Source organism: Bradyrhizobium sp. Cp5.3, assembly GCF_000426265.1.
GTDB lineage: Bacteria > Pseudomonadota > Alphaproteobacteria > Rhizobiales > Xanthobacteraceae > Bradyrhizobium > Bradyrhizobium neotropicale.
In genome coordinates this window covers 1-50,000 of the sequence record NZ_AUFA01000043.1, presented here as the reverse complement: position 1 = coordinate 50,000, position 50,000 = coordinate 1, and the positions used below count along the sequence as shown (strand labels likewise).

General features: G+C 64.4%; 38 protein-coding genes, 1 tRNA gene and 1 pseudogene. 19 read left to right on the top strand and 21 right to left on the bottom strand.

Annotated features, from left to right (window positions below):
* Positions 1 to 105: 105 nt before the first annotated feature.
* From K289_RS0134440 to K289_RS0134415, 6 genes and pseudogenes are all read right to left on the bottom strand, one after another.
* Positions 106 to 1,194 (bottom strand): TRAP transporter substrate-binding protein, encoded by a 1,089-nt coding sequence (locus tag K289_RS0134440; protein ID WP_027555617.1) that lies wholly within the window; start codon positions 1,192 to 1,194, stop codon positions 106 to 108.
* A gap of 183 nt (positions 1,195 to 1,377) precedes the next feature.
* Positions 1,378 to 2,691 (bottom strand): NAD(P)H-dependent oxidoreductase, encoded by a 1,314-nt coding sequence (locus K289_RS0134435; protein WP_027555616.1) that lies wholly within the window; start codon positions 2,689 to 2,691, stop codon positions 1,378 to 1,380.
* A 109-nt stretch (positions 2,692 to 2,800) separates the two neighbouring features.
* On the bottom strand, positions 2,801 to 3,601 hold the full coding sequence (locus K289_RS0134430; protein WP_027555615.1) for a phytanoyl-CoA dioxygenase family protein: 801 nt from the start codon (positions 3,599 to 3,601) through the stop codon (positions 2,801 to 2,803).
* 127 nt (positions 3,602 to 3,728) lie between these two features.
* Positions 3,729 to 4,406, bottom strand: coding sequence for a GntR family transcriptional regulator (locus K289_RS0134425; protein ID WP_027555614.1), 678 nt, complete (start codon positions 4,404 to 4,406; stop codon positions 3,729 to 3,731).
* A gap of 357 nt (positions 4,407 to 4,763) precedes the next feature.
* Positions 4,764 to 4,907: pseudogene (locus tag K289_RS52910) on the bottom strand (peptidase M20); the annotation flags it as partial.
* Between the two features lie 38 nt (positions 4,908 to 4,945).
* Positions 4,946 to 5,803, bottom strand: coding sequence for a sigma-70 family RNA polymerase sigma factor (locus tag K289_RS0134415; protein ID WP_027555613.1), 858 nt, complete (start codon positions 5,801 to 5,803; stop codon positions 4,946 to 4,948).
* A gap of 97 nt (positions 5,804 to 5,900) precedes the next feature.
* Between K289_RS0134415 and K289_RS0134410 the strand changes: the two genes are divergently transcribed.
* Positions 5,901 to 6,362, top strand: coding sequence for a carboxymuconolactone decarboxylase family protein (locus K289_RS0134410; RefSeq protein WP_027555612.1), 462 nt, complete (start codon positions 5,901 to 5,903; stop codon positions 6,360 to 6,362).
* Positions 6,363 to 6,436: 74 nt separating this feature from the next.
* On the opposite strand, the gene K289_RS0134405 is transcribed toward K289_RS0134410, so the two are convergent.
* Both K289_RS0134405 and K289_RS0134400 read right to left on the bottom strand, forming a co-directional pair.
* Positions 6,437 to 7,249 (bottom strand): alpha/beta fold hydrolase, encoded by an 813-nt coding sequence (locus K289_RS0134405; protein WP_027555611.1) that lies wholly within the window; start codon positions 7,247 to 7,249, stop codon positions 6,437 to 6,439.
* 2 nt (positions 7,250 to 7,251) lie between these two features.
* Complete coding sequence (locus tag K289_RS0134400; RefSeq protein ID WP_027555610.1) at positions 7,252 to 8,070, bottom strand: alpha/beta fold hydrolase; 819 nt, start codon at positions 8,068 to 8,070, stop codon at positions 7,252 to 7,254.
* Between the two features lie 137 nt (positions 8,071 to 8,207).
* On the opposite strand from K289_RS0134400, the gene K289_RS0134395 reads away from it, so the two are divergent.
* Complete coding sequence (locus tag K289_RS0134395) at positions 8,208 to 8,750, top strand: methylated-DNA--[protein]-cysteine S-methyltransferase (RefSeq protein WP_027555609.1); 543 nt, start codon at positions 8,208 to 8,210, stop codon at positions 8,748 to 8,750.
* A gap of 171 nt (positions 8,751 to 8,921) precedes the next feature.
* On the opposite strand, the gene K289_RS0134390 is transcribed toward K289_RS0134395, so the two are convergent.
* The 4 genes from K289_RS0134390 to K289_RS0134375 form a co-directional block, all read right to left on the bottom strand.
* Positions 8,922 to 9,791, bottom strand: a complete 870-nt coding sequence (locus tag K289_RS0134390) for an MBL fold metallo-hydrolase (protein ID WP_027555608.1) — start codon at positions 9,789 to 9,791, stop codon at positions 8,922 to 8,924.
* A gap of 15 nt (positions 9,792 to 9,806) precedes the next feature.
* Positions 9,807 to 10,418 carry a glutathione S-transferase family protein gene (locus tag K289_RS0134385; RefSeq protein WP_027555607.1) on the bottom strand — a complete coding sequence of 204 codons (612 nt, stop codon included), beginning with the start codon at positions 10,416 to 10,418 and terminating at the stop codon, positions 9,807 to 9,809.
* A gap of 185 nt (positions 10,419 to 10,603) precedes the next feature.
* A complete protein-coding gene (locus K289_RS0134380) occupies positions 10,604 to 11,446 on the bottom strand; it encodes a fumarylacetoacetate hydrolase family protein (protein WP_027555606.1) in 843 nt (280 codons plus the stop codon).
* Positions 11,447 to 11,691: 245 nt separating this feature from the next.
* Positions 11,692 to 12,543 (bottom strand): MBL fold metallo-hydrolase, encoded by an 852-nt coding sequence (locus K289_RS0134375; RefSeq protein WP_027555605.1) that lies wholly within the window; start codon positions 12,541 to 12,543, stop codon positions 11,692 to 11,694.
* Positions 12,544 to 12,675: 132 nt separating this feature from the next.
* Here K289_RS0134375 and K289_RS0134370 point away from each other — a divergent pair, with 132 nt between their 5' ends.
* Positions 12,676 to 13,152 carry a DUF3775 domain-containing protein gene (locus K289_RS0134370; RefSeq protein ID WP_027555604.1) on the top strand — a complete coding sequence of 159 codons (477 nt, stop codon included), beginning with the start codon at positions 12,676 to 12,678 and terminating at the stop codon, positions 13,150 to 13,152.
* A 189-nt stretch (positions 13,153 to 13,341) separates the two neighbouring features.
* Here the strand turns inward: K289_RS0134370 and K289_RS0134365 are convergent, their stop codons facing one another.
* Both K289_RS0134365 and K289_RS0134360 read right to left on the bottom strand, forming a co-directional pair.
* On the bottom strand, positions 13,342 to 14,124 hold the full coding sequence (locus K289_RS0134365) for an SDR family oxidoreductase (RefSeq protein ID WP_027555603.1): 783 nt from the start codon (positions 14,122 to 14,124) through the stop codon (positions 13,342 to 13,344).
* Between the two features lie 127 nt (positions 14,125 to 14,251).
* On the bottom strand, positions 14,252 to 14,764 hold the full coding sequence (locus K289_RS0134360) for a CvpA family protein (RefSeq protein WP_027555602.1): 513 nt from the start codon (positions 14,762 to 14,764) through the stop codon (positions 14,252 to 14,254).
* A gap of 130 nt (positions 14,765 to 14,894) precedes the next feature.
* On the opposite strand from K289_RS0134360, the gene K289_RS0134355 reads away from it, so the two are divergent.
* Positions 14,895 to 15,656 (top strand): SDR family NAD(P)-dependent oxidoreductase, encoded by a 762-nt coding sequence (locus tag K289_RS0134355; RefSeq protein ID WP_027555601.1) that lies wholly within the window; start codon positions 14,895 to 14,897, stop codon positions 15,654 to 15,656.
* 171 nt (positions 15,657 to 15,827) lie between these two features.
* On the opposite strand, the gene K289_RS0134350 is transcribed toward K289_RS0134355, so the two are convergent.
* Both K289_RS0134350 and K289_RS0134345 read right to left on the bottom strand, forming a co-directional pair.
* Positions 15,828 to 17,426 (bottom strand): GMC family oxidoreductase, encoded by a 1,599-nt coding sequence (locus K289_RS0134350; RefSeq protein ID WP_027555600.1) that lies wholly within the window; start codon positions 17,424 to 17,426, stop codon positions 15,828 to 15,830.
* Between the two features lie 144 nt (positions 17,427 to 17,570).
* Positions 17,571 to 19,004: a coniferyl aldehyde dehydrogenase gene (locus K289_RS0134345; RefSeq protein ID WP_027555599.1), complete on the bottom strand. Its 1,434-nt coding sequence runs from the start codon at positions 19,002 to 19,004 to the stop codon at positions 17,571 to 17,573.
* Between the two features lie 311 nt (positions 19,005 to 19,315).
* On the opposite strand from K289_RS0134345, the gene K289_RS0134340 reads away from it, so the two are divergent.
* The 4 genes from K289_RS0134340 (at position 19,316) to K289_RS0134325 (ending at position 28,174) form a co-directional block, all read left to right on the top strand.
* Positions 19,316 to 19,392: transfer RNA gene (locus tag K289_RS0134340), tRNA-Met, on the top strand.
* A 394-nt stretch (positions 19,393 to 19,786) separates the two neighbouring features.
* Entirely contained in the window at positions 19,787 to 21,379 is a 1,593-nt protein-coding gene (locus tag K289_RS47990; RefSeq protein WP_027555598.1) for a helix-turn-helix domain-containing protein, read from the top strand.
* A 191-nt stretch (positions 21,380 to 21,570) separates the two neighbouring features.
* Positions 21,571 to 24,159 (top strand): autotransporter outer membrane beta-barrel domain-containing protein, encoded by a 2,589-nt coding sequence (locus K289_RS0134330; protein WP_245284078.1) that lies wholly within the window; start codon positions 21,571 to 21,573, stop codon positions 24,157 to 24,159.
* Between the two features lie 781 nt (positions 24,160 to 24,940).
* The gene (locus K289_RS0134325) at positions 24,941 to 28,174 is read left to right on the top strand and encodes an autotransporter domain-containing protein (RefSeq protein ID WP_051311099.1); all 3,234 of its coding nucleotides are present in this window, start codon (positions 24,941 to 24,943) and stop codon (positions 28,172 to 28,174) included.
* Positions 28,175 to 28,592: 418 nt separating this feature from the next.
* Here the strand turns inward: K289_RS0134325 and K289_RS0134320 are convergent, their stop codons facing one another.
* A complete protein-coding gene (locus tag K289_RS0134320; protein WP_027555595.1) occupies positions 28,593 to 29,630 on the bottom strand; it encodes a thermonuclease family protein in 1,038 nt (345 codons plus the stop codon).
* 309 nt (positions 29,631 to 29,939) lie between these two features.
* Positions 29,940 to 30,434 carry a hypothetical protein gene (locus K289_RS0134315; RefSeq protein WP_027555594.1) on the bottom strand — a complete coding sequence of 165 codons (495 nt, stop codon included), beginning with the start codon at positions 30,432 to 30,434 and terminating at the stop codon, positions 29,940 to 29,942.
* A 290-nt stretch (positions 30,435 to 30,724) separates the two neighbouring features.
* On the opposite strand from K289_RS0134315, the gene K289_RS0134310 reads away from it, so the two are divergent.
* The 3 genes from K289_RS0134310 (at position 30,725) to K289_RS0134300 (ending at position 35,836) form a co-directional block, all read left to right on the top strand.
* Complete coding sequence (locus K289_RS0134310) at positions 30,725 to 33,778, top strand: AAA family ATPase (RefSeq protein WP_027555593.1); 3,054 nt, start codon at positions 30,725 to 30,727, stop codon at positions 33,776 to 33,778.
* Positions 33,779 to 34,089: 311 nt separating this feature from the next.
* A complete protein-coding gene (locus K289_RS0134305; RefSeq protein ID WP_027555592.1) occupies positions 34,090 to 35,307 on the top strand; it encodes an OpgC domain-containing protein in 1,218 nt (405 codons plus the stop codon).
* A 40-nt stretch (positions 35,308 to 35,347) separates the two neighbouring features.
* On the top strand, positions 35,348 to 35,836 hold the full coding sequence (locus K289_RS0134300; protein WP_027555591.1) for a DUF2059 domain-containing protein: 489 nt from the start codon (positions 35,348 to 35,350) through the stop codon (positions 35,834 to 35,836).
* Positions 35,837 to 35,875: 39 nt separating this feature from the next.
* On the opposite strand, the gene K289_RS0134295 is transcribed toward K289_RS0134300, so the two are convergent.
* Positions 35,876 to 37,081: an ABC transporter substrate-binding protein gene (locus tag K289_RS0134295; RefSeq protein ID WP_027555590.1), complete on the bottom strand. Its 1,206-nt coding sequence runs from the start codon at positions 37,079 to 37,081 to the stop codon at positions 35,876 to 35,878.
* 167 nt (positions 37,082 to 37,248) lie between these two features.
* On the opposite strand from K289_RS0134295, the gene K289_RS0134290 reads away from it, so the two are divergent.
* Together K289_RS0134290 and K289_RS0134285 are read left to right on the top strand one after the other, a co-directional pair.
* Positions 37,249 to 38,016, top strand: coding sequence for a FadR/GntR family transcriptional regulator (locus K289_RS0134290; RefSeq protein WP_027555589.1), 768 nt, complete (start codon positions 37,249 to 37,251; stop codon positions 38,014 to 38,016).
* A gap of 113 nt (positions 38,017 to 38,129) precedes the next feature.
* Entirely contained in the window at positions 38,130 to 39,743 is a 1,614-nt protein-coding gene (locus K289_RS0134285; RefSeq protein ID WP_027555588.1) for an acyl-CoA synthetase, read from the top strand.
* A 261-nt stretch (positions 39,744 to 40,004) separates the two neighbouring features.
* Here K289_RS0134285 and K289_RS0134280 read toward each other — a convergent pair whose 3' ends face one another.
* Entirely contained in the window at positions 40,005 to 41,207 is a 1,203-nt protein-coding gene (locus tag K289_RS0134280) for an MFS transporter (RefSeq protein ID WP_027555587.1), read from the bottom strand.
* Positions 41,208 to 41,392: 185 nt separating this feature from the next.
* Here K289_RS0134280 and K289_RS0134275 point away from each other — a divergent pair, with 185 nt between their 5' ends.
* Positions 41,393 to 42,196, top strand: a complete 804-nt coding sequence (locus tag K289_RS0134275) for an MBL fold metallo-hydrolase (protein ID WP_027555586.1) — start codon at positions 41,393 to 41,395, stop codon at positions 42,194 to 42,196.
* A 52-nt stretch (positions 42,197 to 42,248) separates the two neighbouring features.
* Here the strand turns inward: K289_RS0134275 and K289_RS0134270 are convergent, their stop codons facing one another.
* Positions 42,249 to 43,391, bottom strand: coding sequence for an OpgC domain-containing protein (locus K289_RS0134270; RefSeq protein WP_027555585.1), 1,143 nt, complete (start codon positions 43,389 to 43,391; stop codon positions 42,249 to 42,251).
* Between the two features lie 183 nt (positions 43,392 to 43,574).
* Here K289_RS0134270 and K289_RS0134265 point away from each other — a divergent pair, with 183 nt between their 5' ends.
* The 5 genes from K289_RS0134265 to htpG form a co-directional block, all read left to right on the top strand.
* Positions 43,575 to 44,774: an MFS transporter gene (locus K289_RS0134265; protein ID WP_027555584.1), complete on the top strand. Its 1,200-nt coding sequence runs from the start codon at positions 43,575 to 43,577 to the stop codon at positions 44,772 to 44,774.
* A 337-nt stretch (positions 44,775 to 45,111) separates the two neighbouring features.
* Positions 45,112 to 47,304, top strand: a complete 2,193-nt coding sequence (locus K289_RS0134260; RefSeq protein ID WP_245284079.1) for a TonB-dependent siderophore receptor — start codon at positions 45,112 to 45,114, stop codon at positions 47,302 to 47,304.
* A gap of 9 nt (positions 47,305 to 47,313) precedes the next feature.
* Entirely contained in the window at positions 47,314 to 48,528 is a 1,215-nt protein-coding gene (locus K289_RS0134255; protein ID WP_027555582.1) for a PepSY domain-containing protein, read from the top strand.
* Complete coding sequence (locus tag K289_RS0134250) at positions 48,525 to 48,707, top strand: hypothetical protein (RefSeq protein ID WP_027555581.1); 183 nt, start codon at positions 48,525 to 48,527, stop codon at positions 48,705 to 48,707. Before K289_RS0134255 ends, K289_RS0134250 begins: the two co-directional genes overlap by 4 nt.
* 83 nt (positions 48,708 to 48,790) lie before the next feature.
* A partial coding sequence (htpG, locus tag K289_RS0134245; protein WP_027555580.1) for a molecular chaperone HtpG occupies positions 48,791 to 50,000 on the top strand: 1,210 nt, incomplete at its 3' end.

Genomic DNA, 50,000 nt, shown 5'->3' with positions numbered 1-50,000 from the left:
GTTGTTGTCGAGACGACTCTGGTCACTGCGCTCACCACCAAAACAAAAGCCCCGGAGAAGCCTCCGGGGCCTTCTTCGTTTTTGAGCTTTGCGAACCTTCGCGCGTTACGTCCGCGTCCGCATCCGCATCATGAAGCTGTCGTAGCTGAGCTCTGCGACCTGCATCCAGGCGAGCGATTCGTTCCTGAATGCCGACAGGCTCGCGTACATCTTGTTGAAGTGCGGGTTGGTCTTGCTGAGATCCGCGTAGATCTCGTTCGCAGCGCCGTAGCAGGCCTCCAGCACCTCCTGCGGGAACGGCTTGAGGATCGCGCCGGCAACCAGCAGGCGCTTCAGTGCCGGTGGATTGACGTAGTCGTATTTGCCGGTGACCCAGGTGAAGGTATCGCGCGAGGCGGTCTCGATCGCAGCCTGGTAATGCTTCGGCAGCGCGTTCCACTTCTCGAGATTGATGACGTTGTGGCCCTGGCCGGTGCCCTCCCACCAGCCGGGATAGTAGTAATACTTCGCCACCTTCACGAAGCCGAGCTTCTCGTCGTCATAGGGACCGACCCATTCCGCGGCATCGATGGTGCCCTTCTCGAGCGCCGGATAGATGTCGCCGCCCGCGATCTGCTGCGGCACGCCGCCGACCTTGGCGATGATCGTGCCGGCAAAGCCGCCGACGCGGAATTTGAGCCCCTTGAAGTCATCCATCGACTTGATCTCCTTCCGGAACCAGCCGCCCATTTGGGCGCCGGTCGAGCCGGTTGGAATGCCGATCGCGTTGTATTCCTTCAGGAGGTCGTTGAGCAGCTCGGTGCCGCCGCCGAACAGCAGCCATGAAATATGCGCCCGCGTGTTGAGCCCGAACGGCAGCGAGGTGCCGAAGGTGAATGCGGGATTCTTGCCCCAGTAGTAATAGAGTGCGGTGTTGCCGATTTCGACGGTGCCGTTCGAGACGGCATCGAGCACCTGCAGGCCCGGGACGATCTCGCCGGCGGCGAACGACTGGATCTGGAAGCGGTTGTCGGTGACCTCGGCGACGCGCTTGCAGAAATATTCGCAGCCGCCATAGAGCGTATCGAGTGCCTTCGGCCAGCTCGCGGCGAGCCGCCATCTCACCTCCGGCATCGATTGCGCGACAGCCGGCGCAGCAACCGCACTCGCGGCAAGGCCTAGTCCGCCCGCCGTCAGGAATTTACGACGTTCCATGCGTCTCCCCTCTCTGTGATGTCGAGTCCTCGACGAGGGATCGCGATCTTGGCGCCGCTTTGAACTTCGCCGGTGGCCGACGTTTCTTTTTGTCCGAAATTCAGTATTTCCGGATCGCAGTCAGGATGGCGAAACGGAATTGGCAAATCAAGCGCACTTTGGTTGCGCTACCGCCGTCGCGGCTCAATGCTGCGCTGCGAACGCGGCTTCCATGGCCTTGCGCACCTTTACCGTCTCGTTGTTGGCGTCGAATTCGACATCGCTCCAGCGCACCGCTTCGCCGTGCGCGACGTCATGTCTCAGCTTGACCCGGTGCGCGAGACCGATCGGCAGTGCTCCGGCCTTGAGGCTTGCGGACGCCGGCAGCAGCTTGCCCCATACCGTGTAGCCGCCTTCGCCGTCCAGCATCTCGCCGGCGCGCAAGTTGCGCTTGGCGACCGCGGCGACATCGCCGCGGAAGCCGTAGGCCTGCCCGGTCGGCTCGCCACGTAATGCCGCCGAGAGGACCGAGATGCCCAGCTCGAGTCCGATCAGATGATAGGGCTTGTACATCGCCGCATAGCGCCCGCTCGCATCGGTCTTCAGCCCATATTGCCTGATGCAGTCGGCGGCGTAGTCGTTCGGCGCCTCCAGCACCACATACACGCCCCAGCGTAGGTCGCGAAACACGGGCCGGCCGTCGCGCTCGAGCGATGAGACGACCTCCACCACGCCCGACCGCTCCAGCACGCCGCCTCGTTCGCGCGGCCGCATCACATGCGGCAGATCGTCGACGCCGCAGGGCGGAAACAACAGCCCGCTCGTCGGCACGTCGAGCCCGCAGGCATTGGCGATCGCCGCCATCTCGATCGCCGACTTGGTGCCGTCGAGGAAGGAGTTGAACATCTGCGGATTCATGCCGGCCGACTGTGCTTCGCCTGCGGTCAATCCATAGTGTTGCCAGACATTGTCCGGCGTCACGTCGTGATAGGCCGGCAGATATTTCGTGCCCTTGCCGGCGGCAACGACGCGAAAGCCGGTGGCGCGCGCCCAGTCGACCATCTCCGCCGTCAGCGCCGGCTGGTCGCCATAGGCGAGCGAATAGACGACGCCCGCCTTGCGCGCCTCCTCCGCGAGCAGCGGGCCGGCCAGCACGTCGGCCTCGACGTTGACCATCACGATGTGCTTGCCGGCCGCGATCGCGGCGCGCGCATGTTTGATGCCGACGGCCGGATTGCCGGTCGCCTCCACCACCACATCCAGCGCGCCGCCGGCAATGGCGCGCGCGCCGTCGTCGGTAAAGGTGGTCGCGGCGATGCGTGCTGCGTCCCAGCCCACGGTGCGGCAGGCCTCGCGCGCACGGTCGCGGTCGATGTCGACGATGATGGGTACCTCAAGCCCCGGTACGTGCGGCACTTGCGCCAGAAACATCGAGCCGAACTTGCCGGCACCAATCAGCGCCACGCGTACGGGCTTGCCGGCGGATGCACGGGCTTGGAGGAGGCGGAAGAGGTTCATGGGGAATGTCCCTGGGCGCAACAATCAAGGTTCGTCATTCCGGGCTCGACGCTTCCGAGCCGCGCTTCGCGCAGTCCCGAACGCGTCGCCCCGGAATGACGGCGTCAATCTACTCCGCCGCTTGCCGCGGCGCACGGGCAAGGCGCAGCAGCGCGTCGTCGTCCACCGTCTTGATCGGCGTGAAATCGCGGTGGGCGATGTATTCCGGCCGCGTCGGCGTGCGGATGTAGTTCGAGACCGCGTTGAGCGTCAGGTACACGATCTTGCGCGGGTAGGGCGTGATGTTGCCGCTTGAGCCGTGCACGAGATTTCCGTGGAACATCAGCATGCCGCCGGGCTGGCCGGTCGGCGCCACGATGCCGCCTTGCTTGACCAGCCGCGTGACGGTGTCCTCGTCCAGCGTCCACAGCGGATAGGACGTGGTGGCGAGATCGTGTGAGGCCTGGAGATCGCCGGCGTTCTGGCTGCGTGGCACCAGCATCAGCGGACCGTTGATCGGCATCACCTCGTCGAGGAAGATCGCGATGTTCATCGCGCGCGGCTCCGGCATGCCGTCGTCGCGCTTCCAGGTGCCGTAATCCTGGTGCCACTGCCAGACATCGCCGGTGAAAGCCGATTTCGCATTGATCTTGAACTGGTGCATGTAGACCGGCTCGCCAAAAACCTGCTCGACCGGCTCGATCATGCGCGGATGCGCGCCGAGGACACGGAACGCCTCGTTGTAGAGATGCGCGGCGAAGGCCGTGCGCGGCGCGCCGCTCTTCTCGCGCCAGACCTCGGGGCGGTCAGCGTCGTAGATGCCGACCGCCTCGCGCGCGAGGAAGCCGACTTCCTCCTGGCTGAACAACTCGGGCAAAAACAGCCAGCCTTCGCGGTGGAAGAACTCCAATTGCTCCGGGGTCAGTTTCATGGGGCGTCCTCCTGTTTATTGTTGTCATTCCGGGGCGGTCCGCAGGACCGAACCCGGAATCCATTTATCAGCAGTCTCTGTGGCCCGATGGATTCCGGGGTCGCGCCGGAATGACAGCGTGTGTTTGCTACGCCGCCGCCTCGTTCGTCGCCATCAATCTCTCCTCGGTCATCCGTCCCGCCGTCTGCGCATGCGCGAGCGCGGCGCGCTCGGCCTCCTTCGCTTTGCCTGAGAGAATGTGCCCGGTGATCGTCGCATGCTCGGCCCAGGCGCTGTCGCGATAATCGAGCTCGGAGAGCACGGTTGCCATCGAGCGGCGCATATGCGGCCATTGCGGCGCGATCGTCTCCTCGATCACGGGATTGCCGGCGAGATGATAGATTGCACGATGAAAATCGACGTCGAGCGCGATCAGCTCGGACAGCGATGTCTTGCGATTGATGCGGCGCCCCGCAGTCAGCGCCGTTGCGAGCCGCTCGCGCCCCGCGGCATCGCTCGCCGCGCGCTCGGCGGCGAGCCGGGCCGCAAGCGCATCGATCGCGCCGCGCACCTCGTAGAGCTGGCGAATGCGTGCAGGATCGAGCTGGGTCACTTCAAAGCCGCGCTTGCCGCTCTCGGCGACCAAGCCTTGCCGATGCAACAGGTGCAGCGCATGCGATACCGGCTGGCGCGATACGCCGAGCCTGTCGGCGAGCTCGTTCTGACGGATGCGCTGACCGGGCTGCAAGGTGCGGTCGGTGATCGCCTCCAGGATCCGCGCATAGACCTGGTCGATCAGATTGGGGAGCGGGTCGAGAGGGATCACGCCGGCGGCTCCTAGGGAATACGGAATTCCGTATGCGAAGCTACAGCGGGGGACAGGGGAGCGTCAAGCGGGCGACGCGCCCTCGCGTCGCATTAGGTCAAGTTATTGAAAGTATGTGATTTTTGTCTCTTGGTAAGCAGTAGGGGAGGGAGTTTGGCAGGCAGGCTCCTTGCGGCCCATCCTTCGAGACGCCCGCTGTAGGCGGGCTCCTCAGGATGAGGTCTCATTTCGCGGCGAAATCCTAGACCCTCATGGTGAGGAGCGCCGCCTTACGGCGCGTCTCGAACCAAAGGCCCGAGCGCGTTCGCGCCACAAGGGCATATGCGATTGCCCAGCCCCAAGCTGGGAGGTGAAGCCCTACTTCTTCTTGCCCTGCTCGATCAGCAGGCGCGTCATCAGGTAAAGCCGCGGCACGATCGAGTTGGTGTCGATGAACTCGTCGCGCGCGTGATAGCCGAAACCGGCGAGGCCAAAGCTCTCGACCACGACCGCCTTGCCACTAGCACCGCCGCAAGACCGGCACCAAGATGCGCTCCGCCTTACGGCTCCAACACCTCCACGTCCAGCGCAGCGAGCTGCTCCGCATCGGCCACCGCTTCGATCGCCGCGATCCTGTCATCCTTGAAGCTGACGCGCAGCGCGATGCGCAGATGGCCGCTGAGGATGACGGCGACGCCCATCGCGCCATCGACCAGCGCCGGCCGAGCCGCCTGGGCGCGTCCCTTGAAGGTCGCGGCGACGGCATCGGCGCCGCGGATTTCGGGCAGCGAGCCCAGCCGCACCGCAGCCTGATCGGCGCGCACGATGACCTCGGGATCGAGCACGGCGAGCAGGCCCTCGAAATTGCCTTCGCGCGAGGCGGCGAGAAATGCCTCGACGATCCTGCGTTGGTGAGAAAGATCCGTCTCGGGCACCGGGGCGCCCTGCACGCGGCGCCGCGCGCGGCTCGCAAGCTGCCGCGAGGCGTCGACCGAGCGGCCGACGATCGGCGCGATTTCCTCGAAGGGCACGGCGAACATGTCGTGCAGCACGAAGGCGAGCCGCTCCGCAGGCTGTAGCGTCTCCAGTACGATCAAGAGCGCCGCGCCGACGGAATCGGCCATCTCCGCCTCGCGCTCGCGCGTGTCGTCGACCGGCTCAGGTACGTCCGGGCCCATCGGATCCTCGCGGCGCGATTTCCGGGCCCGCAGCATGTCGAGGCAAATGCGTGCCACAACCGTGGTCAGCCACCCCCGCAAATTCGCGACATCCGACGTGTCGCTGCGGCTCAGCCGCAGCCAGGTCTCCTGCACGGCGTCATCGACCTCGCCGCGCGATCCCAGCATCCGGAAGGCGACGGCGCGCAAATGCTTCCGATTGGCCTCGAACTGCCGGCTGAGAAAATTTTCTTCCGTCATCGGTCACATTCCCTGGTCGTGGCCCGTCATGCCCATGACGACGCAAATCCGGCCGATGTGACCGGATCCGTCGAAATTGCTCGAACGGAGACGCAAAATGACGCACGCACGCATGAATCACCCGGTCATGGTCCTGCCTGAAGCCATGAATGTCCTGCAATCCCTAGGCGCCCTGACCAAGCAGGGCCTGCCGGAGAAGCTCCTGGAACTGGTGCACCTGCGCGCCAGCCAGATCAATGGTTGCAGCGTCTGTGTCGATATGCATCCCAAAGTCGCCCGCAAGGCCGGCGAGACAGACGAGCGGCTGTTCGCGGTCTCGGCTTGGCGCGATACGCCCTATTTCAGCGAAGCCGAGCGCGCCGCGCTGGCGCTGACCGAGGCGGTTACGCGCCTTGCGGATCGCGAAGATCCCGTGCCGGATGCGATCTGGAACGAGGCCGCCAAGCATTTCGACGAGCGCGAGCTCGCAACCCTGATCCTCTCGATCGCGACGATCAATGTCTGGAACCGGCTGAACGCGACAATCAAGATGCCGGTCGGCGTGTGGAAGGTGGCGTGAGGTTGTTCCCTCGCCTCTCCCCGCGTGCGGGGCGAGGGAGCTCGCCGGCGCTGCCCGCCTCACAAGCAGCACGCCTACTCCTTCAGAAACACGTTCACTGCCTCGCCATATTCCAGCGGCGCCTGTTCGAACATCCAGTGGCCGGCATTCGCGATCACCGCCGTCTTGGCCCCGGCGATGTGCTCGGCCAGCACGCGCCAGATCACCGCAAGGCTGCCCGTTGTCGCGCCGCCGCCGATCAGAAGCGTCGGCGTTTTGATCGCCTGCGCGTCCGCGAGCGTGTACGGCCTGCGCTGCTCGTTGATCTGGCCGAGCAAGGTGATGGCGTTGTCGCGCAGTTGCTGCTTCGCCGCCGCCGGCACGCGCCGCCACGAGCCGTCGCCTTCGATGCCATCGTAGAAATTCTGCAGAGCGCCCTCGATGTCGCCGGCGCGGATCATCTCGACCGAGCGCACCGTGCGCGCGGCCAGCGGTGGATGCGCGGGCGTTCCTGCCGGGACCGGCAGGCTCGCGTCGAGATCGCCGCCGGGCTCGGCGAGTACCAGCTTGCGCGACAGATCAGGCCGCGCCTGCGCCACGCGAAACGCGATGTGCCCGCCGCGCGAGTGGCCCATCAAGTCGACCGGTGCCGGCCTGACCTGTTCGATGAAGCCGATCACATCAGCGACGTGCTGGGCCATCTTGTAGTCGTCACCGGCACCATTCCAGTGCTCGGGAAAGAAATGCCGCAGGCTTACCGAGATCACGCGATGGTTCTTCGATAGCGGGCCGAGCACCGAATACCAGGTGCGGAAGTCGCCGAGCGTGCCGTGCACGCAGACCAGCGGCGGGCCCTCTCCGATTTCGAGATAGGCCATGTCGTAACCGTTGACGCGAAATGTCTGCATGATCAGCCCGCCAGAAAGTCCAGCACCACTTCGGAATATTTTTGCGGCGCCTGCTCGAACATCGGATGCGTCGCGTTCGGGATGATCGCCGTCTTCGAATAGGGCACATGCGCGGCGAGCGCATGCAGCACCTTCGGCAACAGGCCTTTCGTCCGCGCGCCGAGGATGAACAGCGTCGGCATTCTGATCGACTCCGCGTCCGCCTTGGAGAAGGGCGGGCGATTGTCGCGAACCTGGCCGATCAGCGTGAACGCGTTGTCGCGCAAATTCTGCTTCACCATCGCCGGCAGTCGCGGCCAGGTGCCGGCGCCCTCCAGCGTGTCGACGAACACGGCAAGACCGCCATCCATGTCGCCGGCCGCGATCTTCTCCGCAGACGCCGTGAAGCGGGCCAGCAACGGCGAGGGGCCGCCCGCATAGTCGGGATCGAGGCTCGCATCGAGCTCGCCGCCGGGCTCGGCCAGGATCAGCCGCCGCAACAGATCGGGCCGGCGCTGCGCCACGCGGAAGCAGATGTGTCCGCCGCGGGAATGGCCCATCAGATCGACCGGGCCGAGGTCGAGCTTCTCGATGAAGGCGATGACGTCGTCGACATGCTGCGCGATCGAATAGGTGTCGCCAACGCCATCCCATCGCGCCGGGAAGAAGTGCCGCAAGCTGACGCAGATCAGCCGGTGCCGCCGCGTCAGCGGCCCGAGCACGCAGCCCCAGATGCGGAAGTCGTTCAGCGATCCGTGCACGCAGACCAGCGGCGGCCCCGCTTTGTCTTCGCCCACGTCGAGATAGGGCATGTCATATCCGTTGACGTGGAGGCTTTGCATTCTGGGCTCGTGAAAGGGTGGAACACCTGTGCAAGATTCCCGGAAACCGGGTGGATCGCAACTATTTCCAAGCTTAGATTTCAAGGGAAGATCACAAGCGGGGGCCTGCGACGAGGAAGCAAGCCAGGAACCGAGCCATGACCAACCAGCATTTTGCCCTGTTCGAGACCAGGATCGGCCTGTGCGCCATCGCCTGGGGTCCGCGCGGCATCAATGGCACGCAACTGCCGATGGGCGGCGAGGACAAGATCCGTACCCGCATTCACCAACGCCACGCTGATGCCAGCGAGGCCGAGCCGACGGCCGAGGTGCAGCAGGCGATCGACCGCATCGTAAAATTGCTGGCGGGCGAGCCGGACGACCTCACCGACATTCCGCTCGATCTCGACGACGTTCCCGACTTCAACCGCGGCGTCTACGAGATCGCCCGCACCATCCCGCCGGGCAAGACCATGACTTATGGGGACATCGCCAAACGGCTTGGCGGCGTCGAGCTGTCACGCGACGTCGGCCAGGCGCTCGGCCGCAACCCGTGCCCGATCGTGGTGCCCTGTCACCGCGTGCTCGCGGCCGGCAACAAGCCCGGCGGTTTCTCCGCCAATGGTGGCGTAGTCACCAAGCTGAAGATGCTCGAGATCGAAGGCGCGCTCGTCAACCACACGCCGAGTCTGTTTGATTGAGGCGCTCTCTCTTCTCCCTCTCCCCGTTCTTACGAGGAGAGGGTTGGGGTGAAGGGCCGTTTCCGCATAGAGGGTGCCAGATGAGCTCGCGGAGGCTCCCCCTCACCCGGAATTCAAGCTGCGCTTGAATTCCGGCCTCTCCCCGCAAGCGGGGAGAGGCGAAGCAAGCACTCACACCGTCGCACAGACGAACCCATTGCCCTTCCGCTTGATCTTCCCGACCGACGGCGAGGGGAAATGCGCGGTGCAGCACAGCGTGTCGGTGTCGCAATAGCGCTCCAGGAAGCTGCGGCGCGTCTTTGCGGCTTGTGCCTGATCGACGTCGAACTTGGGCGACAGCTCCGGATAAAGCGTCTGCAGCGGCGAGTGGATGAGGTCGCCCGAGAACACGGCATCGTCCTTGCCGCGGCCCATCGCGAAGGCGACATGGCCCGGCGTGTGGCCCGGCGTCGGCAGGATGCGGACGTGATCACCGATCTGATGGTCGTTGCCGACGAGCTCGTGGCGCTTGGCCTCGACCACCGGCAGCACGCTGTCCGCGAAGGGCGGCACCTCCGCCTTCGCATTCTGCTCGGTCCAGTAGTCGAACTCCCGCTTGGCGAACAAATAGCGCGCCTTGGGAAAGGTCGGCACCCAGCGGCCGTTCTCAAGTCGGGTGTTCCAGCCGACGTGATCGACATGCAGATGCGTGCACATCACGAAGTCGATGTCCTCGACCGACACGCCGGCGGCATCGAGCGCGCGCTGGTAGGTGTCGTCGGTCTTCATGTTCCATTTCGGCCGCTGCGGCCGGGGCTTGTCGTTGCCGATGCAGCTGTCGACCAGGATGGTGTGGTGCGGCGTCTTCACCACATAGGACTGGAAGCACAGGATCAACACGTCCTGGTCATCCAGGGCCTTGGCCTCGCGCAGCCACGCCCGGTTCTCGGCCAGCACCTCGGCCGTTAGTCCGGGTAGCATTTCCAGCGCCGGGAAGAAGGGGACTTCCTGCTCGATGATGCGATGGATGGTGAGATCGCCGACCGAAAATTTGAGACTCATGAGGACTCCCGCGGGTTACGCCGGCGGCGGCACCGAGATCTTGACCGAGGGCCGCTCCAGCATCTTCTGATGGAAGGCGTCGAGTTTCGGATAGGCCTTGCGCCAGCCGCAATCGGCGAAGCGGAAGTCGGCGTAGCCGAGCACGCAAACGAGACCGATCTGCGAGATGTCGAACGGGCCGTTGAGGACGTCCGGCATGTTCTCGAAGCGCGCCATGCCGGTCCAGGCCCGGTTCCAGTGGTCGTCCGACCACGCCTGCCATTGCAGGCCCTGAGGTCGCACCATCTTCTCGTAGCGGCACAACAGCATGGAATCGAGCATGCCGTTGATCAGGGAGTGGTTGGTCTTCGCCTTCCAGCGCCGCGGGCCATAGTCGGGGATCAGGCTGCCGCCTGCCATCTCGTTGAGATATTCGACGATGACGTAGGAATCCAGGATGACGTCGCCGTCATTGGTAATCAGCACCGGCAGCTTCTTCAGCGGCGTGATGCGCGAATAGTCTTCGTTGGCCTGGCCCGGCGCGACGGTTGCGGGCGTGAACTCGATCTTGTCGATCAGTCCGAGCTCGATCGCGGCAATGCGGACCTTGCGGGCGAAAGGCGAGGCGGCGGAGAAGGAGAGTTTCATGCGGAATGACCTCTGTCCGAACATACAGCCCTCATCCTGAGGAGCGCGCCTCTCGGCGCGCGTCTCGAAGGATGGGCAACGAGCGAGCTATCTTGTCACCCGGCGCAAACGTCGGGTGACTGTGTTCCTGGCTCATCCTTCGAGACGCGCGCTTTGCGCGCTCCTCAGGATGAGGACCGAGGGGCTTACGCCGCGACGATCTCCTGACGCTGCTCACCGAGGCCCTCGATGCCGAGCGAGACGACGTCGCCGACATTGAGGAAGGTCGGCGGCTTCATGCCCATGCCGACGCCGGGCGGCGTGCCGGTGGTGACGACGTCGCCGGGCTGCAGCGTCATGAACTGCGACACATAGGAGATGCACTTGGCCATGGTGAAGATCATGGTCGCGGTCGAGCCGGTCTGGCGGCGCTGGCCGTTGACGTCGAGCCACATCGACAGGTTCTGCACGTCCTTGATCTCGTCCTTGGTGGCGAGCCACGGGCCGAGCGGGCCGAACGTGTCGTGTGACTTGCCCTTGGTCCACTGACCCAGGCGCTCGATCTGGAAGTTGCGCTCGGAGACGTCGTTGCAGACGCAGTAGCCGGCGACGTAATTCAGCGCCTCGGCTTCCGAGACATACTTGGCGCGGGTGCCGATGATCGCGGCGATCTCGACTTCCCAGTCGAGCTTGGTCGAGCCGCGGGGCTTTTCGACCGCATCGTTCGGGCCGGAGAGTGCAGTGTTCGCCTTGAGGAAGAAGATCGGCTCGGCCGGAATCGGGTTGCCGGTCTCCTTGGCATGATCGCTGTAGTTGAGGCCGATCGCCACGAACTTAGAGATGCCGGTGACGGGAGCACCGAACCGCGGCTTGCCGGAGACGGCGGGCAGCGAGGCGGGGTCGAGAGCGGCCAGCTTCTTGAGGGATTCCGGCGAATAGGCCTCGCCGGTCAGGTCCTTCAGATGGGCCGACAGGTCGCGCAACTGGCCGGATTTGTCGATCAGGCCGGGCTTTTCCGCACCCTTTTCGCCATAACGAACAAGTTTCATTCTCGTTTTCTCCCTGAGATGGACCGATCGGTTAAATAGCTTCATGGAACACGGCGGCGGGAAATTCAACCGCTCAAAGCGGGGCGCATTGCAGCCCTCTCAATTCGGTAGGCGATCGGAGAAGGGCTTGTAGATCGTAGGGTGGGTTAGCGAAGCGTAACCCACCTCTTTCGCTTCCGCGGAGGCAGACAGTGGTGGGTTACGCCAGCGGACTGCGCTTCGCGCAGCCGCAGGGCTAACCCACCCTACGATTGTAGCGCCTCGAACCTGAACGCGTCTCCCTCGCGCCTGATATGTCCGGCTGAAAAGTGCCCCCCGATCACCAGCGTCGGCGTGTTGGCAAACCGCTTGAACAATTCACGCCGCGTCGCGGCCGACTGCTTCTGGTTTGAATCCGCGGTCGAGGACCAGTCGAGATGCGCCATCTGGCAGGGATGATGGGCGACGTCGCCGGTGAGCAGGCCCTGTTCGCCTTCGGACCGGATCAGAATGCTCATATGGCCGGGGCTGTGACCGGGGGTCGGGATCATGCTGATCTCCTCGCAGAGCCGGTGGTCGCTCGCGATCAGCTCGGCGCGACCGGCATCGACGATCGGCTTCACGGAATCCTCGAACACCGCCTGCTTGTCCGGCTCGGTCGAGTGGTTGCGCCAGTGCTCATATTCGGTCCTGCCGAACAAATAACGTGCTTTCGGAAATGTCGGCACCCATTTGCCGCCAGCGAGCTTCGTATTCCAGCCGACATGATCGACATGAAGATGCGTGCACAGCACGATGTCGATGCTTTCAGGCGCAAATCCCGCCGCCGTCATCGTCTGAAGGAACGGGCTCGTGCGATTGTTCCAGGTCGGCACGTTGCGGCCCTGCTTGTCGTTGCCGAGGCCGGTGTCGACGACGATCCGCTGAGAAGGCGTCTCCACCACCAGCGAATGGATGGACATTTTCAGCCGGCCTTCGTCGGTGGCGAAATGCGGGATCAGCCAGGGGAGCTTGCGGATTTCGTCGTTGCTCGCCAGCGGCAGGATGAAGCGGGTCGAGCCGACCGTCTCCAATTCCACGACCTTGGTGATTTTGACCCTGCCGACCTTCCACTGCATCTGGCGTATCCCCATGTTCGTGCACGCGCCCGTTCCAGGGCGCTTTGCGGCGAGATTGCGGGTTTCAGCCGTCGGGCGCAATGGATCATCCGATGCGATGCGGCGTTATCGCGGGAACCTGAGGAGGGAGCGATGCCAGAGCTTGCAATTTCCGCCGAAAAAGTCGCCTTCATCATCGAGAAGGCGCGCGAATTCGATGTCAAGGAATTGGACTCCGATCCGGATTCCGGCTCGAACCCCACCGATGACGATGCGGTCGATGTGCTGGAAGATGACGGCTCCGATCCCGTCGGCGCCGAGCTCGGCAGCTTCATCGCCGCGTTGAACGAGGACGAGCAGGTCGACCTCGTTGCGCTGACCTGGCTCGGGCGTGGCGACGGCGGGATCGAGGACTGGGACGATCTGCGGACGCGCGCCGTGGAGGCGCGCGGTGAGTATCGCAAGCCGCGGCACGAGACGGTGCAATATCTGCTCGGCGAGCCGATGCTGGGTGACTTGTTGGCGGACGGGCTCGACGCGTTCGGCATCGACTGGACCGACGAGCGCCTCACCGCCGACTCCTCCGACCCCAGCGAGCGGGACGAAGACGAGCCGACGAAGCAGCGGTGAGTTGCGTGTTCGTTGCGCGCCGCTTCCCGCGAGCGGCGATCGGATGACGAGTTTGCAAAAGGCCGCCATGCCCGGGCTTGTCCCGGGCATCCACGTTCTTCGTACTGTGCGGCAAGGCGTGGATGGCCGGGACAAGCCCGGCCATGACGATGTGGCTGTAGCCCTACCCCAAGTGGGAGTGGCCGGCGTCTACAGCGTGCCCGGGAAGGCGCCGCCATCGAGCAGGATGTTCTGGCCGGTGATGAAGCCGGCCTTGTCGCCGCAGAGAAAGGCACAGGCATAGCCGAACTCGTCGGGATGGCCGAAGCGGCCGGCGGGGTTGAGCTTGGCGCGCTCGGCCAGCAACTGGTCCGGCGTGATGCCGCGCTTGTCGGCCTCGGCCTTGGCAGTGCCGCGCAGGCGGTCGGTCTCGAACGGGCCCGGCAAGAGGCCGTTGATGGTGACATTGTTGATCACGGTCTTGCGCGACAGGCCGGCGATGAAGCCGGTGAGGCCGGCGCGCGCGCCGTTGGAGAGGCCGAGGATGTCGATCGGCGCCTTCACGGCGGCCGAAGTGATGTTGACGATGCGGCCGAACTTGCGCGCCATCATGCCGTCGACGGTGGCCTTGATCAGCTCGATCGGGGTCAGCATGTTGGCGTCGATCGCCTTGATCCAGTCGTCGCGTGTCCAGTTGCGGAAATCGCCGGGCGGCGGGCCGCCGGCATTGTTGATCAGGATGTCCGGATCGGGGCAGGCCTTCAGCACGGCCTCGCGCCCCGCGGGGGTCGTGATGTCGCCGACGATCTCGGTGACCGTCACGCCCGGATGGGCCGCTCGGATTTCGTCGGCCGTCTTCTTCAAGGCTTCGGCGCCGCGCGCAGTCAGCGTGACGTGCACGCCGGCGTCGGCAAGCGCGATGGCGCAGGCACGTCCCAGGCCCTTGCTGGATGCGCAGACGATGGCGCGGCGACCTTTGATCCCAAGATCCACTGTTTCACTCCCGTAATGTCAGGCAGGTTTTGGATGAGGCACATTAGCCAACCTCGGCGCCGCTGATAAGGGACGGGCTCGCATCAAAACGCATGGCGCGGCCGCACGGCGATGCAAATGCGCCTGATCAGATCCGCCGTTCCTGCTTGAGGCGGTCGATCGCGGCCGCGGCCTCCGGCGGCAGCGACTTGAAGCCCATCTGTCCGACCACCGACAGAAGCGGCCGCAGTCGCGAGCCGGCGAGGAACGGCGGCTGGCGGTTTGTCGGCACGACCTGATCGAAGACCAGCACCAGCGTGGTGGCGACGAGGCCGACCCTGATGGCACCGAGTGCGGCGCCGCCGAGGCGATCACCGATGCCGGCTTCACCGATCGTGTCGTTGAGTGCGACGCGGCCGATATGTCCGAACAGCATGCCGACGATCAGGAAGATGCCGAAGAACCAGATCCAGTTCTGCAGCAGTGGCGCATTCGGATTGACGGCTGTCTGCGGCGCGATCAGCGGCATCAGCGCGATTGCGATGGGAGCGGCCAGGAGATAGGCGAGAATGGTCATGGCGCTGCGCAAGAGGCCGGTCCTGAAACCGAAACCGATCGCAAGTGCCAGCGCGGCGTAGACGGCGAGATCGAAGCTGTTCATGAGAGCCCTGCCTTCATGGAACGAATGAACGCCGAACCGATCATTCCGGTTTCAGATCGCTAAAATCGTCTGTATTGGTGGTTCCAAAAGCTCAGGGAAACCGCCTAAAGAAATCGCCCAGGGAATCGTCATGTCAGGCCTATTCGACGTCAGTAAAGAAACCATCCTCGTCACTGGCGCGAGCCAGGGGCTGGGGCGACAATTTGCGCGGGTACTGGCGGCGCATGGCGCAGCCGTTGCGCTCGCCGCGCGGCAGACCGGCAAGCTGAAGAGCCTGGAAGAGGAGATCCGCGGCAAGGGCGGTCGCGCGGTCGCGATCGCGCTCGACGTCACCGACATCGCTTCGATCGCTGGGGCCGTCGATGCCGCGGAGGCGGCGCTCGGTCCCGTCACCGTGCTGATCAACAATGCCGGCATCGCGATCGAGAAGCTCGCGACCGAGCAGACCGAGTCCGACTGGGATGCGGTGATCGGTGCCAATCTCAAGGGCGCCTATTTCCTCGCGACCGAAGTCGCGCGGCGCATGATCGCGCGCAAGCAATCAGGCAACATCGTCAACATCGCCTCCGTGCTCGGCACCGGCGTTCTAAAGGCGGTCTCGCCCTACGCGATCTCCAAGGCCGGCATCATCCAGGCAACGAAGGCGATGGCGCTCGAACTCGCCGGCCAGAACATCCGCATCAACGCGCTGGCGCCCGGCTATATCGACACCGAGATGAACCACGATTTCTGGTCGACGCCTGCGGGGGAACGATTGACAAAGCGCATCCCGCAACGCCGCGTCGGCGCCGAGTCCGATCTCGACGGCGCGATCCTGCTGCTGGCGTCGAAGGCGTCGCGGTACATGACGGGGAGCGTGGTGACGGTGGATGGCGGGTTCTTGCTGAATTGAGTTTTTTCCTCTCCCTCGTCATTCCGGGCGATGCGAAGCATCGAGTCCGGAATCCATTTCGCCACCAGTGTTGCGGATGAATGGATTCCGGGCTCGCGCTACACGCGCCCCGGAATGACGAGCGGAGAGTGCCCCTCACTCCGACCCTCTCCCTGCACGCGGGGAGGAGAACTACCTCACCTCCGCCCGGATCATATCCGCCGCTTTCTCCCCGATCATGATCGTCGGCGCATTGGTGTTGCCGCCGATCAGCGTCGGCATGATCGAGGCGTCGACGACGCGCAGGGCCTCGACCCCATGTACCTTCAGCTTCGGATCGACCACGGCCATGGCATCAAGGCCCATCCTGCAGGTGCCGACGGGGTGATAGACGGTATCGACGCGCTCGCGCAGCAGCGCGCGGATGTCGTCGTCGGTGGTCACGCCGGCGGTGAACATCTCCTTCTTTTGCAGCGCGCGCAGCGCCGGCGTCTCCATCAATCGTCGTGTGGTCTTGAAGCCCGCGACCATCGCCTCGAGATCATCGTTCTCACCAAGAAAGTTCGGATCGATCAGCGGCGCCTGCATCGGATCGTTGCTGGCGAGCGCGACGCTGCCGCGGCTTTTCGGCCTGAGCAGGCAGACATGGCAGGAGAAGCCGGCGCCGCCGTGGCGCTTGCGGCCGTGGTCGTCGACCATGGCCATGCCGAAATGCAGCTGGATGTCGGGAATGTCGAGATCGGGCCGCGTCTTCAGGAAGCCGCCGCATTCGGCGAAGTTGGAGGTGAGGGGGCCGCGGCGCTCCCTGCGATATTGCAGGATGGCGCGGACGAGGCGCGGCATGCCTTTGAGCGAGAGGCCGGCGAAGTTCGGATTGTCGGACATGTAGCTGAAGATGAAATCAGGGTGATCCTGCAAATTCTGTCCGACGCCCGGCAGATGATGTCGGCTTTCAATGCCATGCTTGCCGAGCGCAGCCGCGTCGCCAACGCCCGACAGCATCAGGAGCTGCGGCGACTGAAACGCGCCGGCGGCCAGGATCACCTCGCGTCGCGCGCGGAGCTGCTTCAGCTCCTGGCCCTGCCGGTACGCGACGCCGATCGCGCGTTTGCCTTCGAACAGGATGCGGGTGGCATGCGCCTGCGTCTCGACGCGCAGATTCGCGCGCTTGTTCATGTGCGGATGGACATAGGCGCGCGCCGCGCTCCAGCGCTCGCCATTCTTCTGCGTCACCTGGTAGATGCCGAGGCCTTCATGATCTTCGGCATTGAAATCCTCACGGATCCGGAATTGTGCTTCCTGCGCCGCCTGCAAGAAGATCTGCTGGACCGGATTGCCGGAGCGTAAGCGGTTGACGGCGAGCGGACCGTCCTTGCCGTGATATTCGCCGTCGAAATCGGCGTTGTTCTCAGAGCGTTTGAAATAGGGCAGCACGTCGGCATAAGCCCAGCCGGTGTTGCCGAGCGCAGCCCAGTGGTCGTAGTCGGCGCGATGGCCGCGGATATAGACCATGGCGTTGATCGCGGAGGAGCCGCCCAGCCCCTTGCCGCGCGGCTGATAGCCGATGCGGCCGTTCAGCCCCTTCTGCGGCACGGTGTTGAAGGCCCAATTGTTGACGTTGCCCGCCACCATCAGCACCAGCGCGCCCGGCGTGGTCACGACCCAGTTGTCGCAGGCACCCCCGGCATCGAGCAGCGCCACGGATGTAGCCGCATCCTCCGACAGTCGCCCTGCCACCGTGCAGCCGCCCGAGCCCGCGCCGACGACCACGAAATCGAATGTGTCAGTCAAGGTGTTCCCCCCCTGCATTTTCTTCTCGTCATTCCGGGGCGCGCGTAGCGCGAGCCCGGAATCCATTCATCCGCGTCACCGGTGGCGAAATGGATTCCGGGCTCGCCTCTTCGAGGCGCCCCGGAATGACGGTTTGGCGACGATCTACGACATGAACCGTATCATCTTCTCCAGCCGCGCGATCTTGCCGCCATAGGGCGGGTAGAGGTCGGCGAGCCGGTTGAATGTCGAGCGATAGAACACCGGCTTCAGCTTGCTGAACGTGCGAAAGCCCCATTCGCCGTGATAGGCGCCGGTGCCGGATGCGCCGACGCCGCCCATCGGCTGGTTCACTTGCGTGAAGTGGAACAGGCAGTCGTTGACGGTGACGCCGCCGGAGACGGTGCGCGACAGCACCTCGTCGCGCGCGGCGCGGTCCTTGCCGAACCAATAGAGCGCGAGCGGTCGGTCGCGCCGGTTGACGAAGGCAATCGCCTCCGCCCGATCGCGATAGCCCAGCACCGGCAGCACGGGACCAAAGATCTCCTCCTGCATCACCGCCATATTCTCGGTGGCGCCGGCGATCAGCGTCGGCGGGAATTTGCGATGCGCCTTCCAGTTGGGATCGTCGGGCTTTGCCGGTTGCAGGATTTTCGCGCCGCGGCTGGCGGCATCGGCCACGAGGCCCTCCAGCCGCGCATAATGCCGGTCGGAGATAACAGCGGTGTAGTCCTTGTTGGCGGGATCGGTGCCGAACATGCGCCGCATCTGCGCGCGCACCTTCTCGGCGAAGGCCTGCACGGAGTTTTCTGGCACCAGCGCGTAATCCGGCGCGATGCAGGTCTGCCCGGCATTGAGTAGCTTGCCGTAGGCGATGCGCTCGGCCGCCTCGTCGAGGTCGGCTGAGGCGTCGATGATCGCCGGCGACTTGCCGCCGAGCTCAAGCGTCACCGGCGTCAGGTTGCGGCCCGCGGCCTCGGCAACCAGCCGGCCGACCCGGGTCGAGCCGGTGAACACCAGATGATCAAACGGCAGCGTCGCGAAGGCCTTTGCCACCTCGTCCTCGATGCCGGTGACCAGCAACTCGGTGGCGTCGAATTTCTGCGCGACCGTTTCCTTCAGCAGCGCGGAGAAGTGCGGCACCAGCTCGCTCGGCTTGATGATGATTCGGTTGCCGGCGGCGATCGCGCCGATCGCAGGCGCGAGCGTGAGCTGCAGCGGATAATTCCAGGGCGCGATGATGCCGACGACGCCGAGCGGCTGCGGGATCAGCCGGTTGCGCGCGGGGAGGAATTGCAGCGCGGTCGCCACGCGCTGCGGCGCCATCCAGCCCTTCAGGTGTTTTGTGGCGTGCCGGATCTCGGAGAACACCAGCAGCGTCTCGGCGATGGTGGTCTCCACCGCCGAGCGGTGGCCGAAATCGGCCGAGATCGCCTGCCGGAAGCGTTCTTCGTTCTCAGTGACGACAGTGCGCAGGCGGGCCAGCCGGTCGAGCCGCTCGGCGCAGTCGGGGGCCGGTTCAGTCCGCGACCGCGCGACCATGGCGTGGAAGGTGTCCTCCAGCGCCGCCAGCGGGGCGCTCGTCAGGGATCGGTCCATGGCGTTTCCCCTCAAAATGGCGTCTCCCCATAATCTTGTTGCCGCAAGCTGGCGCTTTGCGGAACTTCTGGCAAGAGTTTGGCAAACGGGCCCGAATTCAGCCGGTTGGGCTGTCATAAAGTCGAAAAAAAACGTGGCCGCGGGCCTTTCCAAAGCCGGTCCGGGTTGATACATACCCCCTCGCACCCGACGGGCTTCGCCCCGGGTTGCCTTCCAAGGAAGTCTTTGGGACGTGAGAGCAAGCCACGCGAACAGCGCCGGCCCTCCATCCATCGTCCCCGGCATTTTGATGAAGGCGTGCAACGGTTTAACGCGGGGTGGAGCAGCCCGGTAGCTCGTCAGGCTCATAACCTGAAGGTCATAGGTTCAAATCCTATCCCCGCAACCAAATTCGGAATGACCGGTTCCGATACGAAAATGGCCCGCGACAAGCGGGCCATTTTTGTTTGTGGGGTATGGTCGCTGAACCGTCTTGGACTTCTGGTCGCCAGTGAATTGAGTGCACTGTCACTGTAATCCTGGGGTCGGGGGTTCGAGTCCCTCTCCCGCTACCAAAATTCCCCTAAATATCCGGTCTTAATCGTGAAAAATTAGGAATGGCGTCGCTGTTGGTAGCGAGCACTATCCTTCGGTCTGCGCAATTGTGATAATCGAGGCGGTTGGAAAACCGTGGTGGTAGTCGCCTGCTCATGGCAATGCTTCTTTGTGCTTGCGCCAGAGCCATTGACGAGAATACGAGCCTTCGGCCGACATTTGGTTGATTGATTTTTTGGGGCCGGGAAGTGGAGAAGGCACAGGATCTTCGTTTCGGGGACATGATCCTTGACGAAACATGCCTTTTCGCGCACCGCGACGGGCGGAAGATTCAATTCACCAGAAACGAGCGCGCGCTGCTGCTGGCTCTGACGCGCAACCCTCGTCGCCTGATGCCCCGCGACCGTCTGCTCGACGAGATCGCGTCGGAATCCGACGTATCCGACCGCAACATCGATTTTCTGGTCAACAGGTTGCGGGCCAAGCTCGGCGATAGCGCCAAATCGCCGAATTTTATCGCCACACAATATGGCGAGGGTTACGTCTGGATCGCCGTTCCATCTTCGGTAGCGCCAATAGACGCTCTCCTGGTCATCGCACCGGCTTTCGGGCTGCCCGGATCTCCCTTCAGCCGGCAGGCGTCTTCGCTAATCGATCAGCTACGCGAGATGATCGCTGAGGGTGTTGGCGATGGCCACAACGTCATCGTTGCCGAGGACTGGACCCCCACCGACAGGCTGCGTTATTTCCTGCAAGTGAGCTTTTTTGCCCGCAATGGGCACCTCGATTGCGCGGCCACCTTGAGGGAAATGCCGTCGAGGCGGATCGCAAAAGCATTGCGGCTCCAACTCGACATGACCGACGCCGCATCGATCACGAATGAGGCCAGCCGGGTTTCGAATGGCGTCATCGAGGTGCTGCGCAAGGCGCTCGGCCACGCCTCGACAGGGCTCGGTATCCGCGCCGCGGAACCAGCTGAAACGCGCCTTCAAAAGGCTTCGAGCGTGTTGCTGTCGACCAATCCGAGGTGGGTGGAAGGTGGCGAGCAACTGGGGAGGGACCGCAAGCAGGATCCTGACAATGCGGATATCGCCCTGCAATGGTGCCTGCATCTGTTCACGCGCCTCACGACGAGCAATCCGTTCGGCGAAATGAGCCTTGAAGAACGCTACCGCATGGAAAGCGAGATCGACGCCACGGTGCTGGACTGCCTGCCAGCCATCGAGGCGAACCCGCTGCTGATGCTGGCAGCCGCCAAGCTGCTGTACTTCATCAATCGAGGTCATCTCGAACTGGCGGAAGATATCCTCGATCGCGCCTTCGCCCAAACAACGGACTTTGCCGGGGCCTTGCCGGTCATGGGACAATTGCGCTATGCGCGCGGCCAATTCGACGAAGCTGTCCAATACTTCGACCGCGGCATCGCGATGGTCGAACTGAACCCTCTGTACCACATACATATCCGGGTCCTGAAATGCCTCGCCCTCCTTGCTGCCGGCAACCATGCGGCGCTTGAAGGCGCCGTCCCCACGATCGATCCGGACATCCCTTGCCCTCCTGAAATCGCATGGATGATTGCCTGGACGTTCGCGCCGGCCGATCAGGAATTGCCGCAGGCGTCGGCGGATGCGCTTGCCGCGATCGGCCCCGAGGGCGCGATCGGCGCGGTCGAATATCTCTATTTCACGTCGGCGCGTCATCTCGTTTCGGAGCAGGCGCGCGCCAACCTCATGCATAACCTGATCGCGCATGTGACGAGATTCCATGGCGAGCGGGTGGTCCCGGCCTTCATTCTCCGGAGCATCGGCAAGGTCTCTCCGGCCGAACACACTCACGGATAAACGGCGCTCGAAGCGGGCATCGGCGCGCGCCTCAAATATTGAGCAAACAATTGGTTGCTAGAGCGTGTCTGGAGGCGACTCGATGTTTCTTCGGTCGCAATGCAGATATCGTGGTGGGCTGAAGTGAGATCGCTTCATGAGCCCAGTGAGATGAGTCCGGTCGGCAACTCGTGATTGCGATGGGGGAAGTGGTGAAGACGGGGAAAGATTGTTTCGCGGCGTCGCGCCGCCTGCGGGCGGCGCTGTTGACGTCGTCGACGCTGGCGTTGGCGTGGATGCTACCGGCTACGCCGTCCCATGCACAGGACGCCACCTGGCTCGCCAACCCCGGCTCGGGTGATTTCAACACCGGCGCCAACTGGACCCCGGCCACGGTGCCGACCGGCACCGCCTTCTTCGGGACATCGAGCACGACCAGCCTGTCGTTTTCCCAGGGCACCGTCGCGGCGCCCACGACGGTCGGCGGCTTCACGTTCAATGCGGGGGCGTCGAATTACACCTTCACCAACGACAAAGCAGTGCTTTTCAACGGCGCCGGCATCGTGATCAACGGCGGCAGCGTCAACCTGATCACCACCTTCAACGGCCAAACCGCCTTCACCAACACCAGCTCGGCCGGCAGCGCCACCTTCACCAACAACGGCGGCCTGTTCTTCGAATTTGCCAGCACGGCCGGCAACGCCAGCATCACCAACAACAACACCCTGGGGGTCATAGACAACGCCACGCTCGGCAACGCCACCGTGATCAACAACTCCCAAGTGTATTTCTTCTTCGGCACCGGCTCAGGCGGCACGGCGCGCCTCATCAATACCGGCGCGTCCTCGTTAATCGATCTGTCCCCCGACAACACTGGTCTCGGCGTGAGGACGGGCTCGATCGAGGGCGCCGGCCAGATCTCCCTCGGTTTCGAGAACCTGGCGGTGGGCGGCAACAACCTGTCGACCACGTTCTCCGGCGTCCTGCGGGACGGTGGCGTCGCTGGCGGCTTCGGCGGCTCGCTGACCAAGGAAGGCACCGGCATCCTGACGCTCTCGGGCAACAACATCTATACCGGCACGACCACGGTCAGTTCCGGCACGCTGCAAGCCGGCATCGCGAACGCGTTTTCGCCGTACAGCAAGTACACGATCGCAACCGGGGCGGCGCTCGATCTCAACGGCTTCAATCAGACCATCCACGGCCTGACGGGTGACGGATCGGTCATCAACAGCGGCGGCGCCATTCCGAGGCTGACGCTCGCAAGCGGCGGCACTTTTGCGCCCGGCAATGGCACGCCGACCTCGTCGATGGCGATTGCAGGCAATCTCGCCTTCCAGTCCGGTGCGATCTATCTGGTGCAGGTCAATCCGTCGACCGCTTCGTTCGCAAATATCACCGGCACGGCGACACTTGGCGGCGCCCGCGTGAGTGCAGTGTTTGCGGCCGGCAGCTATGTCTCCAAGAAATACAAGATCCTCACCGCAACCGGCGGCGTATCCGGCACGTTCGCATCAACGGTCCTCAACACCAACCTGCCGGCGGCCTTCCACACCGCGCTGAGCTACGACGCCAACAACGTCTATCTCCAGATCCTGGATTTGGTCATTCCCGGCGGACTCAACCGCAACCAGCAGGCTGTCGGCGATGCGCTGACCAACTACTTCAACGCAAACAACGGCATTCCGCTGGTATACGGCGCGCTCTCCGCGGGCGGCCTGACGCAGGCCTCCGGCGAGAGCGCCACCGGCGCGCAGCAGACCACATTCCAGGCGATGAGCCAGTTCCTGGGTCTGCTCACCGATCCGTTCATGGGAAGAGGCAGCGGCTTTGGCGGCGCGACGTCGCCGACCGGCTATGCTGAGGAAGGCGATCAGGCGAGCGCCTACGCCGCGCGCAAGACCAACGCCTTCGCGATGTTCACCAAGGCGCCGCTCGCCAAGGTCTACGAGCCGCGCTGGAGCGTGTGGGTTGCCGGCTTTGGCGGCTCGCAATCGACCAGCGGCAATGCTGTCACAGGCTCGAACGACACCACGAGCCGCATCGCCGGCACGGCGGTCGGCGCGGACTATCTGCTCTCGCCGAATACGCTCGTGGGCTTTGCGCTCGCCGGCGGCGGCACCAGCTTCGGCGTCAACACGCTCGGCTCGGGCCGATCAGATCTGTTCCAGGCCGGCGCCTATGTCCGCCACACCAACGGCCCGGCCTACATCACCGCGGCACTCGCCTATGGCTGGCAGGATGTCACCACCAACCGCACGGTAAGCATCGCTGGGCTCGATCAGCTCCGCGCGGAGTTCAACGCCAATGCCTATTCGGGTCGCGTTGAGGGCGGCTACCGCTTCGTTGCGCCGGTCATTGGCGGCATCGGCATCACGCCCTATGCCGCGGGCCAGTTCACCACCTTCGATCTGCCGGCTTATGCCGAAAGCGTCGTTTCCGGCACGGGGAATTTTGCCCTCAACTACGCGTCCAAGAGCGTCACCGACGCCCGCAGCGAATTGGGCTTCCGCACCGACAAGTCGTTTGCGATGTCCAACGGCGTCCTCACGCTGCGCAGCCGCCTCGCCTGGGCCCACGACTTCGATCCAAGCCGCGCGATCGCCACCACCTTCCAGGCGCTGCCGGGTGCAAGCTTCGTCGTCAATGGCGCGGCGCAGGCAAGCGAGTCCGCACTGACGACCGCCTCCGCCGAGATGAAATGGAGCAACAGCTGGTCCGCGGCGGCGACGTTCGAAGGTGAGTTCTCGAACGTGACGCAGAGCTACGCCGGCAAGGGAGTGGTGCGTTACACCTGGTGAGGCTGGCTGCTGGCTCCCGAGACCCGAGCCAGATCTTACGGTGGATGAACAGGACGTGCAGGTGGCTAGTGTCGCGATTTCGAAATTCATCCTTGCGGCACGTTCTGCATGCCAATTTCGAAATCAAAACGACACTAACTTCAATAGTTTAGCTAGAGTCCTTATCGAACTCGAAGTACGTCCCGAATGCGCGGCAAAGGATGCGAGCTTCGAATTCGCGACACTACGCAAGCCGTTCACGAAATCACGAGCGGAGCGGTCTGTGGTGGCGTTTGTTGCGCATCCCCGCAACGGTTAGATCGCGATCTGAAGCAAATGTCGGTATCGGGTGTTGCGCCTCCCCGCAACCAAATTCGGATTTTACCGGATCCGATACGAAAATGGCCCGCCTCGCGCGGGCCATTTTTGTTTTGTGACCCGCGGCCCTTGGATTGCGTGATCGGCTTGTCGTCCGCTCCGACACGAGAAAAAGGACGAGGCTGTCGCTGTTGCCGACAGCCAGAACCGCGCGAGCCATTGACAAATCGCAGCCCGCAGTGATGGCTTGATCCTTATTGCTGAGGGAGGACGCAGCGCGCTTCGCTTGCGTCCATTTGGAAGGCTGGTGAGATGTCATTGCGACGCTCGGTGCCCGGCCAGAAGGGCATTGGATATGTCGCAAGACGCGAGGGCGTTTGCCCGGAAACGTCGTCGGATTGGGGACACGCAACAGGGATGCCGGCGCGGAACGTCGCATGCGCGCCGATCGCGCATCCGCCGCGCGCTGCTTGGCACGACATCCATGGCCGCGCTCGGACTGGCACTGGCGGCCGCGACGCCTTCGCGGGCCGCCAACTATAGCTGGACCGGCGCCAGTTCGACCGACTGGTTCATCGGCACCAACTGGTCCGCCGGGGTTCTTCCGACCGCAGCAGACAATGCGTTCATCGACACCGTCTCGCCCAATGCCACCGTCATCTCGTCCGGCAACGCGCAGGCGCAGACCGTCACCATCGGCTTTTCCGCGACCGGAGACCTGACCATCCGGAACGGGGCGAGGCTGTCCGATTCGGTCGCGGCCCTCGGCCGCTTTCTCGGCGCGACCGGTACGGTAACGGTTGACGGCCCGGGCTCGTCCTGGAGCAACTCCGCCGACCTCTCCGTCGGCTATTCCGGCGCCGGCACGTTGACGATCCGGAACGGCGGCGCGGTGAGCGACCAGTCAGGGCATGTCGGCCGTGGTGCCGGCTCGACTGGCACCGTAACGATCGATGGCGCAGGCTCGTCGTGGGTCAATCACATCGCGCTCTATGTCGGCGAATCCGGCACCGGCACGCTGACGGTCCAGAACGGCGGCATGGTGAGCAACCTCGCCGATGCGTATATCGGCATGAATTCCGGCGCGACCGGCACGGTGACGGTCGACGGCGCGGGCTCCTCCTGGACCGATGGCGCCAATCTCTTTGTCGGCCAGTCCGGCACCGGCACCCTGACGATCAGCAATGGCGGCGCCGTGAGCAACGGTGCCGACGGACATATCGGCGCCAATTCCGGCGCGACCGGCACCGTGACCGTCGCCGGCGCCGGCTCGTCCTGGACCAATGCCGGTACGCTCTCGGTCGGCGAGGCCGGCACCGGCGCGCTGACCATCGCCAGCGGCGGCACGGTGAGCAACACGACCGCGATCATCGGCGCCAGCTCCGGCGCGACCGGAACCGTGACCGTTACCGGCGCCGGCTCGTCCTGGAGCAATGCCGGCAACCTGACCGTCGGCCAGGACGGCACCGGCACATTGACGATCGCGGGCGGCGCCATGGTGAGCAACACGCTCGGAACGATCGGCGCCAATTCCGGCGCGACCGGCACCGTGACGGTCACCGGCGCCGGTTCGTCCTGGACCAATTCCACCATCCTCTATGTCGGCCAGACCGGCACCGGCACGCTGACGATCTCGGGCGGCGCCGCGGTGAGCAGCGCGATCGGGCTTATCGGCGCCGATTTCTTCACGACCGGCACGGTGACCGTCACCGGCACCGGATCGTCCTGGGCCAACTCCTCTAGTCTCGATGTCGGCCAAAACGGCACCGGCGTGCTGACGATCGCCAATGGCGCCGTCGTCTCGACGTCTTCCATCACGGTTGGCTATTGGCCCCTGTCCAAGGGAACGCTGAATATCGGCGCCGCGTCCGGCCAGACCGCCGTTGCGCCCGGCACGCTGAACACGGCGCTGGTCAGGTTCAGGGCCGGCCTCGGCAGCAGCATCGTGTTCAATCACACCTCCTCGAACTACGTCTTTGCGCCGGTCATTGCGAGCAGCGCCGCCAACATTGGCTCGGTCATCGTCGAGGCGGGCACCACCATTCTCACTGCCGCCAGCACCTACACTGGCGCGACCACGATCAACGGCGGCACGCTCGCGGTCAACGGCTCGATCGTGTCGAGTCCGACGGTGAACAGCGGCGGCACGCTGTCCGGCACCGGCACGGTCGGATCGGTGACCGTGAACAGCGGCGGCATGCTTAAGCCCGGGTTCAGCGGGTCCGGCTCGGTGCTGACCATTTCCGGCAGTCTCTCCATGCAGTCGGGCGCACTCTATCTCGTGGAGCTCGGATCAGTAACGGCGTCGCGCGCCAACGTCTCGGGCACGGCGACACTCACCGGCGCCGGCGTGCAGGTCACGGTTGCTCCGGGCGGCGCGGTTGCAAAGCAGTCCACGATCTTGCACGCGACCGGTGGTCTCGGCGGCACCACCTTCGCAGGCGCCAGCGCGACGAACTTCGTCGCTAGCCTGAGCTACACGCCAACGGACGTGCTGCTGAATCTCTCGGCCGCGCTCGGCGCCGGCACCGGGCTTAGTGTCAACCAGCAGAACGTTGCCAACGCGCTCAACAACGCCTTCAACGGCGGCGGCACGCTGCCGCCGAATTTCGCCGGCGTATTCGGCCTCACCGGCAGCAATCTCCGCACCGCACTGTCGCAGCTTTCCGGTGAACCCGCGGCCGGCGCGCAACAAGGCGCCTTCCAGTTCGTGGGCCAGTTCCTGGGCCTGATGCTCGACCCGTTTGCCGATGGACGCGGCGGCGCCGGGGGGCCGGCGGTCGGCTTCGCGCCGGAACGCGCGGCTTTGCCGGACGACATCGCGCTCGCCTATGCCAAGGCGACGGGGACGCCGTTCTGCAAGGCTGAGCCGGCATTCGAGCCGCGCTGGAGCGTGTGGGCCAGCGGCTTCGGCGGCACCAACAAGACCGGTGGCGATGCGGCCGTCGGCAGCCAGGATCTCACTGCGCGGGCCGCGGGCGCCGCCGCGGGGCTCGACTATCACCTGAACCGCAACGCGATGGTCGGCCTTGCGCTCGCCGGTGGCGGCACCAGATGGGATCTCACGCAAGGCCTCGGCGGCGGCAAGAGTGATGCGTTCCAGGGCGGCGTCTATGCGGCCGTGCGCTCCGGGCCGGCCTATGTCGCCGCCTCGCTGGCGGCGGCCAACCACTGGATGTCGACCGACCGCTTCGCCGCATTCGGCGATCATCTCATCGCGAGCTTCAACGCGCAGAGCTATGGCGGACGCATCGAAGGCGGCTATCGCTTCGTGACCCCGTTCGTCGGAATCACGCCTTACGCGGCGCTGCAGGCGCAAAGCTTCCGCACGCCGACCTACAGCGAGACCGATCTCACCGGCGGCGGCTTTGGTCTCGCCTACAATGCGCGCAGCGCCACCGATACGAGCAGCGAACTTGGCGCTCGCCTTGATCGCGCAATGCTGGTTGCGCCCGACGCGGCATTGACGCTGCGTGGACGCCTCGCCTGGGCCCATGACTGGGTGAGCGATCCCGCGCCGTTTGCGGTGTTCCAGACGCTGCCGGGGGCGAGCTTCATCGTCAACGGCGCGACGCCCGCGAAAGATACTGCGCTTGTCTCGGCCGGCGCCGATCTGCACCTCGCCCGTGGCATCACGCTCTCGGCGAAGTTCGACGGCGAATTCGCAGGTCGCGCGCAGACCTACGCCGGCACCGGCACCATTCGCTATGCTTGGTAATCGCGCGGTGTGGTCCACGACGCGCTACCCGTGACTGCAGCGCCGTGGCTGTCGCGCGAGCCATTGCTTTGCCGCCTTGAGCGCCTGAAGCAAGATGGATTTAGGTTGAATCGGTCGGGCCACGGGCTCGCTCAACCTCTCCCGCAAGCGCAGGGCCATCGCATATGGCTCCGTGATCGCCGCGAGCGTACTCGGCCTCATGGTTCGAGACGCGCCGTAAGGCGGCGCTCCTCACCATGAGGGTCTAGGATCTTGCCGCGAAACAAGACCTCATCCTGAGGAGCCCGCCAACAGCGGGCGTCTCGAAGGGTGGGCCACAAAGAAGCTGCCCGCCGGGCTCTTTTTCAAATGCGATTGCCCTGCCCGCAAGCGGGAGAGGGAGCGCACCTGCCTCGTGGCTGCAATCGAGCCTAATCCCTCAGAACGCCGTAATCGGTTTTCCGTCGGCGTCGACCAGCGACGACGGCGCTTCGCCGAAGACCAGGCTGTCGGGCTGGAATTTGATGGTCTTGCCGCCCTCGACGAAGTCGGCGAAGTTGCGCGGCGTCGCCGAGTGCACGCCGTTGGCCAGAAAGTCGCTGGTCTCGTAGCAGGTGTCGGGCTTGCCGCCGGACCCTTCGCCCAAGAATTTCTGGAAATTCTGGCTCGTGATCTTCGCCTTCTTCCGCGCCGACCAGTTGGTGTAGCGCCGGTAGAGTTTTGGCAGGATCACCGGGCCCTTGTCGGTCGCAAGCACGCTCGTCTCGTTCTTCTTCGGCTCGAGCAGGTCGAAGTCGAAGGTGGGAATGGTCTTGGCGAGGTTCTTCCAGACCAGCAGCTTCTTGTTTCGCGCGGTCTTGGCGAGCGCGAGGTAAGCTTCGATCTCGTCGTCGTTCATCGAGGAGTAGAACGTCGGATAAGCAAAGCCCTGCTCGACCAGCCAGTGGTTGATGTCGACCTTCTTGCCGCCGACCGTCACCTCGATGTCGCCGACCAGCCGCCCATATGTGTCGAACACCTCGTTCGGCGTATCGACATGGGTGAAGACGCGGCAGGCGAGCGTCGCCTCGCCGGTGCCGGCGAGGAAATCATGCAGCGCTTTGCTCGTCGTCGCGCCGAGGAATTGCCGGTAGGGATGCGTGACCTCGTGATAGGCCTCGCGCTTGGCCGCGGTCAGCCCCTTCTTCTCGGAGGTCGAAAGCGGGGACGGCTGATAGTGCAGCTCCGGCGCGTCGATGCCCTGAAGGCGGATGGTGAGCTTGCCGTTCTTGATCGGCGCCGTCGCGGTCCGGCCCTTGACCTTGGCGTTGTCGAAGACGTGGGTCGGCTGAAACGGCGCAGCATTGCTTTTGCGGAAGCGGATCGCGTCAGGCGCGATGCTCACGACGACCTTCGTGGTGTCGGCGTCCGAGCGTCCCTCCGGCCAGAACTGGCTGACATCGATCGTGCCTTCGACTTCCAACAGTCCAACGGGCATCGGCTGCTCCTGTCAAACGAGCGCAACGGTCGCCTCGAGGAAGCGACTCGTGTGCACACCTTCAGGTAGCGAATCATTTTCGTGCGACAGCCCGGTGACGGGAGGTCCAACGGGTGCGCTGCATCATTTCCGTGTGGACAGCCGCGGCCTTGCGCCAGGTCACCCTACGAGGCGGCTAACGGGCTGACGGGAAGAGCCAAGTGAGGGGACAAGATCCGTCGCACAAGGCTCATGCGCCTGGCGCGCACGGCAGTGGCGACGAACCTCATTGTTTGACTGAAACGGACGCTCCCGCCCCGCAGCCGCAGATCAGGGTCTGTGCGGACAGACCATCGTCAGATAGAGCAGCGTCGGTGCCTTGTCCTCGCCCTTGTCGTACTCCCACTCCAGCCGGATCTCGTGCCGGTGGGCATAGGCGTCGCTTGCCTCGTGGGTGATGATGTTGGTCTTCATCGGAATCGGCGGCTCGGAATTGAAGCATTTCCGGACGCAGGCATCGAGCAGATCGCATCGCGTCAGGGGGATGACGCCGGGCTCATCCTTGGACAGCGGGATCGTGTTCGGCTGGGTGCTGAGGTCGACGCGAGCCCGACCCTTCTCCTTGTGCCAGTATTTGGCGCTTCCCTGCGGCCACTTCGAGGCCGGGGTCAAAATCAGGTGGTACTGGCCGTATTCCAAAGTCGGCAGGTCGATGTCGTCCGATGCCTTGAGCTTCGCGACGCTCTTTTTCATGTTCTCCAAAGGAAAGTAATTACTGTTCATCAAGTCTCGAAATGACTTGCCGTTGTACACCCTTCCGCCCATCACCTTGTCCTTCGATGCAATCAAATCAATCAGGGAAAACGTGCAGCCCGGCAAAGCTCGTCGGCCGGAATAATAGCCTCGATGCCCCCAAGTGCCCGCGACGCCGTTTTTTGCGCAAGGAACGGTACCACTCAAGAATGTGCCTCGTCCAGAGCGCTACCATTCGCCGACGCAGGTGTGCATCCCTGCAAGTTCGATTGCCATGCGTTTCCCGATAGGTCATCTTGATCGAAGCTCTTCGCGGGCGGTGGCCGGCAGAGAACGCCATCGTGACCTTTGAAGGCACAGGAATGCATTGCGTCGCGTGTCAGTCGACGATCGAGCCGGGCGATCGCTGGTGCCCCATATGCGGGGCGATCACGCGACGCTCCGATCCCGATAGCGAACGCCGATTCGTCACCATCCTCCGCGCCGATGTCATCGATTCCACCGGGCTTGTTGCCGAGCTGGAGCCGGAGGACGCTGTCTCGCGCCTGGAGCCGGCCTTGGCCGCGATGAGAGGCGCGGTGCGCCAGTTCGGGGGCATCGTCAGCAAGGAGCTGGGTGATGGGCTTGCGGCGGTGTTCGGTGCACCGATCGCGGACGATAACCATGCGCCGCTCGCCTGCCATGCGGCGATCGAACTCGTCCGGCGCGTCGCCGGCCTCGGCGATCCCGGCCTGCAGGTGCGGGTTGGCCTCCACTCCGGCCACGTCGTCGCCTACATGGTCGCCAGCGAGTTTTCCAAGGTCTATGAGATCGGCGGGGCCGCCCAGCATCTCGCGGCGCGGCTGGAGGCTGAGGCCGAGGCGAATCAGATCTACGTGTCGGAAGCCTGCCAGAAGCTCGCGGACGGGCATGTTCGCTTCGAGTTTCTCGGCGGCAAGGCGCTCCGCGGATTCAGCCAGCCGCTGCCGGTCTACCGCATCGTCGGCGCCAGCGATCTTTCGAGCTGGCGCGTGCGACGAGCACGCAGCATTTCACGGTTCGTCGATCGCACGATGGAGCGAGCGCTGTTGGGGCGCGCTGCGGAACGTGTCGGTACTGGCCGTCAGACAGTCCTGCTGCTGGGCGACGCCGGTATCGGAAAGTCGCGATTGGCGCACGAGTTTGCCCAGGAGCTCAAGGCCGATGGCTGGCGCCTGATCGACGCCGAGTGCAGCCCGAACCTTCAGGGCGCGCCGTTCAGTACACTCAAGCGCCTGCTGCTCTCGATCCTGGATGCGGCCGCGAGGAATCCGGACGGTTCAGGAGACCCCCGGGGCGATCGGCCGCTGATCCAGCGATGCGCCCTCGATGCCGTGCTGGATCTGCCGATATCGGAGCCGCAGTGGACCGAATTGGAGCCTCATGCGCGGGGGCGCGCAATTTCCGATGCGAGCTGCGCAATCGTCGAGAGCATGACGCGTCACCATCGCACGGTGGTTCTGCTCGAGGACCTGCACTGGATCGACCGGGCCAGCGATGCGGTCGTGGCCGCGATTGCTTCGCTGCAGATGCCCGGCCTTCTCGTGCTCCTCACCTCCAGGCCTAACGGCATGCCGGTCTGGATCGCGCGGTGCCGCGCGGAGGTCGTCGCGATGCGGCCCCTCGACGATGATTCGGGGCTTGCCATGCTGGCCGACATGCTCGGCCCCTCCGTTGCGAACGCCGATCTGAAGAACCGGATCATTTCGCATACGGCCAATGTGCCTCTCTTCATCGAGGAGGTCTGCCGCGGGCTGAAGGACAGCGGAACGCTTCGCGGTCAATGGGGCGATCTCGCGCTCGTGCGTCCGATAGATGAACTCGGCATCCCCACGAGCATCCAGGGCGTGATTGCGGCGCGCCTTGATCGCGTGTCGAGGCAGGAACGTTCCCTCCTGCAGATCGCCGCAGCGCTTGGGTCGCGATTGGACGTTGCCATGCTGCGGAAGATTGCGAAGCTGCCCGAGGAGGTCCTGCAGGATAGCCTTGCCGCGCTCGATCGCACCGAGCTGCTGGTCAGGATCGATCGTGATTTGGGCGACGCGCTCGAGTTTCGGCACGAGATGGTTCGTCAGGTGACGTATGACGCGATGGTCGAAAAGGTGCGTGAAGACATTCATGCGCGCATCCTTGCAACGTTCGAGACGGACGGAACGTGCGCCGATGAGCCCGATACGCTGTGCTATCACGCGGTGCGGGCCAAGGATTGGCAAAAGGCGTTTGGCCACGGCACGGACGCTGGGCGGAAATCCTTGAGCCGCTCGGCCTTTGCCGATGCGGCCAACTATTTCGAGATCGCGATGGGCTCGCTCGACAAGACGCCGATGACGCCCTTGCGGGAGGCGGATGCCATCGATCTTCGGATGGAAGCGCGCGCGGCGTTCATCGCGTCGGGTCACGTCGCGGAATGGTTGGACCTCGGAAAGGAGGCCGCGCGCCGCGCCGACGCAATCGATGACATCGGTCGCAAGGTCGCCGCCATGACGGTCGGATCGGGTGCGCAGAACTTCTATGGAACGCCAGTCGATGCCGTCGCGGTTGGCGAGGAGGTCGTCCGCCTGGCCGAACAGTGGGGCAATCCGGGTTGGCTTAATCTCGCCCGATATGGTCTCGGGCAGGCCTACTTCCTCGTCGGCCGCTACCGCGATGCCGAACGAACCGTCGCGCGGGCTCACGAACAACTGGCCGGACCCGAGCCCCGTGCCCCGATCGGTACGGCGCCTAAAAACCTGCTCGTGCTCTGCTGCATGATGAAGAGCTTCACCCACATCATCATGGGCGAGCTCGATGCCGCCGAGCGGCTCCAGCAGCAGGCGGCCGCGATCGCGGAAGAGACCAACCGTCCCTATGACCGTGTCGCCGCAGCCTATAGCGGCGGCTGGCTGATGCTGGGGCGGAACGATCCGGCGGCGGCCGCCGCCATTCTCGAACAGGGTTTCGTGCTGGCGCAGAAGCACGGCATCCGGCTGTTCGTGCCGGTGCTCGCCTGCCATCTCGGCATGGCCTATCTGGAGCAGGGCCTGTTCGACCGGGCGCGCGGCATGCTGGCCGAAGCGCGCGAGGAGGCGAAGGCGGTCGGCTATACCTCGGCGGTCCTGCGCAGCTCGATCTACCTTGCGCTTGCCACCAGCCGCCTCGGCGATACCCAGGCCGCGCAGAACATGTTGCGCGAGGCGCGCAACACGGCGCGTCAGCAGGGATTTTCCGGCCTCGAGGCCGAAGCCCTGTTCGGCGAAGCCACGGTGACGCCGCCATCGAGCGCGGAGAACAAGGCGGCGATCCTTTCCGCCCTGCGCGTGACGATCGCGATCGCATCCGAGAGCGGCGCGCTGCCGCTCAGGCAGAGGGCAGAGGCGATGCTGAACGAGATGCCCGTCCGTGGCGATGAGCTGACCTGACCCGCTCTCTCCCGGCTTGGCGTGTGATCTTACCATCGTGCCGGTGTTTTGCCCGACGTGTCAAATGGGTTTCGCCGGCGACACAAGGCCCTAACGGGCCGCGGCTACTTTGCATGGGGTTGTTTTCGACATTTTATGGAAGCCCTGCCGTTCCGGCTCCCGTCACGGCGACAAAGACCCTTGCGCCGACGCCAAGGTGGGGTACCGTTGGCTGCTGGCCGCAGGGCTAGGTGTTTTATTGACGAAGCTTTTTTAGCATCCGATTTTGCCGGCGCCGCGACGGCGCGACGCCTACAGAAGGAGGCGGGGCCATGATCATACGGGACCAGTCGGCTCTCTTGTCTCCGATCGAGCGCGATCTGCGGCTCGATCTCTTCCGCGGCATCGGCCTGTGGATGATCTTCCTTGATCACATCCCGCATGACGTCGTGGCCTGGCTGACCTTGCGCAATTACGGCTTCAGCGACGCCGCCGAGTTCTTCGTCTTCATCTCGGGCTATCTGGTCGGCTGGATCTACGGACCGATCGTCGCCGGCGGCTGGTTTCTCGCCGCCCTCAAGCGGCTGTGGCGGCGGGCGGCCGAGCTGTACGTTGCCCACATCATGCTGTTCCTGCTGTTCACGGCGCAGATCGCCCGCACCGCGCGCCGCTTCGACAATCCGATGTATGAGCACGAGTTCAACGTGTTCAACTTCCTGGCGCATCCGGACGAGCTGATCGGGCAGGCGATCATTCTGAAATACAAGCCAGTCAATCTCGACGTGCTGCCGCTCTACATCACGCTGGTGTTTGCCTCGCCCTTCATCGTCTGGGGCCTGGTCCGACGGCCGAACCTGACGCTCGCCGCGTCCGTCGTGCTCTACGTGCTGTCACGCTGGTTCGACTGGAACGTCGCCTCCTATCCGCCCGGCACGAAATGGTACTTCAACCCGTTCTGCTGGCAGCTCATGTTCGTGTTCGCAGCCTGGTGCGGCACCGGCCAGATCGACAGGATCGCAACATGGGTCTGGTCGAAGGCGACGATGGGACTGGCTGCCGCCTGGATCATCTTCGCCCTGCTGATCGTGATGACCTGGCACATCCACGCGCTCGAGGCGCTGATCCCGAAATGGATGATCAAGGCGATCTACCCGATCGACAAGACCGACCTCGACATGCTGCGCTTCACGCATTTCCTGGCGCTGGCGATCTGGGTGACTTATTTCGTCTCGCGCAAATGGAAGGCGCTGCACACGGTCTGGCTGCGGCCCGTCATCCTGTGCGGCCAGCATTCGCTGCCGATCTTCTGTCTCGGCGTGTTCCTGTCGTTCTCGGCGCACTGGATCCTGACCCAGTACACCAAGGGCGTATGGGAGCAGCTTGCGGTTTCGATTGCCGGCATCGTCATCATGATCGGTGCCGCATGGCTGCTCGACCGCGCCAAGCGGGTGCCGAACCTGTTCGTGAACGTGGCTGAGGTCGAGGAGCCTGACGCCCTGGCCGAGGCCGCGCCAGCCGCGACCGCTACTGTGGCGCCTGCGAGCCGCTGAAGGCGTCGCGGCGCCAGCCTGCATGCTCTTGGAGAGGTCCATGTCCAGACGTTTGCTCACGATCGCCGGCATCATCCTGCTCCTGGCCTGCGGTGCGAAGGCCGAGGCGCCGTCGCCCGAGGCGATGAGCGCGGCGCGCAAGCTCGTCGTCACCTTGAGGATCGCGGATCAATATCGTGCGCTGCTCCCGCAGCTCCTGCTCAAGCTGAGGCCCGTGGTCGCGCAGGACAGGCCGGAGATCGAGCGCGACTATGATGCGATGACGGCACCTGGCGCCGAGATCTACGCCCCGTTCTTCGCCTCGATGATCGACCAGATCGCCGCCGTCTACGCCGCCAGTTTCACCATCGACGAGCTGCGCCAGATCGAGGCCTTCTACGCCCAGCCGGCCGGGCAGAAGCTTCTGTCGAAGTCGGATGCGCTGGCGCAAGCGAGCGCCCAGATCGCCCAGGACGTCAGCCAGAAGGCCGCGGATGAGCTGAAGCAGCGCCTGATCGAGGCGCTGCGCCAGAAGGGGCATAAGCTCTGAGATAGAGCACGCAAGATCTTGCTTCGCGTGCTCTTTGGCTCACTTCACCAGCGGGCAGCCGCCGTCCTTCAGCGGCCGGAAGGCCTGGTCGGCCGGAACCTCGGCGAGCAGCTTGTAATAGTCCCACGGGCCCTTCGACTCCTCGGGCTTCTTGACCTGGAACAGGTACATGCTGTGCACCATGCGGCCGTCCTCGCGCAGCACGCCGTTGTCGGTGAAGGCGTCGCGCACCGGCAGCTCGCGCATCTTGGCCATAACCGTCTTGGTGTCCCTGGTGCCCGCGGCCTGCACCGCCTTGAGGTAATGCAGCGTCGCGCTGTAGGTCGCGGCCTGGTTCATCGTCGGCATGCGCTTGACGCGCTCCAGGAAGCGCTTGCCGAAGGCGCGGGTCTTGTCATTGAGGTCCCAGTAATAGGCCTCGGTGATGATCAGCCCCTGCGCGAGCTTCAGGCCCAGGCTGTGCACGTCGGAAATGAACATCACGATCGCGGCCAGGTTCTGGCCGCCGGCGACGATGCCGAACTCGCCGGCCTGCTTGATCGCGTTGATGGTGTCGCCGCCGCCATTGGCAAGTCCGATGATCTTGGCCTTGGAGGCCTGGGCCTGCAGCAGGAAGGAGGAGAAGTCGGCCGTGTTGAGCGGATGCTTGACGCTGCCGAGCACCTTGCCGCCGGCGGCCTTCACGACCTCGCCGGTATCGCGCTCGACCGAATGGCCGAACACGTAGTCGGCAGTGAGGAAGAACCAGGTGTCGCCGCCGTTCTTGACGATGGCGCTGCCGACCGTGTGCGCGTTGGCATAGGTGTCGTAGGTCCAGTGTGCGGTGTAGGGGGAGCAGGACTTTCCGGTGATGTCGGAGCTCGCCGCGTCAGTCACGATCATCACCTTCTCGTACTGCTTCGACAGCTCCATCACCGCAAGCGCCGTGGCCGAGGTCGGCAGGTCGATGATCATGTCGACGCCCTCGGTCTCCCACCATTTGCGGGCGATCGAGGCGGCGACGTCCGGCTTGTTCAGCACGTCGGCAGAGACCATGTCGATCGGCTTGCCGAACATCTGCCCGCCAAAGTCCTCGATGGCCATCTTGGTGGCTTCGACATTCCCCATGCCGCCGATGTCGGAATAGACCGACGAGAAGTCGGACAGCACGCCGATCTTCAATGGGGTCTGCTGGGCGGACGCGGGATTGATCAGGGCGGCCGACAGCAGGCCGGCCGCAGAAACGAGTGCTGCAATGGGTCTCATGGAAGCGGTTCCTCTTGTGTGAGACTATGCCTGTCCCTTTGTCCGACAAAGTTAGAGTCGGGTTCCGGCAGAGTCAATTTGCTGCATCTGCAGTATGCCTGACGCTATTTGACGCGCTTTCCGACTGATCCTATAGTTTGTCGGACAATCGCCATTGGGAGGTCGGTTTGGCCGTCGCGCCGTTGTTTCGTCCGATCGATGTCGCGCCGGCCTATCAGAAGGTCGCCGACGCCATCGAACGCGAGATCGTCAATGGCCGGATCAAGCCCGGCGATCCCATCGGCACCGAGCACGACCTTGTGCGGCAGTTCGGCGTCAATCGCTCGACCATCCGCGAAGGCATTCGCGTGCTGGAGGAGGGCGGGCTGATCCGCCGCGATTCCTCGCGCCGCCTGCACGCCTGCCTGCCGCGCTACAGCAAGCTCGCGAGCCGCCTCAGCCGGGCGTTGGTGCTGCATGAGGTGACGTTCCGTGAGCTCTACGAGGCCTCGATGACGCTGGAGGTCGCGAGCATCGAGGGGGCGGTGGAGCGGGCGACGGAAGAGAACATCGCAGAGCTCACCGACAATCTCGCGCGCAGCGAGGTCGTGGTCGGCAATCCCGCAGCGCTCGCAGAATGCGATGCCGAATTCCATGTGCTGGTCGCGAAGGCGTCGCAGAACCGCGTGCTTCAGCTCGCGCGCGAGCCGGCCGCGCAATTGTTCTATCCGACCACCGAGATGATCGTGACCGGCGTTGCCGAAGGCGGTCCGCGCCTCGTCGCGGCGCATCGCCATCTCATCGACGCGATCCGCCGCCGCGACCGCGAGGCCGGCGTGCTGTGGACGCGCCGGCATTTGCAGGACTGGCGCCGCGGTTTCGAGAAGATCGCGAACCTCGATCGCTCGGTCGAGCACATGTACATGGAGCACGCGCAGGCGGTCCGGCGCAGATAGCGCATGATCCGGAAAAGTGTGAAGCGGTTTTCCGAAAAGATCATGCGCAAGAAAAGACAAGCCGCAAGAATTCAACGAAATCTAGCAAACAAAGACATCAAACGGAGGGACACATGACCGGCGACATCGCAGCCACCATCGCGAAAGCCCGCGAGCATTCCATCGGCGATCTCCTGCGTCGCTCGGCGGGCCGCGAGCCGAACAAGCTCGCGGTGAGCTGCGGCGATGTGAGCTGGAGCTTTGCGGAGTTGGACGCCATCTGCAACCGGCTCGGCCGCGGCCTGCTCGGTCTCGGCGTGAAGAAGGGCGACCGGCTCGCGGTGCTCTCGCGCAATTCGCATGCCTTCGCCGCGCTGCGCTTTGCCGTGGCGCGGATCGGCGCGGTGCTGGTGCCGATCAACTTCATGCTCAATCCGGACGAGATCAATTTCATCCTGAAGAGCTCCGGCGCAAAGCTGCTCGCGACCGGTCCGGATTTCGTCGAGCCCGCACGTGCCGCGTCCGCCAAGAAATGCGCGGTCGAGAAGATGATCTGGTTGCCGGGTGAGGATCCGGCCAAGGCACCCGCGGGCCTCACCACCTTCGACGAACTTCTGCACGCCGACGGCTCGTTCCTTGAGGCTTCCGTCGACAGCCGCGACCTCGCTCAGATCGTCTACACCAGCGGCACGGAATCGCTGCCCAAGGGAGCGATGCTGACCCATGAGGCCGTGATGTGGCAGTATGTCAGTTGCATCATCGACGGCGGCATGAGCGTCGAGGACAAATATCTGCACGCGCTGCCGCTCTATCATTGCGCCCAGCTCGACGTCTTCCTGGGGCCGCAAATCTATCTCGGCGCCTCCGGCGTGATCACGGGCAAGCCGACCGCGGACAATATCCTGGCGCTGATCCAGGCGCACAGAATCACCTCCTTCTTCGCGCCGCCGACGATCTGGATCGCAATGCTGCGCTCGCCGAACTTCGACAAGACCGACCTGTCGACGTTGCAGAAGGGCTATTACGGCGCCTCGATCATGCCGGTGGAGGTGCTGCTCGAGCTGCAGCGCCGCCTGCCCAACGTCAAGTTCTGGAATTTCTACGGCCAGACCGAGATCGCGCCCCTCGCGACCGTGCTGCGGCCCGAGGACCAGTTGCGCAAGGCCGGCTCCGCCGGCAAGCCTGTGCTCAACGTCGAGACGCGCGTGGTCAATACCGCGATGGAGGATGTGAAAGTCGGCGAGGTCGGCGAGATCGTGCACCGCTCGCCGCATCTGCTCTCCGGCTATTACAACGATCCCGTGAAGACGGCGGCGGCGTTTGCCGGCGGCTGGTTCCACTCCGGCGATCTCGCGACCGTCGACGCCGAGGGCCACATCACCGTGGTCGACCGCGTCAAGGACATGATCAAGACCGGCGGCGAGAATGTCGCGAGCCGCGAGGTCGAGGAGATGGTCTACCGCATTCCGGAGGTGTCCGAGGTTGCCGTCGTCGGTCTGCCTGATCCGCGCTGGATCGAGGCGGTGACCGCGATCGTCGTGGTCAAGAGCGGCGAGAAGCTGGACGAGGACGCCGTCATCAAGCACTGCGCCGGCCAGATGGCGCATTTCAAGGTGCCCAAGCGCGTCATCTTCGTCGACAGCCTGCCGAAGAACCCCAGCGGCAAGCTGCTCAAGCGCGAGCTGCGCCAGCGCTTCGTCGGCGGCGAGACGCTCGACAAGGCGATCCAGAAAAATTTTGAGACGTGAGACGTTTGTTCTTCAACTCTCTCCGCGCTTGTCCCGCCGAAGCTTTAGCGAAGGCTGATGCGGGGAGAGGCCTCCGCGAGTCCCTGCGTCAGGCTTGAAGCAACTCCGTATCCAAATCGTCATTGCGAGCGCAGCGAAGCTATCCAGAGTCCCTCTGCGGAGATTGTCTGGATTGCTTCTGTGTGCTCGCAATGACGGCGAGGAGGAGGCTGCGCGAACCTGTCTAGCCGTGATTACGGAAGCGAGAGGGAGAAGGACGCCTCAATACTTCTTCACCGCTGCCCCAAACGCCAGCCACAGCGCGATCGACGCTAGCCCAAAGCAGCCGAGCAGCAGGAAGGTGGGACCGTAGCCGATCCATTGTGTGATCCAGCCGCCGAGCGCGGGGCTGAGGCTGGCGCCGACGCCCTGCACGGTGATGACGGCGCCTTGGCCGAGGTTAATGCGGCCGGTGCCGTTGAGGGAGCGGGCGACCATGCCGGGGACGGCGACGGTCTGAAGTCCGGTGCCGATGCCGTCGAGCACCTGCATCGGCACGACCCCCCACCACCCCGTGAGGAAGAACGCGAGCACGCCGCGGACGGGCAGGAACATGAAGGAGACCAGGATCACCGGCCAATAGTTGCGCTTGCCCGCAACATGCATGCCGATCAGCGAGGTCGCGATCATCACGCCTTGCGCGATCACGATCGTGGTCGCGACGAAGCTCGGCCCGTTGGCCTGGCTCTCGGCCACCGCCGCAAGTCCATAGAGCGGCACGATCGCGGCGTTGCCGAGCTGGAACAGCGCAAGTGCCACCGCCAGCACGAGCAACGGCTTGTGCCTGAGCAGCATGGTGAGGGCGTCCGGCGGGTGATCAGGATCGTCCTCCTTGCTGCCGCGCGCGGCGCGGTCGTCGATCGCCTTCGCCGGAATCATCAACACGCAGGCGATCGCGATGGCGCCGAATGCCGCCGCCAGCACGAACACGGAGACATAGCCAAACTTGTAGCCGAGATAGCCCGATAGGGCTGCGCCGGCCATGTTGCCGGCGTGGTTGAACGCCTGGTTGCGGCCGTTCAACGCATTGAAGCCTTTCTGCTTGGCAATGCCGAGCGTGATGCCGGTCACCGCCGGCACGATCGCGGCGCTCGCGAGCGACTGCGCCACCTGCGAGAAAGTCACGGCCCAGAAGTTTTGCGAGATCAGGATGATCGCCGAGGCCAGAACGACACAGATGCCGGGGATGACGACCCACAGCCGCTTGTTGCGGCTGGCATCGATGAAGCCGCCGATCGGCGTGGTGATCAGCATGCCCGCGATGTTGCCGATCGTCAGCGCTGTGCCGATCAGCCCGGTCGCCCAGCCGCGCTCCTGCAGGAACACGCCGACGAACGGCCCGATGCCGGACTGCATGTCGGCCATGAAGAAGTTGACTGCGAACAGGGGCCAGAGACGGAGCCGGGAGGGGGAGCGCGATGTCATCGAGACGCTGAACGCGATGCTGCCAAAACGAATTGGGTCCCGTGCAAAGGTGATGTGAGCTCCGGTCGATCGCGCCGGCGCGGATAAAAAGTTAACTGGTGCTGATCGAGTTGGTTCCGTTCCCCCTTGCGATCGAAGCGTCGCGGTGTCACCTCATTGCTGTCCCGTCTCTTTCGGATCACGCCATGCCTCTCTGGACCTGCGAAACCTGCGGCGCGCAATTCCCCGATAGCGGAACGCCGCCGACCTCCTGCCCGATCTGCGAGGACGAGCGGCAATATGTGAACTGGAAGGGGCAGACCTTCCTCACCCGCGGGGCGTTAGCGGAACGTCACCGGCTGGTCTGGCGTGAGGATCTCGGCCTCACCGGCCTCGCGCTCGAGCCGAGCTTTGCCATCGGGCAGCGCACGCTGCTGGTGCCGCTCGACGACGGCTGCGTGATGTGGGACTGCGTGCCGCTGGCGACCCCGGCAGCGGTTGCGCAGGTGCGTTCGCTCGGCGGGCTGAAGGCGATTGCGATCTCCCATCCGCATTACTATGGCGCGCTCGCCGATTGGAGCGAAGCGTTCGGCGGCGTTCCGGTCTATCTGCACGCAGACGATCGCCAGTGGGTGACGCGGCCGCATCCGTCGATCGTGCACTGGACGACAGACAGCCAGCGCATCTCGGACGACGTGCTGCTCCTGCGCACCGGCGGTCATTTCGCCGGCGCCACCATGCTGCATTGGTCGCGCGGCGCGGACGGCAAGGGCGCGCTGCTCACCGGCGACATCGCGCAGGTAACTATGGACCGACGCTTCGTCAGCTTCATGTATTCCTATCCGAACTATATGCCGCTCAACGCGACCGCGGTACGGCGGATCGCCACCGCGGTCGCGCCGCTCGCCTTCGACCGCATCTACGGCGCCTGGTGGGGCCGCAACATCGCGGCGGCCGCCAAGGCGGCGTTTGCCGCTTCGGTGGAGCGATATATCGCGGCCATCGCCTGAGCCGCGACGATCGGCATCCGCAGCCGTTGGCCCGGGCGCGCAGGCCGGGCGGCTAGGCGCGCTGCCGCAGGGCTGCCGGCAGGTCCTGCCGCTTCGACCAGGCGATGTAATAGGCGACCGCGGTCATGGCGGCGAAGCCGGCGAGACTCACGACGATCTGCATCATTACCAAATTGGGTCCGGTGATCAGGATGAGATGGCCGGCGAAGGACAGGAATACGCCGACGCAGAATACCGCGAGCCACTCCTCGCCGCATCTGATGACCATCTGCAGCGACTTCCATTGCAAGGCCGGATGGTCGGCCGGCACGAAATGCGTGGCGAGGAAGGCGAGCGCGAGGAAGTGCACGACGCGGTAGGGCGCGAGGTTCTCCCTGTCGGTCGCCGAGATGCCGTTGAGCAAGAGATCCGGCAGGTAGGCGGCGAGCGCCGGCGAATGCCGCATCAGCATCAATGCCATCGCGAACACGAGATAGGCGCCAGCGAGTGCGCGCAGCCAGGCCATGCCGTGCAGCGCGCGGCCGGGCGCGCCGGTCACGGCGAACCAGCCGCCCAGCACCATCAGCATCTGCCAGCAGAACGGATTGAAGGTCCATTCCTGGTCCGGATAGAGGCGAAAGCTCCAGTCGAACCAGCGCGCGGCGACATACAGCGCGACCGATGCCGCAAGCGTCAGGTTCGGACTCCGCAACAGACCCCACAGCGCGAACGGAAAGAACGCCATCAGCGGGATCATCAGTTGCAGAAGGTCGAGGTTCAGCGGCTCTTCCTGCAGCACCAGTCCCCGCACCAGGATCCGTAGCGGATGCTCCAGGATGTCGGAGATGTTGTATTCGTGGATGATCTCCGGCGCCATCGACTGCGAGGCGACATAGGCGATGGTGTCGATGTAGATCACGAACAGCACGACATAGGCGGCATAGAGCCGCCAGACACGGCGGAAGATCCGCGTCGCCGCGACGACGTAGCCGCGCTCCAGCGCCATCCTGCCGTGGATGATGGCAACGCCATAGCCGACCACGAACACGAACAGGTCGGCGGCGCCGCTGAAGCCGAAATTGCGCAATGTCAGCAGGTTGGCAACATTGTTCGGAATGTGGTCGATGAAGATCGACCAGTTGGCAATCCCGAGCGTCAAATAGAGCCGGGCATCATGCTGAAATGCGGCGAGGTTCGCCTGGACGGACGGTTTCATCGAAAAATGGCTTTTGGAATCAGGGGCGCTGCTTTTAGCGGCAACGACCGCCCTATCCGAGTAGCGATTGCGTGAACGTTAGTCCGCTCGCCCGGACGACGAAAAATTTCGCATATCGACCTGTCGATTTCCCGCAGGCCCGTTCGTCTTGGAGCCAGCGCAACTTCTGCAAAGGGGAACGACATGAACTCCTATCGTTGGGTGATCGTGGCCTGCGGGGCCCTGATGACCTGCATCGGCATCGGCGCGATGTTTTCGCTCGCGGTCTATCTCCAGCCGATGTCGGCCGACACCGGCTGGTCGCGGACCGGTATTTCGAGTGCGATGACGATCGACTTCCTGGTGATGGGCGCGGCGGGCTTCGGCTGGGGCGCGCTGTCCGATCGCATTGGTCCGCGCGCGGTCACGCTGACGGGCGCGTGCCTGCTCGGGCTTGGCCTCGTGCTGGCAAGCGGGACGACGTCGCTCGTCTCGTTCCAGCTCACCTATGGCGTGCTGGTCGGGCTCGCCGCCGGCGCCTTCTTCGCGCCGATGATCGCGGCCGCCACCGGCTGGTTCGAGCCCAAGCGCAGGAGCCTTGCGGTGTCGCTCGTCTCCGCCGGCATGGGCGTCGCGCCGATGACGATCTCGCCGTTCGCGCGCTATCTGATCTCGACCTATGACTGGCGCACGGCGATGATGACGATCGGCATCGCCGCGTGGGTCCTCCTGATCCCTGCCGCGCTGCTGGTGCGGCGCGCGCCTGCAGAACTCCCATCGGGGCCAGCGCGTGCCGTCGACGAGCCGAGGCTCAGCGTCGGCGAAGCGCTGCGCTCGCCGCAATTCATCGTGCTGGCGCTGACCTTCTTGCTGTGCTGTGGCGCGCATTCGGGACCGATCTTCCACATGGTGAGCTATGCCATCGGTTGCGGAATCGCGCCGCTTGCGGCGGTGTCGATCTACAGCGTCGAGGGCCTCTCCGGGCTGGGCGGACGCCTGCTGCTCGGCCTGCTCGCCGACCGCTTCGGCGCAAAGCCGGTGCTGATCTGTGGGCTCCTGGTGCAATCCGTCTGCATCGCGGCCTATCTGTTCGTGAACCGCCTCGAGGCTTTCTATGCGATCGCGGTCGTGTTCGGCGCGGCCTATGGCGGCGTGATGCCGCTCTATGCGGTGCTGGCGCGGGAGTCCTTCGGCCAGCGCATCATGGGCACCGTGTTCGGCGCCTTGACCATGGTCTCGGCAATCGGCATGGCGTTCGGTCCATGGGCCGGCGGACGCATCTTCGACGCCAACAACAGCTACGCCTGGCTCTACCTCGGTGCCTCCGGCATCGCGCTTGCGGCGGTGCTGGTGGCGCTGGTGTTCTCACCGCGGCGCGAGGCCCAGGTGCTTCAGCCGGCGTGATCGGACCGGCTGCGACAGGACAGCGCAGGCGGTCTGGCGCCCGCGCTGCACAGCATTGCTTGCGTCTGCATCGCTTTCCGACTCTAGAAATGGAAAAGCCCCAGGCTGGAGAGCTTCCAGCCCGCAAGACGAATCCACTGCGCTAACTCCATGCCGGCTGCATCGATGCGTAGCCGTTGGAAGTTGGGGAAGTGCGGTGGGCGTTTTGGAAGTGGGGCGCTGGCGGCTCGTGGGGGCCGTCAGCTCGATCGTTTTGGCATTTGGTACAAGAGAGGCCGCGGCGCAATCATCGACGTCTCCTCCATCAACGGCAGCAGCTCCGACCCAGTTGAGTCCGGTGGTCGTTGAGGGCAGCTCGGCGCCGAGGCGCACCCATGCGGCACCTTCGCGCAGCCGTAACGCCGCAGCGCGCTCGCGCGCGCCGGCGCATTCGAGCGCGCCCGCAGGCGCGGTCGCCGCAACCGTTGCCGGCTCCGGCGCGGGCCAGAAGGGATCGGCCTTCGGCCATGTCGATGGCGTCGTGGCCACCCGCAGCGGCACCGGCACCAAGACCGACTCGCCCCTGATCGAGACGCCGGCTGCGATCTCCGTCATCACGCAGGCCCAGATCCAGGCGCAGGCCGCCCAGAGCATCGCGCAGGCGGTGCGCTACAGCTCGGGCGTGCGGAGCGAGACGTTGGGCGCCGATCAGCGCTTCGACAATGTCTATATTCGCGGCTTCCTGGCGGACCAGTACCTGGATTCGCTGCGGCTCCTGAATTTCGGCATCTTCGCCTATCCGATCATCGAGCCCTTCAACCTCGAGCGCGTCGAGATTCTGCACGGCCCGGCCTCGGTGCTCTACGGCCAGTCGTCGCCCGGCGGCATCGTCGATCTCGTCAGCAAGCGTCCGACGCTCGAGCCCTATCACGAGATGTTCATATCGACCGGCAGCTATGGCCGCGCGCAAGGCGGCGTCGACCTCTCCGGTCCGATCGACAAGAACAAGGAGTTCCTCTACCGCTTCACGGCGTCCGGCTTCGACGTGGGCAGCCAGGTCGATCATGTCGAATATCAGCGCATCTCGATCGCGCCGTCGCTGACCTGGCGGCCCGACAACAACACCACGCTGACGGTGCTCGGCACCTATCAGCACGATCCCAAGGCCGGCTTCTACAATCAGCTCTTGCCGAGCGGCATCGGCACCATCACGCCCAACAAGGGCAGCTACATCCCGACGAGCTTCTATTCCGGCGAGCCGAGCTTCGACAAGACCGACCGTACCTTCGGCACGGTCGGCTATCTGTTCGAGCACAGCTTCAACAACAACGTCAAGGTTCGCCAGAACCTGCGTTACACGGACCTCAGCACCGATTTCGCGGTGGTGTCTCCCAACGGCAGCCAGCCCGATCCGACCAATCTCGCGCGCGGCGCCTTCACCACGCAGGAGTCGATCCGCTCGATCAATGTCGACAATCAGCTCGAGACCAGGTTCAACGCCGGTCCGTTCGAGCACACCGTGCTCACCGGCCTCGACTATATCAACGCGACCGACAAGCGGCTCAACGGCCAGCTCTTGGTGGCGCCGGTGATCAATGCGTTCAATCCGGTCTACGGCGCACCGTTCGGGCCGGTGCCTTCCACGACCAACGTCCGGCAGCGCATCGAGCAGCTCGGCGTCTATGCGCAGGACCAGATCAAGTTCGACCGCTGGGTCGCGCTGCTCGGCATCCGCCACGATCTCGCGCAGTCCCGCACCGAGACGCTGACCTATGCGACCGGCGTTACCGCGATTGCACCGAAATCCGACACCGCGGTCACCAAGCGCGGCGCGCTGCTCTACAAGTTCGACAACGGGATTGCGCCCTACATCCAGTACACCGAGTCGTTCCAGCCGACCGCCGGTACGGACTTCGCGCTCCGCCCATTTGCGCCGACGACCGGCCAGCAGGAAGAGGTGGGCATCAAGTATCAGCCCAACGCAAATTCGCTCTATACGCTCGCGGCCTTCAACCTGATCCAGCAGAACGTGCTGACACCGGATACCGATCCGTCCCATGGTATTGGGAAGCTCGTTCAGACCGGCGAGGTCCGCTCGCGCGGCATTGAGCTCGAAGCCAAGACCGAGGTCAGTCGCGAGCTGACGGTGCTGGCGTCCTACACCTATCTCGACAACATCGTGACGCGGACCAACACCCCCACCCAGCTCGGCAAGCATCCGGTCGTCGCCCCGATGAATTCCGCATCGGCCTGGGCCGATTACACCTTCCACAGCGGCCCGCTCGATGGCTTCGGTCTCTCCGGCGGCGTACGCTATATCGGCGAGACGGCCGGCAACACCGCGAACACGTTCTATGTGCCCGCGGTGACGCTGTTCGACGCCGCGCTCCATTATGACTTATCGGCGTTGGGACCGATGTTCAAGGGCTATTCCGCGCAGATCAACGCGACGAACATCTTCGACAGGACTTACGTCACGCTCTGCCAGGACATCGGCTGCTATTACGGCCTGCGCCGCAACGTGATCGCGACGCTGCGCTACCGTTGGTGAGTGAGGGGGATGAACGAAGAGCGCGCCTTCGAGCATCGTGGCTATGAGCGGAAGCCCGCGCTTCGGCGCTGGCTCTTCGTGCACAAATGGTCGAGCCGGATCTGCACGCTGTTTCTGCTGCTGATCTGCCTCACCGGCCTGCCGCTGGTCCTGCGTGACGAGATCGACGGCCTGCTCGACGACGCCTTGCCCTATGCGCAGGTCGCCGAAGGCACGTCCAACGTCAGCCTCGACCGTGTCGTCGAGACGAGCCGGAAGATGTATCCCGGCGAGACTATTCTCTCCGTGTTCGTCGATGATGACGAGCCCAAGATCATGGTGTTCATGGCGAGCTCCTGGGCGGCATTCAAGGCCGACCGCAGGTCGCTGCACTCGATCCGGTTCGACGCACACACCGGCGATGTGCTGAAGCAGACCGCGCCGTTTGGCGCCGACGGGCTCACCTTCCTGCAACTGATGCTATCGCTGCACCGCGACCTCTTCATGGGGCTGTCGGGTGAATTGTTCCTCGGCGCGATGGCGCTCTTGTTCATCGCGGCGATCGTCTCGGGAGTCGCGATCTACGCGCCCTTCATGCGCAAGCTCGATTTCGGCACGGTGCGGGCGACCCGCTCGCGGCGGCTGAAATGGCTCGACCTGCACAATCTGCTCGGCGTCGTCACGCTCGGCTGGGCGCTGGTCGTCGGCGCGACCGGCGTCGTCAACGAGCTGTCGACGCCGCTATTCGCGCTGTGGCAGCAGACCGACGTGCGCGCCATGCTGGCGCCGCTGCAAGGCAAGCCGGTGCCGCAGACGAGCGAATTGGCCTCGCAGCAAGGCGCGTATGACACGGTGAAGGCGGCATTCCCCGACATGACCACGACCAGCGTGGTGTTCCCGGGCTCTCCCTTCGGCTCGCCCTTTCATTACGTGGTCTGGACCAAGGGCAGGACGCCCCTGACCTCGCGCCTGTTCAGCCCGGTGTTGGTCGATGCGAGAAGCGGCGCGCTGGTGTCGGCGGTGACCATGCCCTGGTATCTGCGCGCGCTGGAGCTCTCGCGTCCGCTGCATTTCGGCGATTACGGTGGCATGCCGCTGAAGATCATCTGGGTGCTGCTCGACCTCGTCACCATCGTCGTGCTCGGCAGCGGCCTCTATCTCTGGTTCGCGCGGTCCCCGGCTGCGAAGATGCAGGAACGGCCCGCGGCAGCGGTGGCGCTGCCTTCGCCGGGCTGTGCGGAATGACCGGCCGCCGCTCGCTTTCCCTGATCTGGCGCTGGCCGGCGCTGCTCGCCGTCCTCAGCGTCTTCGGTCTGCTGTCGGCCCTGCTTGGCCAGGAGGGCCTGTGGCTGCCGCTGTCCTGGGCCGCCCTGGCCACCCCGCTGGTCGTCGCCGCGATCTGCGTCGGCCGCAGCCGGGGGTAAGAGCCCCCATCACATCCTCTTGATCCCCCGTCTCATCGCGCTATATCCCGGGTTTCTTCCCTTCGATTTGACCGGGTAAACGCATGACGACCACAGATACGGCTGCACACACGCAGCCCTTCCAGGCTGAGGTTTCGGAGCTCCTGCACCTGATGGTGCACTCGGTCTATTCGGAGACCGACATCTTCCTGCGCGAGCTCGTCTCCAACGCGTCGGACGCCTGCGACAAGCTCCGCTACGAGGCGATCGCCAATCCGGCGCTGCTTGGTGAGGGCGACGCGCTCAAGATCCGCATCGCCCCGAACAAGGCCGCCGGGACGCTTACGATCGCCGACAACGGCATCGGCATGGAGCGGCAGGAGCTGATCGACCATCTCGGCACCATCGCCCGCTCCGGCACCAAGGCCTTCGTGGCGAAGCTGAAGGAGGCCAAGGACGGCCTCGGCCTGATCGGCCAATTCGGCGTCGGCTTCTATTCCGCCTTCATGGTCGCCGACAAGATCATCGTCATCAGCCGCCGCGCCGGCGAGAGCGACGTCTGGACCTGGACCTCCTCCGGCGGCTCCGGCTTCGAGATAGCCCGCGCTGGCGAGGAGGACGCCGGCCGCGTGACGCGCGGCACCGAGATCGTGCTGCACCTGAAGGACGATGCGAAGAAATACCTCGAGACCTACGAGATCGAGCGCATCGTCGGCGCCTATTCCGACAACATCCTGTTTCCCATCGAACTCGTGCCGGAAGAGGGCGAGCCGCGCCAGATCAACTCGGCGAGCGCGCTGTGGCAGCGGTCGAAATCCGAGCTGACCGCGGAGGACTACAAGAAGGCCTATCAACAAATCGCCTCGGCCTTCGACGATCCCGCGATGACACTGCATTATCGCGCGGAAGGCCGTTACTCCTACGCGGTTCTGCTGTTCGCGCCGTCGGCCAAGCCGTTCGACCTGTTCGAGCCCTCACGCAAGGGCCGCGTCAAGCTCTATGTCCGGCGCGTCTTCATCACCGACGATGCCGATCTGTTGCCGGGATATCTGCGCTTCATCCGCGGCGTCGTCGATAGCGAGGACCTTCCGCTCAACATCTCGCGGGAGATGCTCCAGAACAATCCGCAGCTCGCACAGATCCGGAAGGCGGTGGCGACCCGCGTCGTCAACGAGCTCGAGAGCCTCGCCGAGAAGGACGCGGAGGCCTTCGCCAAGATCTGGGACGCGTTCGGTTCGGTTCTCAAGGAAGGCATCTACGAGGATTTCGAGCGCCGTGAAAAGCTGCTCGCGCTGTCGCGCTTCACCACGACCG

What these genes read in the sequence shown, in the direction of transcription:
- K289_RS0134440 (WP_027555617.1), bottom strand. Translation starts at nt 1,194, where the DNA reads ATGGAACGTCGTAAATTCCTGACGGCGGGCGGACTAGGCCTTGCCGCG.
- K289_RS0134435 (WP_027555616.1), bottom strand. Translation starts at nt 2,691, where the DNA reads ATGAACCTCTTCCGCCTCCTCCAAGCCCGTGCATCCGCCGGCAAGCCC.
- K289_RS0134430 (WP_027555615.1), bottom strand. Translation starts at nt 3,601, where the DNA reads ATGAAACTGACCCCGGAGCAATTGGAGTTCTTCCACCGCGAAGGCTGG.
- K289_RS0134415 (WP_027555613.1), bottom strand. Translation starts at nt 5,803, where the DNA reads ATGACGGAAGAAAATTTTCTCAGCCGGCAGTTCGAGGCCAATCGGAAG.
- K289_RS0134410 (WP_027555612.1), top strand. Translation starts at nt 5,901, where the DNA reads ATGACGCACGCACGCATGAATCACCCGGTCATGGTCCTGCCTGAAGCC.
- K289_RS0134405 (WP_027555611.1), bottom strand. Translation starts at nt 7,249, where the DNA reads ATGCAGACATTTCGCGTCAACGGTTACGACATGGCCTATCTCGAAATC.
- K289_RS0134400 (WP_027555610.1), bottom strand. Translation starts at nt 8,070, where the DNA reads ATGCAAAGCCTCCACGTCAACGGATATGACATGCCCTATCTCGACGTG.
- K289_RS0134395 (WP_027555609.1), top strand. Translation starts at nt 8,208, where the DNA reads ATGACCAACCAGCATTTTGCCCTGTTCGAGACCAGGATCGGCCTGTGC.
- K289_RS0134390 (WP_027555608.1), bottom strand. Translation starts at nt 9,791, where the DNA reads ATGAGTCTCAAATTTTCGGTCGGCGATCTCACCATCCATCGCATCATC.
- K289_RS0134385 (WP_027555607.1), bottom strand. Translation starts at nt 10,418, where the DNA reads ATGAAACTCTCCTTCTCCGCCGCCTCGCCTTTCGCCCGCAAGGTCCGC.
- K289_RS0134380 (WP_027555606.1), bottom strand. Translation starts at nt 11,446, where the DNA reads ATGAAACTTGTTCGTTATGGCGAAAAGGGTGCGGAAAAGCCCGGCCTG.
- K289_RS0134375 (WP_027555605.1), bottom strand. Translation starts at nt 12,543, where the DNA reads ATGCAGTGGAAGGTCGGCAGGGTCAAAATCACCAAGGTCGTGGAATTG.
- K289_RS0134370 (WP_027555604.1), top strand. Translation starts at nt 12,676, where the DNA reads ATGCCAGAGCTTGCAATTTCCGCCGAAAAAGTCGCCTTCATCATCGAG.
- K289_RS0134360 (WP_027555602.1), bottom strand. Translation starts at nt 14,764, where the DNA reads ATGAACAGCTTCGATCTCGCCGTCTACGCCGCGCTGGCACTTGCGATC.
- K289_RS0134355 (WP_027555601.1), top strand. Translation starts at nt 14,895, where the DNA reads ATGTCAGGCCTATTCGACGTCAGTAAAGAAACCATCCTCGTCACTGGC.
- K289_RS0134345 (WP_027555599.1), bottom strand. Translation starts at nt 19,004, where the DNA reads ATGGACCGATCCCTGACGAGCGCCCCGCTGGCGGCGCTGGAGGACACC.
- K289_RS0134325 (WP_051311099.1), top strand. Translation starts at nt 24,941, where the DNA reads ATGGCCGCGCTCGGACTGGCACTGGCGGCCGCGACGCCTTCGCGGGCC.
- K289_RS0134320 (WP_027555595.1), bottom strand. Translation starts at nt 29,630, where the DNA reads ATGCCCGTTGGACTGTTGGAAGTCGAAGGCACGATCGATGTCAGCCAG.
- K289_RS0134315 (WP_027555594.1), bottom strand. Translation starts at nt 30,434, where the DNA reads ATGGGCGGAAGGGTGTACAACGGCAAGTCATTTCGAGACTTGATGAAC.
- K289_RS0134310 (WP_027555593.1), top strand. Translation starts at nt 30,725, where the DNA reads ATGCATTGCGTCGCGTGTCAGTCGACGATCGAGCCGGGCGATCGCTGG.
- K289_RS0134305 (WP_027555592.1), top strand. Translation starts at nt 34,090, where the DNA reads ATGATCATACGGGACCAGTCGGCTCTCTTGTCTCCGATCGAGCGCGAT.
- K289_RS0134300 (WP_027555591.1), top strand. Translation starts at nt 35,348, where the DNA reads ATGTCCAGACGTTTGCTCACGATCGCCGGCATCATCCTGCTCCTGGCC.
- K289_RS0134295 (WP_027555590.1), bottom strand. Translation starts at nt 37,081, where the DNA reads ATGAGACCCATTGCAGCACTCGTTTCTGCGGCCGGCCTGCTGTCGGCC.
- K289_RS0134285 (WP_027555588.1), top strand. Translation starts at nt 38,130, where the DNA reads ATGACCGGCGACATCGCAGCCACCATCGCGAAAGCCCGCGAGCATTCC.
- K289_RS0134280 (WP_027555587.1), bottom strand. Translation starts at nt 41,207, where the DNA reads ATGACATCGCGCTCCCCCTCCCGGCTCCGTCTCTGGCCCCTGTTCGCA.
- K289_RS0134275 (WP_027555586.1), top strand. Translation starts at nt 41,393, where the DNA reads ATGCCTCTCTGGACCTGCGAAACCTGCGGCGCGCAATTCCCCGATAGC.
- K289_RS0134270 (WP_027555585.1), bottom strand. Translation starts at nt 43,391, where the DNA reads ATGAAACCGTCCGTCCAGGCGAACCTCGCCGCATTTCAGCATGATGCC.
- K289_RS0134265 (WP_027555584.1), top strand. Translation starts at nt 43,575, where the DNA reads ATGAACTCCTATCGTTGGGTGATCGTGGCCTGCGGGGCCCTGATGACC.
- K289_RS0134255 (WP_027555582.1), top strand. Translation starts at nt 47,314, where the DNA reads ATGAACGAAGAGCGCGCCTTCGAGCATCGTGGCTATGAGCGGAAGCCC.
- K289_RS0134250 (WP_027555581.1), top strand. Translation starts at nt 48,525, where the DNA reads ATGACCGGCCGCCGCTCGCTTTCCCTGATCTGGCGCTGGCCGGCGCTG.